Below are 47,602 nucleotides of genomic sequence, written 5' to 3'. Positions count from 1 at the left end.
AGGGTTAAAAGCAGGAGAATTGCACCAAGAAGGACGGCGCGAAGATAGCGGTTGGGGATGAGCTTCTCGGACCAGGTCTCGGTCTGACGGAAGCAGACGCACTCCAGAATGGAGACCAGGCCTGCGACAGCAGCAAGACCGGCAATCGGAAGAGCAGTCAGGAGGGTGAACGCGGGAATGGATCCCAGGTCGTAGCCCGCATTGGGAAGCCGGAAGAAGTAGATGGCGATGCCTCTGGCTACAAAGGAAGCCACAACACAGGGAACCAGGGCGGCATAATGCATGATGCCGACGGAGACAACCTCCATGGCGAAGATGGCGGCCGCAACGGGAGTTCCGAAGACCGCGGAGAAGACGGCGGACATGCCACACATAATCATGACGTGCTGATTGTGCCGGGGAAGGCGGAAGGTCTTTCCCAGATTGTAACCGATGGATCCGCCTAGCTGGAGAGCGGCTCCCTCCCGTCCGACCGAAGCCCCCAGCATGTGGGAGAAGATGGAGGAGAAGAAGATGGCCGGAATCATCCGCTTTCGGATGTGGTCTCCGGACTGGATCGAGGATATCACAAGGTTCGTTCCGGCGGAATTGTCCCCATCCAGAAGATGGTAGTAGAAAAAGATGGCCGCTCCGCCGATGGGGAGGAGAAAGATCAGCCAGGAACAACTGCTGTGAAGGTCGCTTGCGATCCCGATCCCGATATTGAAAAGAGAACCGATGACACCGGCAATAATTCCGCAAATGACAGCAAAAAAAATCCACTTGAGAGTCATCCAGGTCCGGTCTAAGTTGATACGAGCAAGCTCCTTGATGCGGTCTCGACTCATGGGATCCTCCTTCAGCCGTATGTCAAAGTGCAAGGAAAGAGACTGTGGTGTCTATGGCGCACAGTCCCCGGGTGTTTCTATTATAATTCAGTATAGGAAGAAGGAGAGGCGACTGCAAGTCAAAGGGGAGAATTCCGATGGAAAGGGGAGGAGAAGTTGATGGGGTCGAGGCAGCACTTGTGCTACAATAGCAGACACGCGAAATCGAGACCAAATCGAGACCGATTGCGTCGGAAAGAGGGTTGCAGTAGAGCATGAAGACAAGAGTATATATTGACGGACAGAGCGGGACCACAGGTCTGCAGATCTATGATCGGATCGGGGCCAGAGGAGATCTGGACTTGCTTCGGATTGATGAGGACAAGAGGCATGATCCGGAGGAAAGACGCAAATTCCTCAATGCGGCAGACATTGTCTTCCTCTGCCTGCCGGATGAGGGAGCAAGAGAGGCGGTCTCCTTGATAGACAATGACAGAGTCCGTGTCATTGATGCCTCCACGGCCCACAGGACCGCTCCCGGATGGACTTATGGCTTCCCTGAGCTGTCAAAAGAGCAAAGAGAGAAGATTGCGGCATCAAAGCGTCTTGCAAATCCGGGCTGCCATGCCACCGGGCTGATTGCGGCGGCAGCCCCCCTGGTTCGTCTGGGGATCCTGCCGGCGGATTATCCTCTGACCTGTTATTCTCTGACCGGCTATTCGGGCGGTGGAAAGAAGATGATCGCAGACTATGAGGCGAAAGATCGGGACAGGAGCCTGTCTGCCCCCGGCCTCTACGGACTTAACTTAAGGCACAAGCACTTGCCGGAAATGAAGGAGGTCGCCGGACTTTGCTATGATCCGGTCTTCCTTCCTGTGGTTGATGATTACTACCGGGGAATGGCAACGACCATTCTCCTGCAGAATCGCCTGCTAAAGGGACAGCCGTCTGCCCGGGAGATCCGGCAAGCACTGGCTGACTACTACGGAGGGGAGTTCTTTGTGAGCGTCCGCCCGTTCGCGGAGGCAGGCAGGATCCACGCCAATGGTCTGGCAGGGACCAATCGTCTGGAGCTGATTGTCGGCGGGCGCGGGGATCAGACCCTTGTGACAGCCCTCTTCGACAACTTGGGGAAAGGAGCCTCCGGCGCAGCAGTGCAGAATATGAATATTATGCTTGGCCTGGATGAGACCCTGGGCCTCTTGTGAGAAAATCCGAGAAAAACATCGACAGGGAGTGAATATGACAGGACATCCGAAAGCAAAAATGGCGCAGCTTGCACCGGGAAAAGAGGACGAGAGGGACTTGAACAGAAGAAGAGAACTGGCCCGGACCTGTATCCGTCGGCTCAAGAATCTCTATCCGGATACCAGGACAAGTCTGACCTATGAGGATGCCTGGCAGCTTCTGGTCAGCCTGCGTCTTGCGGCCCAATGCACGGATAAGAGGGTGGACCAGGTGACGCCAAAGCTCTATGCTCTCTATCCGACCATCGAGGCAATTGCCGGGGCCCCGGTGGAGGCCATCGAGCAGATCGTCCACCCCTGCGGCCTGGGCCCATCCAAGGCCAGAGACATCAAGGCCTGCATGACCATGCTTCATGAGGTCTACTCGGATCGGGTGCCGGATACGATGAAGGACTTACTCCGCCTGCCGGGGGTGGGAAGAAAGTCGGCCAATCTGATCCTGGGAGATATCTTCGGGAAGCCGGCTGTGGTGACGGACACACACTGCATTCGCCTCGCAAACCGCATCGGCCTCGTGAAGGACTTAAAGGAACCGGTCAAGGTGGAGCGGGAACTCTGGAAGGTCCTGCCGGACACGGAGGCAAATCAGTTCTGTCATCGCCTGGTCGATCACGGGAGGGCTGTCTGCACTGCCAGATCTCCCAAGTGCGCGGACTGCTGTCTGAGTGATATCTGCGCTTATGGGCAAGCTCTCCTGAAATCAGAATGATACCTGAAATATGTACAATAATTCAGGAGATAAACTGTGCAAACCGCTAAAATTCAATCAAAAGCATTTCCGAACTAAAAGAGATGTTATAATCATTACAAGTAACAACCATCTACGGAATAGGAGAAAGGCCTATGATTAACACATCCGTGATTTCCTTAATGATTGGCAGCTTGGTAATGGCTCTTGTGATTGGCTTGGGCATCTGGTTCAATAAGCTGAATCAGACCCGCTGGAGTTAGGGGGTGAGCGTATGCTGATGGAATTTGCAGTTGTATTTATCGTAGCGGTTGGCGCTCTGGCCATGTATGACTGGATTCGGATGACAAGCAATTAGTCATATGAGAAGTGCATACGCACCTTTCTCGATGAGCGCGGCAGGAAGCCGGTCCTCCGGGACCGGCTTCCTGCTGTATGCAGAGTCCGAGGCGATGCTGTAAACGCAAGGATGTCGTAAGTCGCAGGACTTCCGTCCCGGGAATCTTTTCCGGAACTTCAGATCATTTCCGGGAGCGCTTTTCTTCGGAAAGGCGCTCCTTTCCTATGTCGAAGGGCGTCGGATCCTGACCGGGTGTGGGACAAAGGCTGTGGATCGGAGCTCTTTCAAATTCTTGTAAATAAAGGACTTGATACTATAATAAAAGAATACAGAAAGAAGAATTCTGAATATCTATGAAGAGGTATTTTTCTGATGAAATTTGTAATTCAAAGGGTGGGCCATGCTTCCGTAACCGTAGATGGGGAGAACATTGCCGGGATCGGCAGGGGCTTTCTGGTCTTGATCGGAATATCCCCCGAAGATGACAGGGAGACTGCAGATCAGATGATTCGCAAACTCATCGGAATGCGCATCTTCGAGGATGGAAGCGGAAAGACCAATCTGGCTCTTGCCGATGTGGACGGACAGCTGCTTCTGGTCAGCCAGTTCACGCTCTATGCAGACTGCAGGAAGGGCAATCGGCCCTCCTTCAGCGGCGCTGCCGATCCACGGACGGCAGAGGCACTCTATGACTACATTGTCACTCAATGCCAGCTTCGCATTCCGCATGTTGCGAAGGGAATCTTCGGGGCAGACATGAAGATTGAGCTTTTAAATGACGGACCATTTACCATTGTGCTGGACAGCCGGGAACTCGGCCATCCAGACCGAATGCGTAATGACGCAGCGCCTGCAAAGGGAGAATCCACCCGGTCTGCGGGCGTCAGCGGATAAGAGGGTATATCTATGAAGACCAGGAAGGTGAGAGTGAACGAGGGCATTTTGGAGGGGGAAGAGACTCTGTCCTATGCAGTCTTTCGCGGCGTGCCCTACGCAAAACCGCCCGTTGGACCCCTGCGCTGGAGAAAGCCGGAGCCGCCGGAACCCTGGGAGGGGGTTCGGCAGGCCGTGGCCTTCCCCAATCGGCCGGTTCAAAATGATCAGGGCAAGGGATTCTACAGGAAGGAGTTCTACAGCAATCCGGAGTTTCTTCCCCCGATGTCAGAGGATTGCCTCTACCTCAATATCTGGACCCCGATCAAGAAGAGGGCGGAGGAGGGGGCTTATCCGGTGGCCGTGTGGATTCACGGGGGCTCTTTCCTGGGCGGATATGGCTCGGAGATCGAATTTGACGGAGCGGAGTTCGCCAGGCGGGACGTGATCCTTGTGACCATTAATTACAGACTGGGTCCCCTGGGTTTTCTGGCCTTGCCTCAGCTTGCCGTGGAGAATCCCGAGCAGACGACCGGCAATTACGGTATCTTAGACCAGCTTGCCGCCCTCTCCTGGTTAAAAGACAATATCGGATCCTTCGGCGGTGATCCCAGACGGGTCACTGTCTTCGGGCAGAGCGCCGGGGCCGTGAGTGTACTCACCCTCTGCAACTCCCCCCTGTCCCAAGGCCTCTTCTGTCGGGCTATCATGCAGTCCGGGGGAGGCCTGGACAATGGTCTGATCTATGACCTGCACCGGGAGGAGGCCTATCGGATCGGAGAGATGCTGATGAAAGTCTGTCGCTGCAAGACGCTGGGGCAGATGCGCGAACTTCCGGCAGACGTTCTCTATAAGAAGATGCAGCTTGTCATCGGAAAGATCCGTCGGCTTCCCTTCTCACCCATGTGCGATGAATACGTGCTCCCCGGAACCTATGACGACAATGTGCGAGAGGGGAGGATCGCGGATATCCCCTATATGCTCGGCTCCAATGCCAATGACATTCTCTTGAGACGACACGGGGTCGGCCGCCCGGACGGGCAGCTCTATCGGGGCTGTATTGACTGGGCTCTGGCCAGGGAGGAGACTTCCGACCGGAAGACCTATCTCTATTATTTCAACCGGTCTCTGCCGGGAGACAGGGGAGGGGCATTCCACTCCGCGGAGCTCTGGTATGTCTTCGGGACCCTGGCCCGGTCCTGGCGTCCCTTCGAGGAGTGGGACTACGAGATCTCCAGTGCCATGATCTGTGCCTGGTGCAATTTCATTAAGTACGGTGACCCAAACGGAAGAGAGGGATGCGGGTCTTCTGACTGGAGACCCTATCGGAGGGAGGACCCCTACATCAAGGATTTCGGTTAGACGGCTTGCGGGGCCGGGCAGGTGCCAGAAACTCGGACAGTCAGAGACCGTCCCGCCAGTAAGAAACAACCCGGATATGGGGCAGGAAAAGATATGATGGACACAAGCGCGATTTTGGAGAAAATGCGATATCCCCGTCCGCAGATGGTACGGGACAATTACCGCATCTTGAATGATGGATGGACTTTGGACAAAAAGCCGATTCAGCTTCCCTTCCCGCCGCAGGCGGCTGCCAGCGGTTACATGGGGGAGATCGGAGACGATCTCTGCTATGAACTGAGATTTTCCCTCCGCCTGGGCTGGCACAATCAGAATGGAGAGATGATCCCATACCCTCTGCGGTGCTCGGAGCAAGAAGGCGGCCCAAGAGAGGGAGGCGCAAGGGGGAAGAGGGGGAGGATTCTCCTTCACTTTGGCGCCGTTGATCAGTACTGCCTTGTCTTTCTCAATGACCGGCCGGTCGGAAGCCATAAGGGCGGTTATCTCCCATTTACTTGTGATATCACGGACGCCCTGGGGGAGGACAATGTCCTAAGGGTTCTCGCGAGCGATTCGCTCTCATGGATCTATCCCTATGGCAAGCAGTCAAAGAAGCCCAAGGGCATGTGGTATACTCCGGTCTCCGGAATCTGGCAGGATGTCTGGATGGAAGCAGTCCCCGACCGGTATGTGGACCGGGTCCTGATCCTTCCGGACCAAAAGGGGGCCCTGGTGCGGGCCTATGACGTGAGGGGAGACTTGATGGACATCGACCGGATCAGCCTGTCTCCCTCAGCAAGCCGGGAAAGCGGCTTCACTGCCCACCCTCTCTCCGACGGCTCGGTCCGCCTTGACATGGAGGATCCCCATCTCTGGTCGCCGGAGGATCCCTATCTCTATTGGCTCTGTCTGCAGGTGGGGGAGGACCGGATAAAGACCTATCTGGGACTTAGAACCATCTCTATGGAGGGGGGAAAGGTCTGCTGCAATGGAAAGGCGGTCTACCTGCATGGTCTTCTGGACCAGGGCTATTGGCCGGAGGGGATTTATCTGCCTGCCGGTCCGGAGGGCTATCTGAGGGACATCCGGGGGGCCATGGACCTGGGATTTAACTGTCTGCGCAAGCACATCAAGGTGGAGGCAGACCGCTTCTATTACGCCTGCGACGCCATGGGGATGCTGGTCCTACAGGACATGGTTAACAGCGGCAAGTATGACTTTATGCGGGATACCGTCCTGCCGAACTACGGCAAGCAGGATCGGTTGGATGACCCGGCTCACGCCCTGCGCCTGCCGGGAGAGGAGGAAGAAGAGCGAAGAGCGTTCTTCGAGCAGCATGTGACAGAGACCATCGATCAGGTCAGGAACCACCCCTCGATTATTGGCTACACCATCTTCAATGAGGGATGGGGTCAGTACGATGCAGACCGCCTCTATCAGCTTGTCAAGGGGAGGGATCCGGATCGGCTGGTGGATGCGACCTCGGGCTGGTATGCACAGAAGCTCAGTGATTTCGACTCGCAGCACAACTATCACAGGAGCTTCTGCCTGAGGGCCGGGGACAAACCCCTCTTCCTGTCCGAGTGCGGGGGCTATACGCTGGCCGTTGCGGGCCATTGCATGCGAAAGAAGCGCTATGGATACGGGACGGACAAGAAAAGTTCTGCCGAGCTGCAAGAGGCGATCGAGAGGCTCTATCGGGATATGATTATTCCGGCGATCGAAAGCCAGGGACTGGTGGGAAGTATCTACACCCAGATATCCGATGTGGAGGGGGAGATCAACGGGCTCTTTACCTACGATCGGGCTGTCTGTAAGCCGGACCGGGGACGGATGCGGAAGCTGGCAGATGAGTTGGAGGCGGCTTTCCGGCAGGCACTCGGGGAAGCGTAAGAGAGTCCTAAAGAGTACGGAGCGGGCGAAAAAGGTGCACCTGAGGTTTATTTCTGTTACACTGATAGGGCTTTTTTGGAGGCGCTAAGCCCTGCCTGAAATAGGGAGAGGATCAAGATACTGCCAAGAGCATGTGAAGCAGAACTATCATTGAGGAGATATAACCATGGATATGGATATGAATTTTCGCAGGAAGCTGCCCATTCCCAAGGAGATCAAGGAGCAGTTTCCCCTCTCATCCGAAAGGGCGAGAGATAAGGAAAAGAGGGACGAGGAGATCGCTGCCATCTTGCGGGGAGAGAAGAATAAGCTTCTGCTGGTGATCGGCCCCTGCTCTGCGGATAATGAGTCGGCGGTCTTAGACTATATGATTCGCCTAAAGAGGGTGCAGGATCGGGTGGAGGACAAGATTCTCATGATCCCGAGGGTCTACACGAACAAGCCGAGGACGACCGGACTCGGTTATAAGGGCATGCTGCATCAACCGGATATTCACAAGCCGGAGGATATGCTGGCCGGTATTCTCGCAATCCGAAGGATGCATATGCGGGTGGTCGAGGAGACCGGTTTTACTTGCGCGGAAGAGATGCTCTATCCGGAGAACCACCGCTACTTGTCCGACCTGCTCAGCTATGTCGCCATCGGAGCCAGGTCAGTGGAAGACCAGCACCACCGCCTGGTGGCCTCGGGACTCGGAATCCCTGTCGGCATGAAGAATCCGACCTCAGGTGATTTCTCCGTTATGATGAACTCGATTATCGCAGCCCAACATGGGCATGATTTTCAGTACCGGGGCTGGGAGGTGAGCACCCCGGGGAATCCCTATGCCCATGTCATCCTCCGCGGCTATGTGGACCGATTCGGGATGAACCACGCCAATTACCACTATGAGGACCTCCGTCGTGTCGCAGACCTCTATGAGGACCAGGGGAATCTCAAATACCCATCCATCATCGTCGACTGCAATCACAATAACTCCGGGAAGAAATACCTGGAGCAGATCCGCATTGCTAAGGATGTCATGCACTCCTGCCACGTCAATACGGATATTCGCGGCCTTGTGAAGGGCCTCATGATTGAATCCTATCTCGAGGACGGAGCCCAGGGCATCGATGGCGGGGTCTATGGAAAGTCGATTACAGATCCATGCCTGGGCTGGGACAAGACAGAGAAGCTGATCCTGGATCTGGCGGATCTGGTAGAGTGAGCAGGCGGGCAATCAGATGAAGACATGGCATCAGGACCTCTTTCTTGACCGATGGTCCAAGGAACGGCCCAGACTCCTGGGCTTTGAGGGGGAGAGAGAGTCCGCAGTGGCAATTCCCCTGGTAGAGACGGAGAATGGACCCGGCATCCTCTTTGAAGTCCGATCATCCAATCTGCTGGCCCAGCCGGGGGAGATCTGCTTCCCCGGCGGCGGAATCGAGGGAGAGGAGAGCCCGGCCGAAGCGGCGGTCCGGGAGTGCTCGGAGGAACTTCTGATCTCTGCGGACCGGATACATCTGCTGACCCAGTTGGACGGGACCCTGGGGCCCAGCGGCGGTCCCATGTGGGCTTTCCTGGTCCGACTGGAGGATTATGAGGGGACCTATTCGAGAGATGAGGTGGAGGAGGTCTTCAGCCTGTCCTTTTCGGAGCTGCTTGCGGCAGAGCCGGTCATGCACAGTGTCTCTATGAAGCCGGTCCCGGATGACGGATTCCTGGATTTGATCGGGCATGCCTATGGCTGGAAGGGAAGGAAACAGTCCATGCCCTTCTATCGCTTCGGTCCCCACCTGATCTGGGGGGCGACCGGACGGATCCTGAAGAATTTCCTGGATCGGATCCGGGCTACAGAAGAGATCTGATTTCAGAGAAAAAGGGTTTCAGAGAAAAAGGATTTCAGAGTAAAAGGATTTCAGAGGAGGATTCCGGGGGAGGGATCCTCCGAAATATCATCCGGTCTTGCGGTGTGAATGAATTTATGATTGCAGTTGCTATGTCAAATGAGTATAATAACTATGTCAACTGACATGCAGGATTAGTACATCGGTAGTACATCAGCTTCCCAAGCTGAGGAGGCGGGTTCGACTCCCGTATCTTGCTTTGTAAAAGCCCCTGTTTCAAGGGCTTTTTCTTTTTGAAGGTCATGTTTTGAAATCGAGTCATCTAAAATGATATGAATCCCAGCATTTTCTCGGTCGGCACGGTCTGAAAATATTAAATGTAGCAGCAGTCAAAAGCCTTTTCATGTCATCATCAATAAGCTTCCTTGAAAGGAGGCCATGTTTGTATGTGAGAGCAATTGACATACGCATAAAAGGCGCATAAAATAAAGACAATAAGCGAGGAGAGCAGATCGAGAAATCATTCCAAGACATAGAGAAGTGAATGAAAGTCTGGCCAGGTCAATTCTTAAAAAATGGGGGCTCTGATAGGGGCTATTTCTTTATAGTATAAAATCAGGAGGATGCCATGAAAAATAAAGTGATATATCCAACGCTAATCAAACAGTATGATAATGCATATCTGGCCTATATCCCGGATTTGGATATTATGACGGAGGGCAAAGATGAATATGATGCGATTTCTATGGCCAGGGACGCAATCAGTCTGCTCGTCATGTCTTTGCAAGACGAGCATAAACCGGTCCCTTCCCCCTCATCGGCACAAGCTGCCATTGCATGTGCCGCGAAAAGAGCAGACGAAGAAACAAATTTTACGGATGCTATGCTTACCTATATTGACGCAGACGTTGCGGCATATCGTCTAAAGTACCGAAATCACGCCGTTAAAAAGAATTGCACGATTCCTGCCTGGATGAACGAGGAGGCAACCGCTTTAGGGTTCAACTTCTCTCAAATTCTCCAGGAGGCCTTGGCTCAAAAATTGGGAACAAAATAATCCACTGAATTGGATTAGGAGTAAATTGATTTCTCGGTTTCGACTCCCGTGTCTTGCTTCTTTGAAAGTCCCTGATTCAGGGGCTTTTTCTTTTTGAAGGCGTATGTTTTGTGGGCATATTTCGGCCAAAGAGCTTGAAATACAAAGCGGCAAGGGCTTCGGAGAGGGGATGAGATTTTCTGCTTGACAGGTCATTGGGAAGCAAGTATCATCTAAATATAAACACATGAGCATATAAGCATATATAAATCCGAAAAGGGATTCGGGCTTACTTGATGACTTGTGTGTTGAAGGAGGGAACAGGCAGAGTACAGATCGGATTCATCCGAGGAGAGGAGCCTATCATGACAAAGTCCTACAAGATTGAAGTTGACTGCGCAAACTGCGCCAACAAGATGGAAGAGGCGGCGCAGAAGACACCCGGAGTCAAGAGAGCCACGGTCAACTTCATGATGCTTAAGATGAAGATAGAATTCGAAGAGGGGGCAGACCCCGCACAGGTTATGCCCCTGGTTCTCGCCAGCTGCAAGGACGTAGAGGATGACTGCGAGATTTACTTCTGATTCGCCGAGGGAGAGCTTTATGCGTTATTTCCGTGACTTGAGTCATAAACAGCAGAGGGCGTTCAGAAATATTCTGATCGGGGGCCTCCTCTGGATTGTGATTGCCCTCCTTCCCCTTCCGGGGGGAAAATGGGAGTATGTCCGCAGGGGACTCTATCTGATCCCCTATTTCCTTCTGGGTTGGTCCGTGATCAAGAGCGCCTTTCGCAATGTTGTCAAAAGACACCCCTTAGACGAGGCCCTGCTCATGGGAGTGGCCACGATCGGAGCCATGGCCCTGGGGGATTTTCGCGAGGGCGTGGCGGTAATGCTCTTCTATCAGATCGGAGAGTTCTTTCAGAGTGTCGCTGTCGGTCAGAGTCGGAAGAATATCACGGCCCTGATGGATATCCGCCCGGACTACGCCAACCTCCTGCGGGAGGACGGATCCACAGAGAAGGTGGATCCGGAGGAGCTGGAAATCGGATCTGAGATCCTCGTGAAGCCCGGCGAGAAAATCCCCATTGACGGACTCGTCCTGGACGGGACTTCCAGTCTGGATACGGCCGCTCTGACCGGGGAGTCTGTCCCAAGAGAAGTGAGTCCCGGTTCGAACGTCCTGTCCGGATGCATCAATCAGTCCGGGCTTCTGACCATCCGGACGACCTGTGAATTCGGGGAGTCCACCGCCTCCAAGATCTTAGACATGGTAGAGAATGCCTCATCCCATAAGTCCAGATCCGAGAACTTCATCTCCAAGTTCGCCAGATATTATACTCCGGCGGTTGTGTACTCTGCCCTGGCTCTGGCGTTTGGGGGCCCTGTCGTGCGCCTTGTCATGGGACTTGCACCCGACTGGGGCGACTGGATCTACCGGGCCCTGACTCTCTTAGTCATCTCATGTCCCTGCGCCATTGTTGTCTCCATCCCCTTAAGTTTCTTCGGGGGACTGGGAGGAGCCTCTTCCTCCGGGATCCTCATCAAGGGGTCCAACTATATGGAGACCCTGTCCAAGGTGAAGACTATTGTCATGGACAAGACCGGCACCATCACCAAGGGATGTTTTGAGGTCAGCGGTCTCCACCATGCGATCTTTGACCATGACCAGATGCTTCGGCTGGCGGCCCATGCAGAGGCCAACTCCTCCCATCCGATTTCAAAGTCTCTGGCAGAGGCCTATGGGAAGCCGATTGACTATACCGCCATCGGGGAGGTCAAGGAGATCTCGGGCCAGGGTGTGATCGCAGAGGTAGATGGGCATGAGGTCTCCTGCGGGAACAGCAAGCTGATGGACACGGTGGGAGTAAATTTCCTGGAGTGTCACTCCGTGGGGACCATTGTCCACATGGCTGTGGACGGCCGTTATGCCGGCCATATTCTGATCGCAGACCGAGTCAAGGAGTCCTCCAAGGAGGCAATGGCAAGGCTTAAGTCCCTTGGCGTGAGAAGGCTTGTGATGCTGACCGGGGATGAGGAGCGCGTGGCCGGGAATATCGCCGGACAGGTGGGCATTACGGAGGTGAAGGCCGAGCTTCTGCCCCAGGATAAGGTGGCTGCCCTGGAGGAGATCCTTTCCGAGAAGAGGGAGAAGGAGATGGTTGCCTTCGTCGGCGACGGAATCAATGATGCTCCGGTATTGACCCGGGCCGATATAGGCATTGCCATGGGAGCCATGGGGTCAGATGCCGCCATTGAGGCCGCAGATGTGGTCCTGATGGACGATGACCCCTTGAAGATTGCAAAGGCCATCCGCATTGCGCAAAAATGCATGCGGATTGTCTATGAGAACTTAATCTTCGCCATCGGAGTCAAGCTGACCTGTCTGGTCTTAGGGGCTTTCGGTATTGCAAATATGTGGCTTGCGATCTTCGCGGATGTGGGAGTGATGGTTATTTGTATTCTGAACGCAATTCGAGTACTCTTTGTAAAGAAACTGTAGAAGGTCTCCATGAGGTCTGTTATGAAAGCTTTTGACATCAAGGAAGAGTCCATGCAAAGCCTGGCTGAGCTCTTTAAAGTCTTCGGTGATATCACCCGGATCCGGATCCTCTGTGCCCTCGGCACAGGGGAGATCTGTGTCAGCGATCTGGCGCAGGAACTCGCCATGACGCAACCTGCTGTGTCCCACCAGCTTAGGATTCTCAAGAACACCCGCCTGATCAAGGCCAGAAGAGAGGGAAAGCAGATCTACTACTCGCTGGCGGACGCGCACGTGTCCAGTATTATCGGAACCGCTTTGGAGCATGTGGAAGAGGAATGAACTGTGAATTCGGATGAGAGTATGAGGGGCGGGAGGAGACGAGAATCAATTAATTCTTTGGATCGGACCGGTGAGATAGAGCGGAGCATCATCAAGAAGTTCAAGAAGGACATCTGGTGCAAGTTCACCCGGGCGATCAATGCCTACGATATGATCCAGGACGATGACAAGATTGCCGTCTGTATCTCCGGGGGCAAGGACTCCATGCTCATGGCCAAGCTCTTCCAGGAACTTCTTCGCCACGGGAGGCAGAACTTCAGCCTGGAATTTCTCGTCATGAACCCGGGCTACAATGATGAGAACCGGCAGCGGATTCTTGACAATGCGAGATTGCTCGGAATTCCCATTCATATCTTCGGCTCTTCGATCTACGATATCGTGGCCGAGGAAGAGATAGAGCATCCCTGCTATCTCTGTGCCCGCATGCGGCGGGGCCATCTCTACGCCGAGGCCAGGGACTTAGGCTGCAACAAGATTGCCCTGGGGCATCATTTTGACGATGTGATAGAGACCATCCTGATGGGAATGCTCTATGGGGGACAGGTGCAGACCATGATGCCCAAGATCCGGTCGACCAACTTCAAGGGCATGGAGTTGATCCGCCCCCTCTATCTGATTCGGGAAGCCGATATCATCCACTGGGCCGCCTACAATGATCTCAGCTTCATCCGATGCGCCTGCCGCCTGCTTGAATCCTCACCGGACGAGGACGAAGATCGGGCCGGATCCAAGCGGGATGAGGTCAAGGCCCTGATCCGGGAGTTGAAGAAGACGAATCCCTATGTGGAGAAAAACATTTTCAGAAGTGTAGAGAATGTCAATTTACAGACGGTGATTTCCTACAAGGAAAAGGGGGTCAAACACGACTTCCGGGAGTGGTACAATGAGAGACAGGAGTCCTGAGGGACTTCTGCCTTTTTAAATTCTATCTTGATGAGGATCACACCATGGCAAAACAGAAAAACCCACAGCTTGGCCGCTTGCAGTCCTATGAGCGGGAGAACTCACGGATTAAGCTGCATTTTGAGCACTTTGAGGCCTATGTCGACGTCCTGAGAGAGGACCTGCTCAAGCTTTTTGTGGCCTATGAGAGCGAAGAAGACAGGTCCTTTGCGGTGGAGGGTGACTTGCATGAGAAGACGGACTTCTCGGTGATCGAGGGGGATCTTCCGGAGTCCAGGCTGACTGTCAGGACCAAGGCCCTTTCCCTTGTGATCGGGGACGACTTCTCTAATGCGATTTATGATGCGAAGGGACACCTGCTGGCAAGAAGCGCGGACAAGGAGCAAATCAGGCCGGAGCGGATGACGCCCGAGACCAGAGAGAAGATCTTGGGGAGCGACTCCGCCCTAAAGACCCTGATGGACGAGGAGGGGCACGAGAATCCCCTGGAGCAGATCGAGAGGACGCCTGCCTTTCTTGTGGCCCGCGAGTTGCATGCGGATGAGCACTTCTACGGACTGGGCGACAAGACCGGATTTCTGGACAAGCGGGGCTATGCCTTTGACAACTGGAATACGGATATCCCCCTGGCCCACACCGAGCAGGTGCCTGCCCTCTACAAGTCCATTCCCTTTCTCATTGTCCGTAGAGACGAGGGGATGCTGGGATTCTTCTACGACAACAGCTACCGGTCCCATATCGATCTGGGGCGGGATCATTCTCAGATCTACTATTATCAGGCGGATGGGGGCAATCATGTGGAGTATATCCTCTACAGCCCCGACATGGTGGGCCTGGTCTCTCTCTACACGGAGCTGACCGGCCGTCAGCCCCTGCCGCAGCTGTGGACTCTTGGCTACCAGCAGTCCCGCTGGGGTTATGACTCCGCCCGCAAATTCCGGGAGATCGCCGATCAGATGCGCCGTTACCGCATCCCCTGCGATGCCCTCCACTTTGATATCGATTACATGGACGGCTACCGGGTCTTCACTTGGGATCAGGCCAACTACGGGACCAGACCGCAGGACCTGTTGGATGACCTGCACCAAAGGGGATTTCATGCCGTCCCCATCATTGATCCGGGAGTCAAGCAGGATCCGGGCTATTTTGTCTACGATGAGGGAGTCAAGGGGGATTATTTCGCCAGGGACCGGGAGGGCAAGGTCTATGTCAATGCCGTCTGGCCCGGTGACGCCGTCTTCCCGGAGTTTGGCCGCAGGGAGGTCCGCGACTGGTGGGCGGATAAGGAGAGGATTCTGACAGACTGGGGATTTGACGCCTGCTGGAACGATATGAATGAGCCGGCCTCCTTTCGCGGGGAGCTTCCCCCGGATGTGGTCTTCCACGATGAGGATCGGAAGGCGACGCACGCAAAGATGCACAATGTCTTCGGTCAGCTCATGTCCAGGGCCAGCCATCAGGGGCTTAAGGAGGCCAATGGGAAACGGCCCTTTGTCATCACAAGAGCCACTTACGCCGGCGGTCAGAAATATTCCACGGTCTGGACCGGCGACAACCAGTCTCTCTGGTCGCATCTGCAGCTGATGGTGCCCCAGCTCTGCAATCTGGGCCTGTCCGGCTTCTCTCTGGCAGGAACGGATATCGGAGGCTTCGGAGGAGATTCCAATGGAGAACTGCTGGTCCGCTGGGTCCAGGCGGCGGTCTTTTCTCCCCTCTTCCGAAACCATTCCGCCATGTTCTCTCTCTTCCAGGAGCCCTGGCAGTTTGGGGACGAGATCATGGACATCTATCGGAAATATGTGGAACTGCGCTATCGGATCCTGCCCTACCTCTATGATCTCTGCCGGATGACCGAGTTCACAGGACTTCCGGTCATGCGGCCCCTGGTTCTCCACTATCCGAATGATCCCAATGTCTTTAAGATCAATGACCAGTTTCTGGTGGGAGAGAACCTGATGGCAGCTCCCATCCTGGAGGAGGGGAAGACCAGGCGGCTGGTCTACTTCCCCGCAGGGACCTGGTACGATTATTTCAGCGGCAGGCCCTATGAGGGAGCTTCTTATCACGCGGTTGAAGCAGACCTGGATCAATTGCCCATCTTCGCCAGGGCCGGGGCAATTATTCCCAACTGGGAAGTCATGCAGTATGTGGGAGAGCGGGAGTATGACCGCCTGATCTTAAAGGTGTTCCCGGGGCAGGGGGCTTACCGCCACTACAGGGACAACGGCGAGGACTTCGACTATCGGCGGGGCAAGGTGGATATCTATGAGTTCTGCCAGGACGGGGGCCGCTTGTCGGGGCGGCAGACGGTAAATGGTTACGGTCACCCCTATGCCCACATCCGGGTGGAAGAGCCCCTAAGCGGAGAGAGCTACGACCTAAAATAAGCTCGTTTCGGCCAGGCTCCCGGCGGACAGGGATTTGACAGCTCAGACCATGGCTGGTAGGGACAGAGGAGAGAGATGAATCAGCAGCTCCTGGATGAATTGCGGCGAATCAGCCCGGAGGAAGAGGGGATTCTTGCGGGCAAGGGCCCGGACTCGGATATCTATACAAGCAGGAAGGCAGATATGGTTGATGCGGCCAAGCTCTTGGAGCGGGGCCGTCTGATCACCGTCCGCCCGTCAACCCGCTTTGCCTATTTTCCCCCCCACCGCCATAACTATATCGAGATGGTCTATATGTGCCAGGGCCTATCTCACCATGTCGTGGACGGGGATGACATCCTCTTAAAGGAGGGAGAATTGCTCCTCCTGTCACTGAAGGCCAGGCAGGAACTCTTTCCGGCCGGAGAGGAGGATATTGCTGTCAATTTCATCGTCCTGCCCCAATTTTTCGACGAGGGTCTTCGCATGCTGGGAGAGACGGAGAGCCCCCTCAGGAATTTCCTGGTCAATGCCCTCCAGGGGCGGTCGGAGGTCTCTTATCTGCATTTTCGTGTGGCGGATATCCTGCCCATTCAAAACCTGCTCGAGAACCTGATCTGGAGTCTCTGGAAGCATGAGGCCAACCAGAGGGCGATCAACCAGGCCGCTATGGGCCTGCTCTTCCTAAACCTGGTCAATTACTCTGACCGGATCCGCTTTGAGCCGGGCAAGAGAAGAGCCAGCCTGCAGCTGGAAATACTCAATTATATCGAGGACCATTACGTGGACGGAGATCTGGCGGACCTGGCAGAAGAGTTGGGCTATGACTTCTTCTGGCTGTCAAGAAAGATCAAGCAGCTGACCGGCCGCAACTACACGCAGCTCGTTCAGACCAAGCGTCTGCAGCAGGCAGCCTACCTCCTGACCCAGACCTCCATGCGGGTGGACGAAATCGGCCTTAAGGTGGGTTATGAAAATCGGTCTTATTTCTATCGACTCTTCAAGAAGGAGATGGGGGAGACGCCCAGGGCATATCGGCTGAGCCACAGGATCGGGATTGCACCCACGGGTTCCCCCTGACCGACCGGCAAAGGACGCACAAATAAGGACAGTTTTCACACAAAAGCTGTCCTTTTTTTGTTGCCGTTTCGAGGATAGGATGGAGGCATAGAAAGGAGGGGGTCGATGAGCAAATACTATCTGGCGGTTGACATCGGAGCTTCCAGCGGCCGCCATATTCTGGCCCATCTTGAGGACGGATCCATTCAGCTGGAGGAGATCCACCGCTTTGCCAATGGCATGACCAAACGACAGGGGCACCTGACCTGGGACCCGGTCCGACTCTTTGCGGAGATCAAGCAGGGAATGGCCAAGTGCAAGGAGGCGGGAAAGATCCCGGAGTCTGTCAGCATTGACACCTGGGGGGTCGACTATGTCCTGATTGACAGCGAGGGAAAGCAACTTGGAGAGGCTTACGGCTACAGGGACGGGAGGACGGAAGGCATAGACAGGGAGGTCTATGAGACCATCTCTGAGGACAAGCTCTATGCCAGAACCGGAATTCAGAAGCAGATCTTCAACACGATTTACCAGCTTGCCGCAGACCGGAAGATGCGTCCCGCCCTTCTTAACCGGGCGGACGCCATGCTGATGATTCCGGACTACTTTCACTTCCTGCTCTCAGGCGTCAGGGCGCAGGAGTACACCAATGCAACAACCAGTCAGCTGGTAGACCCAAGGACCAAGGACTGGGACTGGGATCTGATCGACCGACTGGCCTATCCGAGGCGGCTCTTCCAACCCATGACCCGGCCCGGGACCTGTATCGGAGACCTCCGCCCGGATGTCAGGGAAGAAGTCGGCTATAACTGCAGGGTCGTTCTGCCGGCCAGCCATGATACCGCCTCTGCGGTCATGGCGGTACCGGGGGAGGAGGACAGGCTTCTCTATATTTCTTCCGGGACCTGGTCTCTCATGGGAACGGAACTGGCTGAGGCCAACTGCTCTGCCAGGAGCAGGACTGCCAATCTGACCAATGAGGGGGGATATGAGTATCGCTTCCGCTATCTCAAGAACATCATGGGTCTATGGATGATTCAGTCTGTCCGCAGGGAAATCGCCCCGGAGATGAGCTTCGGGGAGATCTGCGAGCTCGCCGCCAGGGAGGAGATCCGGTCGATTGTTGACGCCAATGATCCCCGTTTCCTGGCCCCGACCAATATGGCGGAGGAGGTTATGAGGGCCTGCGAGGAGAGCGGGCAGGAAGTTCCCCGGGGGATTGGCGGCTTGGCCAGTGTCATTTATCATTCTCTGGCTGCCTGCTATGGGAAGACGATCAGAGAGCTGGAGGAGATCAACGGCGTCTCCTATGACAGGATCCATGTGGTCGGCGGCGGAGCCAATGCGGATTTTCTGAATCAGCTGACCGCAAAGGCCACCGGAAGAGAGGTGCTGGCCGGCCCGGTTGAGGCCACCGCAATCGGGAATATCCTGGCCCAGATGATCTGTTTCGGTGATCTGAAGGATCTGAGGGCGGCCAGAGCCCTGGTTGGGAAGTCCTTCGAGATCAAGCACTACCGGCCCTAGAGACATAGGGATATACAGAGGCATGATATAGAGACGCAGAATCATACAGAGACCGTAATTGATAGGACGGGCTGCGAAAGAAGAGAGGAAAGGAGCAAATATGAGCGCAAGATACGAGGCGGCAAGGGAGGCATATGCCGGGTTGGGCGTTGATACCGACAAGGCCATTGAGACTTTAAAATCCGTTCCCGTCTCCCTCCACTGCTGGCAGGGGGATGATGTTCTTGGATTTGACCAGAAGGGGAGAGGATTAAGCGGCGGCATTCAGACCACCGGCAACTATCCCGGGCGGGCGAGAACGCCGGAGGAACTCTTCTCCGATATCGAGGAGGTGCTCAAGCTGACTCCCGGCACCAAGAAGATCAATGTGCACGCAAGCTATGCCGTCTTCGATGAGGAGAATCCATGGGTGGACCGGGACAAGATCGAGCCCAGGCATTTTAAGAAGTGGGTCGACTTCGCCAAGGAGCACAAGATCGGCCTGGACTTCAATCCCACCTTCTTCAGCCATCCCATGGCCAAGGGATTGACCCTCTCTTCCTGCGATGAAGAGATCCGCAACTTCTGGATTGAGCACGGCAAGGCCTGCATCCGCATCTCCAACTACTTTGCGGAGGAGACCGGTTTTCCATGTACCATGAACATCTGGACCGGGGACGGGTTCAAAGATATTCCGGCCGACCGGATGGGGCCGAGAATGCGCTACAGGGATTCGATTGAACAGATTCTCTCCGAACCCTATGATTTTGCCAAGGTAAAGCCCTGCGTCGAGTCCAAGGTATTCGGCATCGGTGTCGAATCCTATACGGTGGGGTCTGCTGAATTTACCCTCTCGTTTGCGGCCGCCCATCCGGATAAATGCATGCCTCTGATGGATAACGGTCACTATCATCCGACCGAGATGGTCAGCGACAAGATTCCGGCCCTCCTCTGCTTCTATCCGGAATTCGCCCTCCATATTACCAGGCCTGTCCGCTGGGACTCGGACCATGTTGTCCTCTTCGACGATGAGACCCGGGAGATGGCCAAGGAGATAGTAAGAAATGATGCCCTGGGCCGGGTCAATATGGCCCTGGATTTCTTCGATGCCTCGATCAACCGTATTTCCGCCTGGACGACCGGCTTTAGGAACTGGCAGAAGGCCCTCCTCAATGCAATGGTTCTCCCCAATCAGATGTTAAAGGACCTGCAGGATGAGGAGAACTTCACCAAGCTCATGGTTATGCAGGAGGAATTGAAGCTCTTCGATTTCGGTGCTGTCTGGGAGGAGTATTGCAGGCAGGAGAATGTCATCTCTGACCGGTCCTGGTATAATGAGGTCGAGCGCTATGAGAGAGAGGTCCTGGCTCTTCGTGGTTAAGGGGGACCCGGCTCTAAGTCAAGACAAGTTGGGAAGGAAAGGACAGGAGAGAGTATGAATTTCTTGGATGCGAAGTTCGTCAACGGATTTATCCATATGGGAGATGACGGGTGGAAACAGGGCTGGCACGAGAGAAATGGCGGCAATCTGACCTATCGGGTCAAGCCCGAGGAGGTAGACCTGGTCCGTGAGGACCTTGATCCACGGGAATGGGAGCCCATAGGCACCAAGGTCTCTGACCTGGCCGGGGAGTATTTCCTTGTGACAGGATCCGGCAAGTATCTGCGCAATCTGATCATCCATCCCCAGGATACCATGGCTATGATCGAGATCGACGGGAAGGGAGAGAACTACCGGATTGTCTGGGGGTTGGCCAGCGGCGGAAGACCCACCTCAGAACTTCCCTCCCACCTGATGAATCATGAGGTCAAGAAGAAATTGACGAATGGGAAATACCGGGTGATCTACCACTGTCATCCGGCCAACACCATCGCCCTGACCTTCGTCCTGCCCCTGGCATCCGAGGCCTTCACCAGGGAACTCTGGGAGATGGCCACGGAGTGCCCGGTTGTCTTCCCGGATGGGATCGGCGTCGTCCCCTGGATGGTTCCGGGCGGAAGAGAAATCGCCATCGCAACTTCTGAGTTGATGGAGAAGTACGATGTGGCGATCTGGGCCCATCATGGAATCTTCGCAGCCGGAGAGGACTTCGACTCCACCTTTGGTCTCATGCACACGGTTGAGAAGTCTGCGGAGATCCTGGTCAAGGTCCTGTCCATGACGCCCAAGAAGCGGCAGACCATCCAGCCGGATCAGTTCCGCCAGCTGGCGGACGCCTTTGGGGTAGAGCTTCCCGAGCGCTTCCTCTATGAGAAGAAATACGGAGATCTCTGAGGGAGATGCAGGGGATGGATGCCCGTCCCTATGGGCAGCTGACCCGCCTGACACAGGCCGGTGATCTATCCGACACAGGTCAGCAAACCGTCCGATACAGACCGGTAAACCGTCCGATACAGGCCGGTGGCCTGTAAGATATACAGGAAATATGAGAACAGGCAGAGCAGCTAAGAGGAGAGGAAAAGGAGGCTCATATATGGCAAATCGGATCGTATTAAACAACATTTCTTATCACGGGGCAGGGGCAATTCGAGAAATTGTCCCCGAGATTCAAAGAGGCGGATATCGGAAGATCTTTGTCACTTCGGATCCCGATCTGGTCAGGTTCGGGGTGACAGCCAAGGTGACGGACCTCTTCGAGGAGGCCGGAATCGCCTACAGTCTCTATGACGGCATCAAGCCCAATCCCACCATTCAAAATGTCAAGGAGGGGGTCAAGGCTTTCCGCGAGGCCGAGGCGGATATGATTGTGGCGATCGGCGGCGGATCATCCATGGATACGGCCAAGGCAATTGGCGTGATTATCAGCAATCCCGAGTTCGAGGATGTCCGGTCTCTGGAGGGAGTCGCTCCCACCAAGAATCATGCGGTTCCGACCATTGCTGTTCCGACCACGGCTGGGACGGCAGCAGAAGTTACCATCAACTATGTCATTACAGATGTAGAGAAGCAGCGGAAGTTCGTCTGTGTTGATACCAATGACATCCCGGCAATTGCGGTCGTCGATCCGGAGATGATGTCCTCCATGCCCAAGGGCCTGACTGCTGCCACCGGCATGGATGCCCTGACCCATGCCATCGAGGGATATACCACGAAGGCAGCCTGGGAGCTGACGGATATGTTCCATCTGGAGGCGATCAAGCTGATCGGGCAGAATCTGCGCGCCGCTGTCAACAATGAGCCCGAGGGACGCGAGGGAATGGCCATGGCAGAGTATATCGCGGGCATGGGTTTCTCCAACGTGGGACTGGGTATTGATCACTCCATGGCCCACTGCCTGTCTGCCCACTACGACACGCCCCACGGCATGGCCTGTGCTCAGCTTCTTCCCCTGTCTATGGAGTACAATCGCGATTACACCGGAGATAAGTACCGGGAGATCGCCCGGGTCATGGGCGTCTTAGGAGTCGACTCCATGAGCCGGGAGGAGTACAGGGATGCGGCGATCGCCGCGGTCAGACAGCTCTCAGAGGATGTCGGGATTCCCCAGAAGAATGACAGAATCAGGGAGGAGGACCTGGAGATCCTCGCCGCAGATGCCCTGGCTGACGCCTGCTGCCCCGGAAATCCCCGAGAGGTGACAAAGGAAGATGTCATCGCCATGTATCGCAAGCTGATGTGATTTATCTTCGGGAAGGGAGATCGGCCGGCTTGTCTTTTGGCTGGCTTTGAAGAATAAAAGAGGGGAGCTGATCTCTCCCACTCCAAGAGCGCCTGCGCAGAGGAGAGGGAGAGGTCAGCTCCCTTTTTATCTGCCTGCTCTTTGGGTCTTTGAGATTCTTATGCGGATCAGGCGTTTCCTATTGACTTAGAGGGTCTGTCAACATAGTCTATAAGCACTTTGGGTCCTGCCAGGTGAGCCGCGGGAACAGAAGAGAATAAAGAGAACAGAAGAAAACAGAAGGGAGAATCTCTGCCATGACCATCACCCAGCTTCGCTACGCCATTGCCGTCTCGAATGCCCGTTCCATGAATGAGGCCTCCCGGGAACTGTTTATCTCCCAGCCCTCCCTGTCGGCGGCAATCAAGGAGTTGGAAGAGGAGATCGGCACAGACCTCTTTCGGAGGACCAACCGGGGAATTCAGATTACGCCGGAGGGCAAGGAGTTTATCGGATATGCCCGCCAGGTGGTAGAACAGTATGAGCTTCTTGAGTCCCGCTATGTGACCAAGGACCAGGTCAAGACCAAGTTCTCCGTCTCTGCCCAGCACTACACCTTCGCCGTGCAGGCCTATGTGAATACGGTCCGCGCGTTCGGCATGGACAAGTATGAGTTCGCAATCAGTGAGACCAAGACCTCGGAGGTGATTGACGATGTCAAGAATTTCCGATCCGAGATAGGAATTCTCTATCTGAATGACTTTAACCGCAAGGTCCTGACCAAGCTCTTCAAGGAGAATGATCTGGTCTTCAATCCGCTCATGGACTGTCATATCTATGTCTATATGTCTAAAAACCACCCTCTGGCGGGGAGAGAGTCCATCAAGCTGCAGGAACTGGATCCATACCCCCTGCTCTCTTTTGACCAGGGCCAGTTCAATTCCTTCTATTTCTCAGAGGAGGTCCTTTCGACCTACGACTACAAACAGGTGATCAAATGCAATGACCGGGCGACCGTCCTCAATCTCATGGTGGGCCTGAACGGCTACACCCTCTGCTCAGGCCTGATCTGCGAGGACCTAAACGGCAGTGACTACACTGCGGTCAGGTTGAAGAGCAGCGAGATCATGCGGGTCGGTTATCTGATTCGAAGGGGGATCGCACTCTCACCCATGGGACAGCGCTATGTGCAGGAGCTTGAGGCCTTTAAGAATCAGGTTCTGGATTAAGCGGAGCCTTTCTGAGAAAATGGTTGACTTGGACGGAGAAGAGGACATAAAATAGGCATGTAAAGAAATTCCTAGTAAATATACTAATTTACTAGGAATAAAATAGAGACAGAGAAGAGGAGGAAATCATGAGAAAAATATGCGACAGTATCACGGAGTTAATCGGGCAGACCCCTCTCTTGCGGGCCGGCCGCTACAGCAGAGCTGCCGGTGTCACAGAGGGGGCGGTATATGCAAAGCTTGAGTACTTTAACCCGGCCGGCTCCGTCAAGGACCGGATTGCCGAGGCGATGATCAGGGATGCGGAGGAGAAGGGACTGTTAAGAGAGAATGCGACCATTATCGAGCCGACATCCGGGAATACGGGAATCGGCATCGCGGCAATTGCCAAGGCAAAGGGCTACCAGGCCATCCTGACCCTGCCCGACACCATGTCCGTCGAGCGCCGCAAGCTGCTCACGGCCTACGGGGCTAAGCTGGTCCTGACCGAGGGAAGCCGGGGAATGAAGGGAGCGATTGCCAAGGCGGAAGAACTGCACAAGGAGATCGAGGGCTCTGTCATCTTAGGCCAGTTTGAAAACGGGGCCAATCCAATGGCCCACTACAGGACCACCGGGCCGGAACTCTGGGAGCAGACCGAGGGGAAGATTGATGTCTTCATCGCCGGAGTCGGCACCGGTGGTACCCTGACCGGAGTCGGGAAATACTTGAAGGAGAAGAAGCCGGAGGTCAGGATTATTGCGGTCGAGCCGACCGACTCTCCGGTTCTCTCCGGGGGCAGCGCGGGTCCCCATAAGATTCAGGGGATCGGGGCCGGCTTTATCCCCCAGACCCTGGACACATCGGTCTATGACGAGATTATCAGGGTTTACAATGAGGATGCTTTTGCCGAGGGAAAACGGTTCGCCCAGACGGAGGGGGCCCTGGTGGGAATCTCCTCCGGTGCTGCTCTAAAGGCAGCTGTTGAGCTTGCCAACCGGCCGGATTATCAGGGGAAGACCATTGTTGCCCTTCTTCCCGATTCCGGTGACCGCTATCTGTCCACGGCCCTTTTTTCTGATTGATCTGACAGACCGGGCCTGACGGAGCGAACCTGACGGAGCGCAGCTGATGAGCGCGGCCCCGGGGATCCTCTGTCGGCCCCGTCAGAAAGCGGACGTTCAGATAGGACCAGCAGGACCGGCCGAGAGGAGACCGGAGGGAGAGGAAGATGAAGATTTCAACCAAGGGGCGCTATGCGCTCCGGCTCATGCTCGACCTTGCGACCTACAATACGGGAGAACCGGTCAGCATCAAGGATATCGCCAGAAGGCAGGAGATTTCCGAGAAGTACCTGGAGCAGATCATTTCCGTCTTGAAGCGGGCGGGATTCGTCCGCAGTGTCCGGGGGGCGGGAGGCGGCTACTTGCTGACCAAGGACCCGAAGGACTACACTGTCGGCATGATTTTTCGCCTGACAGAGGGGAGTCTGGCCCCGGTCGAGGGCCTGGATTCGCCGTCGCCCGACTTGGATGACCATCCGGAAGAGATTACTTACCTGGTCTATCAGGAGATCTATGACGCCGTCAATCGCGTCGTTGACGGCATCACACTGGCAGATCTGGTCGAACGCCGGCAGGAACTGGCAGACCACTATGTCATCTGAACTCGCCCGGGAAGAATTTTATTATAGGGTTTTTCTATATCGGAGTCTTATATTTACAAATTACCCGGGGGACAAGCCCCGTGTTATCTTAGTGTGAGACTCAGTAAATACAGCAATCCATGAACTGAAGGAGGATCATACTCGATGAAGGCAGTCAGAGAGTTAAAGGACCGCGATTTGAAGTTTGAGACAAGGGCTCTTCATGTGGGACAGGAGACGGCAGATCCGGTGATGGATTCCAGAGCGGTTCCCATCTACCAGACGACCTCATTCGTCTTCGATAACTGTGATGATGCGGAGGCCAGGTTTGCGCTCAAGGCCGCCGGCAATATTTACGGTCGCCTGACCAACCCCACGGAGGACATCTTTGAGCGAAGGATCGCAGCCCTGGAGGGCGGTGTGGCGGCCCTTGCGGTTGCCTCAGGTGCTGCGGCCGTGACCTATGCCTTCAAGGCCCTGGCCAAGGCCGGCGACCACCTGGTATCGGCCAATAATATCTACGGGGGAACCGCCAATTTCCTGGAGCACACCTTCAAGGACTTCGGGGTGCGGACGACATTTGTAGATCCGGGAGATCTGGAGGGGGGCAGAGGCCTCCATAGGGGACCGGACCAAGGCCCTCTATATTGAGACCCTGGGCAATCCCTCCGGGGAAGTGGTTGACATTGAGGCATGGGCCGATCTGGCCCATAAGCATGACCTACCCCTCATTGTAGACAATACCTTCGGGACCCCCTACCTGATTCGTCCCATCGAATACGGGGCGGATATTGTGGTTCACTCGGCCACCAAATTCATCGGGGGACACGGGACGACCCTGGGCGGAGTCATCGTGGACGCAGGGAGGTTCGACTACGCTTCCGGCAGATGGCCCTGGCTCTCGGAGCCCAATGCCTCTTACCATGGCCTGGTCTTTGCAAGGGATACCGCCCCGGCGGTTATCGAAAGTTATATAAGGTCGATTCTTCTTCGCGACGAGGGCGGCTGCATTAGCCCCGTCTCTTCCTGGATTCTCCTGCAAGGGCTTGAGACCCTGTCTCTTCGCGTGGAGCGCCAGACGGAGAATGCCCTACAGGTGGTTGAATTCCTAAAAAGCCGTCCGGAGGTCGAGCACATCAGCCATCCCTCCGTCTCTTCTGACCCGGTCCAGCAGTCTCTCTATAGAAAGTATCTGCCGAAGGGGGGATCTTCAATCTTTACCTTCGACATCAAGGGGGATGAGAAGAAGACCAGAGACTGGATCGACAGCCTGAAGCTCTTCTCCCTGCTCGCAAATGTCGCGGATGTCAAATCTCTTGTGATCCACCCCGCCTCAACGACGCATTCGGAGAGCTCCAGAGAGGACCTGGCCGAGATCGGCATTCGGGGCAACACGGTCCGCCTGTCAATCGGAACAGAGCATATTGACGATATTATTGAGGACCTTGCAGAGGCATTCGAGGCGATCAGAGAGTGATGCTGAGGGAATAAGCCTATGCCGCAGGCAGAAAGGAACACACATGTGTGAGAACAAGTCTTTTGATCTACTGACCCTGGGAGAGATTATGTTGCGCCTGACTCCGGCCCTCAATGAGCGCCTGAACGGGGGGGAGATCATGCTGCGGACTGCCGGCGGCGCAGAGATGAACGTGGCCGCCGGCGTTGCTATGCTGGGACTCCGCACGGGGGTCATTTCAAAACTCCCGGCCAATGATCTGGGCGATTTCATCAAGCGGCGGGTTCGTCAGAGCGGAGTCAGTGACGATTTCCTAGTCTATGATCATGACAAGAAAGCCCGCCTGGGTGTCTATTATTACGAGTACGGGGCTTATCCGAGAAAGCCCCGGATCGTCTATGACCGAATGGACACATCATTTCGGACACTGCATATCGGAGAATTGCCGCCCGCAATATACACGAGCACCCGCTGCTTTCACGTCTCGGGCATCACGCTCGCCCTGGGAGAGCAGATCCGAACCAATGCCATTGAGATTATCAGGCGCTTTAAGGAGGCGGGAGCGCTTATTTCCTTTGATGTCAATTTCAGGGGAAATCTCTGGAGTGGGCAGGAGGCCAAAGCTTGCATCGAACAGATTCTGCCCTACGTGGATATCTTCTTCTGCTCTGACTCGACGGCCCGCCTAACCTTCGGCAAGGAGGGGGATGTCAAGGAGATTATGAAGTCCTTCACGAGAGAATACCCCATCCGCCTTGTCGCATCGACCGAGCGGAAGGTCTTATCTCCAAAGAGACACAACTTCGGATCCAAAATCTATGCCAGGGATACGGACACATTCTATGAGGAAGCTCCCTACGAAAACATTGATGTTGTGGACCGGATCGGGTCGGGGGATGCCTACCTGTCCGGTGTCCTCTATGGCCTCTTGGCAAATCCGGGAGACTATCAGAAGGCCCTGGAGTACGGCAATGCCACGGGGGCTTTCAAGAATACTGTGCCCGGAGATTTGCTGAATACAGACCTGGCAGAGATCGAGGGAATCATTAGAGACCATAAGGCGGTCGGAGTCGTCTCTGAGATGGACCGCTAGGAGCGGATGAGGGCCGATGAGGGCTGATGGCGTCTCCCGGGAGATCAGCAGTTGCGGTAAAAAGGGGCTTATTATAGAATAGTAACTGTAGTTTGCGGCTCTCTTAGGCAGCCGTCTTATCGCAGAGAAGAATGAGCCGAAGGGGACAGGAGATACTTATGGAAAAGCGCAAGAGCAGCGATGATCTGATCAATGCGGGTCAGGACATCTTAGACTCTGTCAATTATGCGTTGAACAGCGGTGACTATTCCAAGTTGACATCCGATATCTCAAAGACGGTTAACCAGGCCACCAGACAGGTGGCCTCTTCGGTGTCCTCTTCCATGCGGGCAGACGGTCAGATCGGGCAGGCCGCGAGGAAGGTCCAGGAGAGCGCTTCCAGGGTCTTCGGGAACAGCGACTTTCGAACGGAGGTCAACCGGGTCTTCGGAGGCGTCTCTGACCGCAAGAACAATTTTCTGGCCAGAGATATCTCACAGATGACCGGTCTGGGCAAGCAGATTTTCGGATGGTCTGGCTTTGGACTCTTTCTCTTCCTCTCCATTATGTTCTTTACACTTATGCTGATTCCGGCGATTCGACCGGTCGGATTTATAGGAGGACTCAGCTTCTCCTTCGCCGCCGTTGCCTCCCTTCGCATGGCATTCATCGGCGCCAAAGATCGTAAATTAGTAGATATTTACCATCGTTATGGCAATCTGATTCGGGACAGGGAAGCAATCAGTATTCAAGATCTGGCCGGCCTTGCGGGTCAGAATGAAGAAGAGGTCAGGAACAATCTCAAGCAGATGCAGGAGAAGGGCTACCTTCCTCTGATTCACTTTGATAAGGATAAGTCTACGATTATCCTGACGGACCGGGCCTATCAGCAGTATCTTGACTGGGAGAAGGAGAACGAGGCCAAGAGGGCGCAGGAGGCAAGCATGTCACCGGCTGAGCGCGAGGTTCTCGCGCTGACCCGGGAGGGAGAGAAGTATATCAGAAATGTCAGACAGGCCAATGACCGCATCTCGGACCATGCCATGACATCCAAATTGGACCGGCTGGAGAAGATCATGCAGAATATCTTCGAGAATGTGAAGAAGCATCCGGAGTCTGCAAGGGACATCCGCCGCATGATTGACTTTTACCTGCCGACGATTCAGAAGCTCTTAAATGCCTATATTGAACTTGACAGTCAGCCCGACCAGCTCGAGAATGTCAAGAGGACCAAGCTGCAAATTGAGGAGTCTATGGATACCATCAATGACGCCTTTGAGAAGCTCCTGAACGATCTCTTCCAGAATGTTCTCTTTGATGTCAGCTCGGATATTTCCGTGATGGAGACGATGATGAAGCAGGATGGCCTGTCGGGACAGAGCATTCGCGACTACGAGAATGGACTTCAGTTCGGGACAAGCGCAGGAGCGACAGCCTCCGGATCCACCCGGGCGTCAGAGGGAGAGCCTGCTGAAAGATCATAGAGCAAAATGATAGAGATGATAGAGAAAGATGAGAGGTGAGACTATGGCAGAGTTGGAATTCAACCAGACGAATCAGCAGCCGGCACAGGCCGAGGCGGCCGCGCAGGTTCCCGCCCAGGCACCGGCAGAAGAAAGCCGGGACCAGGGAGCAGATCTTAGCTTCGGAGGCCCCGCGGCTCCCCAGATGGCCCTTGCATCAGATCCGGGAGAGGTCAAGATGGATGACTCAATTCTGAGTCCGCAGGAGAGGGCCCAGGCAGAGGCTTTTGCCGACAAGATCGATCTGACGGATTCGAACGGCATTCTGAACTACGGGGCCGGGACCCAGCAGAAGATGGCGTCTTTCTCAGAGCAGACCTTAAATTCCGTCCGCAATAAGGATATGGGTGAGGTCGGAGATATGATTACCAACCTGATCGGGGAGCTGAAGAATTTCGATGCGACGGAGCAGGAGAAGGGCTTGTTCGGGATCTTCCACAAGGCTCAGAACCGGATCGAGACCCTCCGCACCAGATACTCCAAGGTGGAGACCAATGTGGGAACCATCACAAGGGAGCTGGAGAAGCACCAGCAGACCCTGCTCAAGGACATTGCCATGCTGGACCAGATGTATGTGATGAATCTGGACTATTACAAGGAACTGACCATGTACATCATTGCCGGGAAGAAGCGGCTGGAAGATGTGCGGAATGGTCAGCTCAAGGAGCTTGAGGCAAAAGCGGCTCAGTCCGGAACTGCCGAGGATGCGCAGGCAGCCAAGGACCTTGCCGCCCAGTGTGACCGATTCGAGAAGAAACTCTATGACCTGGAACTGACAAGGACGATTTCCGTCCAGACAGGCCCGCAGATTCGCATGGTTCAGTCCTCCGACACCATGATGGCGGAGAAGATCCAGACCACCATCGTGAATACCATCCCCCTCTGGAAGAACCAGATGGTGATTGCCCTTGGCGTTGAGCATGCAACCCAGGCCGCCAAGGCGCAGAGAGAGGTTTCCAATATGACCAACGAGCTGCTGCGCAAGAACGCTGATAAGCTCAAGGTAGCCACCATTGAGGCCGCCAAGGAGTCAGAGCGCGGCATTGTGGATATTGAGACCCTCCAGCATACCAATAACCAGTTGATCTCCACCCTGGATGAGGTTATGCGCATTCAGAAGGATGGTAAGACCAAGAGAGCTGATGCAGAGAAGCAGTTGATCGGTATCGAAAATCAGCTTAAGGAGAAGTTGCTTCAGGCAGCCCATAATTGACGATCGACCTGCTGCAGGCAGATCGCCGGTCAGACAGAAGAAGCCCCCATTCCTGCGGATGATGTTCCGCAGAAATGGGGGCTTTCGAGTGCGATATGAAGCGGATTGAGTTTTCAGACCAGTCAATTACTGTCCCTGAAAGCCTTCCAGTTTGCTTGTGCAGTATCCGCAGCGGGTTGCCTTGATCGGAATCATACGCTTGCAGTAGGGGCATTCCTTTTCGGTCGGTTCAGAGGCTTTTGCTTCCTCGGATGTGTTCTTGCCGCGCTTGGCCTTGGCAACTGCCTTGATCATCAGGAAGAGGACGAGAGCGACAATGAGGAAGTTCAAGATGGCGGAGAGAAAGTTCCCGTAGGTCAGTTGGGCTCCGGCCAGCTTGACGGACAGCTTGCTCAAGTCATCGCCGGTGAAGAGAGCGATGAGGGGATTTAAGATATCCTTTACCAGGGAGTCGATGATGGCCTTGAAGGCGGCGCCGATAATGACGCCGATGGCCATATCCATCACATTGCCCTGGGCAATGAATTCCTTGAATTCAGACATAAATTTCTTCATAGAGACTCCTTTTCTGTGTTATATCGCCCCCGCCTTCCCGGGGGACAGGTATCGACTGATTTTCTTATTATAGCGATGAGCCGGGAAAAGGGACAGGTTTTTTTCCTGGCATTCGCCCTCATTTGATTTCCGAGTGCCTTCCGTCTTCTTCTGCCGGCCGGCGGAAGATAAATATCCCATAAATGGCATACATTACATGCTATTCTTCAATCACAAAGAGCAAGGGCGGGGACAAGGAGTCCTGTCCGCCGGATCAAGCGGTCAACGGGAAGGAGCTTGGCATGAAGGGATATTACACAGGTGAGGGATATATGGGCTATATTTCAGACGGATATATGCTCTTTTCCAGCGAGGGCGAATACGAGGAGTACTGGGAGACGATTCTCCCCTGCGGTTTGCAGGAGACAGGTCTTGGTGGCATAATAGGGCCAGTGTGATTTTCAGACGAGAGGTATCCCATGGCAGACCAGAGCAAACTCCTCCTTATTGACGGGCACAGCATCTTAAACCGGGCCTTCTACGGCCTGCCTGATTTGACCAATGCCCGGGGCCAGCACACCAATGCCGTCTATGGCTTTTTAAACATTATGTTTAAGACCCTGGAGACGGAGAAGCCGGATTATCTGACTGTCGCCTTTGACCTGTCGGCCCCTACCTTTCGCCATAAGATATTTGCCGATTACAAGGGGACCAGAAAACCCATGGCCCCGGAGCTAAGAGAGCAGGTCCCCATGATCAAGCAGATGCTTGCGGCGATGGGGATTGTTGTAGTGACGAAAGAGGGATTGGAGGCCGACGACATCCTGGGAACCATCTCCCGGATCGGAGAGGAAGCCGGGATGGAGGTAGCCATTCTATCAGGGGACCGAGACCTCCTGCAATTGGCGACCGACCGGGTCAAGATTATGATCCCAAAGACCAGAAAGACCGGAACGGAGACAGAGGTCTACCATGCCCGGGAGGTGAGGGAGGCCTACGGAGTCAGCCCACTGGAATTTGTTGATGTCAAGGCTCTCTGGGGAGATGCGTCGGACAACATCCCCGGAGTCCCGGGGATCGGAGAGAAGACTGCCTCCAATATCATTGCAGCCTATGGCTCAATCGAGAGGGCATATGAGCACGCAAGCGAGCTGAAGCCGCCCAGGGCTGCCAGGAACCTGGTGGACTTTTGGGATCAGGTCAAACTCAGCAAAACGCTGGCGAAAATTAATGTCACCGCCGACATCTCCTATGATCTCGCCTCTGCCAGAATCAAGAATCTCTTCACCGAGGAGGCCTATGATCTCTGTAAGGATTGGGATTTCAAGAATATTTTGCCCCGCTTTGACAAGGCCGGGATTGAGACTGAGCAGGAAGACCTGACCGAGCATTTCACAAGACTTGCGTCCGAAGAAGAATTCAGGGCGATGATCGAAGAGGCCAAGAAGAGCCAAGAGGCCTGGCTTGGAGTCGGACTTCTGCTGAGAGACCATTCTGCGGCTGAGGCGGGACGAATGCAGGCGCTCGCTCTCTCCTTCGGGAATGAAGTCTACTATGCCAAGGCGGACGAAGAGCCGGACCAGCTGACCCTCCCGGGCATAGGAGACAGGACTTGTACGGGACAGGGAATGGATGAGGATCTTCTCAGGGAGGGCCTTCAGTCTCTTGCCGATGCCGGCAAATGCCTGGCCTTCCCGGATCTGAAGGAGTCCCTGTCGCAGTTTCATCCGACAGACCGGAGTAAGACCTTCGACCTGCAGATCGCCTCCTATCTCCTCAACCCCCTGGCCTCCTCTTATCCGACGGAGGATATTGCCAGAGATCAGCTGAATCTCAGAATTCCCTCTCATGCGGAACTCTTCGGCAAGAAGAAGGCAGATCAGATCTTCGATGATCCGGAGGAAGAGGACCATCTCATGCACGATGCCTGCTACCGGGCATATGTCGCGTCCAAGGCGCCGGAGAAGCTCCTGGGGAGGCTCGAAGAGGAGAAGATGCGCTCTCTTTATGAGGATGTGGAACTTCCTCTGGTCTATACCCTCTATGACATGGAGACAGAGGGGATCGCTGTTGAGAGGGAGGCGCTCAAGGCCTACGGACAGCAGCTGGTCGGCCGCATTCATGAGCTCGAGGCAGATATATACAGGGAGGCCGGAGAGACCTTCAATATCAATTCTCCCAAACAGCTGGGAGAGATCCTCTTCGGTCAGCTGGGCCTGCCGGGAGGAAAGAAGACCAAGACCGGCTTCTCCACGGCTGCGGAGGTGCTGGACCAGCTGGCCCCGGAGTTTCAAATCGTAAGAGATATTTTAGAGTACCGGCAGCTGACCAAACTGAAGACGACCTATGCGGACGGCCTGGCCAAGGTGATTTCGACCGATGGACGGATACACACCAGCTTCCAGCAGACGGTGACAGCGACCGGCCGCCTCTCCTCGACGGAGCCAAATCTCCAGAATATCCCAATCCGAATGGAACTGGGCAAGGAAATCCGCAGGGTATTCCCGGCCGGGGAGGGTTGCGTCTTTGTAGACGCCGACTATTCTCAGATCGAGCTGCGGGTCCTGGCACACCTGTCGGGCGACCCCAATTTGATCCGGGCCTACAGAGAGGGCAAGGATATTCACAGAGCGACCGCATCTCTGGTCTTTCAGACCCCCTTCGATGAGGTGACGGACCTGCAGCGGTCCAATGCCAAGGCGGTGAACTTCGGGATTGTCTACGGCATATCCGCCTTCGGACTGGCCAAAGATCTAGGGATTTCAAGGAAAGAGGCGCAGGACTATATTGACGGTTATTTTGCCGCTTATCCAAAGCTACACGACTATCTGAATGGCCTGATCGAATTCGCAAAGAGGGAGGGCTATGCGGTCACCCTCTTCGGAAGACGCAGGCCTGTCCCCGAGCTGAAGAACTCCAACTTCATGCAGCGGCAGTTCGGCGAGCGCGTGGCTATGAATGCGCCTGTCCAGGGGACCGCCGCAGATATTATTAAGATCGCCATGGTGCGTGTGCACGACCGGCTCGAGAGAGAAGGCCTCGGGTCCCGGCTGATCCTGACGGTTCACGATGAACTTCTGGTCGAGGCCCCGGTCGGAGAAGAAGGGAAGGTCAGAGAGATTTTGGAGCAGGAGATGAAGGGGGCCGCAGATCTGGCGGTGGAACTGGAAATTGATACGCACAGTGGCAGGAACTGGTATGATGCCAAGTGATTTCCATTGTTCTTGCAGGCCGGTCAGATGCTATACTGGGGGAGAAACAATTGAGAGTAATCGGGGTGACCGGCGGTGTCGGCGCGGGGAAAAGTCAGATTCTTAACTTCCTGGAGGAGGAATACGGGGCCTATGTCCTGAGGACGGATGAACTGGCTCGAAATTTGATGCTTCCCGGGACGGACTTAAACCGTCGCCTGCAGGCCCTCCTCGCAGGGCGGGGGGGATTCGACCGGGATGGAAAGCTCCTTCGCGGGAAGCTGGCGGACCTGATTTTTGCAGATCCGGGCCTGCGTGCGAGGATGAACGGCCTGATCCACCCTGCCGTCAAGGAAGAGGTGATGCGGCAGATCAGGCACAAGCGGGCGGAAGCCCGCTGCTCCCTATTCATTATTGAGGCTGCCCTCTTGATTGAAGACGGATATGAGCGGATCTGCGATGAACTCTGGTATATTTATGCGGATGAGGAGCATCGAAGGTCGCGCCTGAGGGAATCCAGACACTACAGAGACGAGAAGATCAGTGCAATCTTCGCGTCCCAGCTGCCGGAGGAGACCTTCCGAAGACACTGTGTGCATGTGATTGACAATAACGGGAGCCCGGAAGAGGCTTACCGACAGATTCGGAGTATTTTGGATCATGGAACTATTTAGTCTTGCCAGCGGAAGCAGCGGCAATTGTGTATGCGTCGGGACAGACCGGACCTATCTGATGGTGGATGCCGGGATCAGCGCCAAACGGATTGAGGAGAGGCTCAACAGCTTTCAGTTGACCACTTCGGATATGAAGGGTCTTCTCCTGACCCATGAGCACTCGGACCATATCAGCGGGCTGGGGGTCCTGTCCAGGCGATATCATCTACCCATTTACGCGACCCAGGGAACCATTGACGCTATTGCGTCCAAGAGAAGTCTGGGGACCATTGATCCGTCCCTCTACCATGTCATAGAATCGGATCAGAAATTCAAAATCGGAGATATGGAGATCCTGCCCATGCGGATCTCGCACGATGCGGCAGACCCGGTGGCCTATACCATGCGTCAGAAGACGGCGGACGGGGAGAAGAAGGTCGCCGTCTGCACAGATCTGGGCTATTATGATGACTATACCATCGACCATCTCAGAGGGATGGATGCCATGCTTCTCGAGTCCAATCACGATGTGAAGATGCTGGAGGTCGGCCCCTATCCCTACCCCCTTAAGCAGAGGATCCTGGGGAAACGGGGCCACTTATCCAACGAGTCTTCCGGACAGCTCCTTGGTCATGTCCTCCACGACAAGATCAAGCACATTCTTCTGGGACACCTGTCCTGTGAGAATAATTTGGAGGAACTGGCCTACGAGACCGTGAGTCTGGAGGTTACGCTGGGTGACAACCCCTACCGGGGGACGGATTTTCCGATCACGGTTGCCCATCGGGATCGGCCATCTTTGAGGATTGTTGTCTGAGAGATCTTTCCCGGATGCAGGCATGGCAGATAGCACAAAGCGGATTAGGAGAAGAATATGGATAAGAAAAAGGTAATCATCACCGTTGTCGGCAAGGATACGGTTGGTATCATTGCAGCCGTCTGCACCTATCTGGCTCAGGAGAAGATCAATATTCTGGATATTTCCCAGACTATTGTCGACGGCTATTTCAATATGATGATGATTGTCGATTTCGACCGGGCCGGTCTGCATCTCGAGGATGTGCAGAATTCCCTGGATCGGATCGGCAGGGATATGGGAGTGCAGATCAAGTGTCAGAAGGAAGAAATTTTTGAAATGATGCACCGTATATAGAGCCGTTACAGGATGTATGCTAGATGAGGACAGGCGATGATTAGTCAGTATGAGGTTCTTGAGACCAACCACATGGTGGAAGAAGAAAACCTGGATGTGCGGACCATTACCATAGGAATCAGTCTGCTGGATTGTATCGACTCCGACTTGAAGATCCTGAATGAGAAGATCTATCACAAGCTGATGGAGCTGGCAAAAGATCTGGTCCGGGTGGGAAATGAGATAGAGCGTGAGTACGGAATTCCCATTGTCAATAAGCGGGTCTCTGTCACTCCCATTGCCCTGATCGGCGGAGCGGCCTGTAAGAGCCCAGACGATTTTGTGACGATTGCCCACACCCTGGATCGGGCGGCCCATGAGCTGGGGATCAACTTTATCGGGGGCTATTCCGCCCTGGTCTCCAAGGGGATGACCTCTGCCGATGAGATGCTGATTCGGTCTATCCCCAGGGCTCTGGCAGAGACGGAGTTGGTCTGTTCCTCGGTCAATGTGGGGTCTACGAAGACGGGAATCAACATGGACGCGGTTCGGCTCATGGGAGAAATGGTTCACCAGACAGCGGTCTATACCAAGGAGCAGGACTCCCTGGGCTGTGCCAAGCTGGTTGTCTTCTGCAATGCACCGGATGACAATCCCTTCATGGCGGGCGCCTTCCACGGGGTGACGGAGGCGGATGCCATCATCAATGTGGGAGTCTCGGGGCCCGGTGTGGTAAAAACCGCCCTGGAATCGGTTAAAGGAGAGAATTTTGAGGTCCTCTGCGAGACCATTAAGAAGACCGCCTTCAAGATCACCCGTGTGGGTCAGTTGGTCGCAAAAGAGGCATCGAAGCGGCTTGGCATCCCCTTCGGGATCATTGACCTATCTCTGGCTCCGACGCCGGCGATCGGCGATTCGGTTGCGGATATCCTGGAGCTGATCGGCCTGGAGCGAGTGGGTGCCCCGGGGACGACGGCGGCTCTGGCCCTGCTCAATGACCAGGTCAAGAAGGGAGGCATTATGGCCTCCTCCTATGTCGGAGGCCTCTCGGGAGCCTTTATCCCCGTCTCGGAGGATCAGGGGATGATTGACGCTGTCCAGGCAGGAGCTCTGACCCTGGAGAAGCTGGAGGCGATGACCTGCGTCTGCTCTGTGGGACTGGATATGATTGCTATCCCCGGTTCCACCGGCCCGGATACCCTTTCCGGAATTATCGCGGACGAAATGGCGATTGGCATGATCAACCAGAAGACAACGGCAGTTCGCCTGATTCCGGTCATCGGCAAGGAGGTTGGAGACTGCGTGGAACTGGGAGGTCTGCTTGGGACAGCTCCCGTGCAGCCGGTGTCCGGCTTCGGCTGTTCCGACTTTGTGAGGCGGAGGGGACGAATCCCGGCCCCCATCCATTCCTTTAAGAACTAAAAGGGAGATACCATTACAGCAGGCCAAAGAATGTATCTGCATCTCTACTACAATCCTGAAAAAGCTGTAGAAGACGATCAGCAGCGGACAGCTTACTATGTGCGTCTGGAAAATGAGCTCATTTCCGGAAAACGCAGACCGGAACACGAGAAAGATTATGCCAAGTACTTCACTGTGCATGAAACGCCCGTCCGCGGCAGGAAGATCACGCCAAACAATGAAGCAATGAACAAGGCATGCAGGCTTTATGGATACTTTGTCCTGATCAGTAACGAGGTGAAAGATCCGATCGAAGCTCTGCATCTTTACCGGACCCGGGACGTCGTAGAGAAGCATTCGGCAATCTTAAAGAACGCCTTAACTGCCGGAGGACGCTTGTTTCGTCTGACGCGAGCCTTGAGGGAAAACTGTTTGTAACGTTCGTTTCCCTGATATATCTGTCATATATTAAAGAACAAATGCAGAAACATGATCTTTTTTCAAAGTACACGATACAGAGTCTCCTGGACGAGTTCGATGTTATTGAATGCTTCACAGAACCCGGGGAAGCGCCAATGCAGGGAGAAGTCCTGAAAAAGCAGGAAGACCTTTTTGTAGCAATGGGTGTCATGCCGCTATACGCAAAGCATAGTGTGGAAACAGCGGGAATCTAGGGTACAAGGGCATTTTGTACGATATAACGCGCGTCAATGTATACGAGGGCTATAAAAATGACCTGACCCTGTATTGCAAGAAGAAAAAATGATATTTATTGATTTACCGCAATCAAACGTTGCGCTTTCCACCCTAAGACATCCATGTTTTGCTCTAAGAAATCCTGCATTACAGCTTTAATAACGGGAACAGAAACAGAATTTCCAAATTGCTTATAAGCATAATTATCGGATGGATTTAAGATAAATGTTTCCGGAAACCCTTGTAATCGCGCACACTCTCTGGGCGTAATTCTTCTAGGAATATTATTTTGAACTACACCTAACCTATTTGAATCAGATGAAGTAAGCGTTATAGACACACTTTCTGGATCCAAAAACTTGAACACTTCAAAGGACATATTGCCACAGACGGGGTTATATTTTTCATCTTCTTCTTTCAAGTAGCCCTTTTCTTTTAAGGAACTAATCACAGAAAGTATATCGTCATCTGTATAAAATGTTTTTATTTGCGAAAGTGTAAGTTTCTTCCCGTCCTGTTGTGTACCGAAATTATGCTTGCGGCGGTTCTGAATCAATAAATTCATAAAATTTATTTCTTCCGGGGAACATTTCCCCTTTTTTCCTAATTCCCAGGAATGAATTGATTGACCGCCGCGATAATCTATAAGCCTATATCCATTTAACTTAGACAAATCACTTCCTATCACTCCACGCAATTCATCTACAAATTCATCAGAACAATGATATCTCTCTGGAACATCGTTTTCTAGTATGTCTTTTACAAGACGTTTTTTCTGGCTTTTTTCATTATATCTGTCAAATAAGCTTAATTGACGATACTCATTTTTGTATTTATGAGAATCTGCTGCGCCTAAATTTGTCACCAAGCTCATTCTAGGCTGCTTGCCATAAATTCCAACAATATATAGTCTGACACGATTTTGAGGCACACCGAAATCAGAGCTATTAAGGATTAACTCTGATGTACCATATCCTAACTCGTGTAAAATTCGATTGATTGTTTCAAAAGTCCGACCATGATCATGTGTTTTTAATCCACGGACATTTTCCAATAAAAAAGCCTTTGGACGATATTTTTTTAATATTCTTTCAATCTCAAAGAACAAAGTCCCGCGGGTATCCCCGAATCCTTTCCTTTTTCCTGCATAGGAAAACGGCTGACATGGAAAACCAGCAAGCAATAAGTCGAAAGGTTCAATTTTATCAATATCCCTAATATCCCCTTGTGGGGTTTCGTCAAAATTAAATTTATAGGTTTCACACGCTTTTTCATCGATTTCACTTGAAAGAACGCATTCTGAATCTATTCCTATATTTGATAATGCTTGCGTTACACCTAGACGAATTCCGCCTATTCCCGCAAACAAATCAATATATTTTATCATCCAATCTTCTCCTTAATAAATTCCAATAACAGGCTAAACTCTTCAGGAGTATATGCAACCGTACAATGACTATTATCACAAAGTTCGCTAACAGCCGATCTTCTGGCAAAATTCCCGGCTCCATCGATGATATATGCAATGTAATTTCTTGTGTTAGTCACTTTTTCAAATCGGTTTCTTGCTTGTCCACCCTTTCTTTCAATCGTACTATTTGTAGTTTCCTGAAAGGTTATTTCAATACCAATATATTTTTTGTGGCGGCTTGTATCGTTTTTCCTGTCCACAACAGCATCAAATGTTGTTAGCGTTGTTCCGTCATTCTCCGTGACACCGGGAATTGTTCCATTACTTTGTACGTTATAGTTATCACCAAGTTTCTTTTTTAGATAATCCACAACATATTGTTGCGCTACATTGCCTAAATCCGTTGCCGTTTTTCCACTTATAATTCGGCTAACCCGAATATAATTTTTTCGCACAAAATCTTCAACTTTTGCGTCATCACCAAGATACTCAAACGGTGTGCACTTGAACAAAACCGCGCGGGTACTCGCATTTGTAACAGCCGCACCAAACATCAACATCATGATAATATCTTTGCAAAGTGCTTTGTCATAATTGTTTTGTGACAAATTTTCCACTGTATCGATTTTCATCCGCTTGTTATTAAGCACTCCGCGAACAGGCAAAGTAGTGAATGAATAAGTTTTTGTTCCCGCACCAATGTTATATTTCATTTTCCGGGCAGGAAATAGTCCATTAAAATTTTTATTAACACGTTGCAGCGGCTCACTTCCAAAATCAGTCAACACTACCAAGTGCTTTAAAAATAGATTATAGGGGAAAGCAGACGCATCCAAAATGTTGAAAAGTGTAGAAATATCATTTTTGTTCGTCAACTTCAAAACTGATATGAATTTTTCTTGTGTATCAAGCAGAACATGAAGAATGCTCACTTTCTCTGCCTCATCACGCACTTCACGGGGCCACCACTTACAAGCGTGCTGTTCAAGTTCTTCTATTGTCCGTTCATATCTATCATCATTCATAATGTAAATCCCCTATCCATATGTTCGTCTGACTTGAGTACAAAAACTCATTAAATATTATGCCATAAACGGGCGAATTTCTCAATCAAACAAATAGTTGTATCTTCTGCTATCATCTAATATCCCTTTGCAGATTTAAGCGACAAATAAGCGACAGAACAGCATAGAAAAAGGCGGATAACCCTTGAAAATAAAGGATTTCCGCCTGTTCTTATATACTCCTTTGCGGAATGTATCAATCCTGATCCCGGGATTCTCCGGTCAGATCCCGCCTGCGCTTGGACCGGTTCTTCTTTAGGTCTGTCTCATCCGCCCCGAGGAAAACAGCCCGCCGGATCGCGGCGTCACCGAATTTATCCCGGATCCGGTCAATGGCGGCGTCCAGCTGATCCAGCTTCTTGTTCTGTCCCCTGTCGAATAAATCCATCTGGTATGTGTCGCTGTCCCGGTCGATGTCTGAGGCCCGGACACCGAGCAGACGAAGAGGCCTTCCGTCCCAGAGCTGATTCAGGAGAGCCAGGGCCGTGTCGAAGATCCGCTGGGTCGATGCGGTCGACCGATTGAGACCGGTCTGCCTGGAAGCGGAGGTGAAATCGGCGTCTTTATAGTAGACAGAAACCAAGCGGATCTTGGCCCGGCTGAGCCGCAGGCGGGCGGCTACGGTCTCACAGAGGGATAGGAGGATGAGTCTGGCCTCTGTCCGATCCACCAGGTCATGGGAGATTGTGATCTCATTTGAGAATCCCTTTGCTTTCCTGTGATGCGAGACCAGGTCGTCCATCTCCGCACCATTGGCATAGGAGTGCATCTGGACGCCGTGCTTGCCGAAGTGGGAGACAAGCAGGTCTTCCGGCGCCTGAGCGAGATCTCCGATACTTGTGATCCCAAGACGCCTGAGTCGGTCTGCGGTCGATTGGCCGACGAAGAGAAGGTCTCCTACGGGCAGGGGCCACATCTTCTGAGGAACCTCTCGGGGCCAGAGGGTATGAACCCGGTCCGGCTTCGTGAAGTCGGAGGCCATCTTAGCCAGAAGCCGGTTGGAAGAAACCCCGATATTGACCGTAAAGCCGAGTTCCCGCCGGATCCGGTCTTTGAGCTGCCCGGCAAAGAGGACCGGATCGCCATAGAGGCCGGCGGTTCCGGTCATATCGCAGAAGGCCTCATCAACAGAGAAGGGGTCGACGATAGGGGCATAGCGGCGCAAAAGATCCATCAGAGCCTCAGACTGGCGGGCATAGAGATCGTAGTCGCCCGGGAGAATGACCAGGGAGGGACACTTGCGGATGGCCTGACTGATTGGCTCTCCGGTTGTAACGCCGTAACGCTTGGCGGGGATGGACTTGGCGGTGATAATTCCGTGTCTGGTCCTGGGGTTGCCGCCGATCGCCGAGGGGATCTCCCGCAGGTCGACCCTATCCATCCCCCTGGCCATCCGGTCCGCTGCGGTCCATGACAAGAAAGCGGAATTGACATCGACATGATAAATCACTGGCTTAGGCATGCGTTAATCGTCTTCTTCCTGATCTGCGCTTGTAGAGTAGATAGTTCTCTTTCTGGCCATTTCATCGCTCTCCAGGTATTCGTCGTAGCTGGAAACCTTGTCGATCATGCTGCCGTCCGGAAGAATCTCAATGATCCGGTTGGCTGTGGTCTCCACCACCTGATGGTCACGGGAGGAGAAGAGGAGAACGCCGGGGAACTTGGTCAGACCGGTATTTAAAGCTGTGATGGACTCCATGTCCAGGTGGTCGGTCGGTTCATCCAGCATAAGGACATTGGATCCCTCGATCATCATGCGGGAGAGGAGAACGCGGACCTTCTCGCCGCCGGAGAGAACACGCATCTTCTTATTTCCGTCTTCACCGGAGAAGAGCATTCGGCCCAGGAAGCCGCGGACATAGGTGGCATCCTTGATTTCCGAGAACTGAGTCAGCCAGTCGGCGATGATCATATCATTGTCGAAGATCTCCGTGTTGTCCTTGGGGAAATAGGACTGGGAAGTGGTAATTCCCCATTTATAGGTCCCCTCGTCCGCCTCCATCTGTCCGGCCAGAATGGAGAAGAGGGTTGACTTTGCGGTCTCGTTGGAACCGACCAGGGCAACCTTGTCCGTGGGGGTCAGGTTGAAGGTCAGGTGATCCAGGACCAGCTTTCCGTCGATGGTCTTGGTCAGGTTCTCGACCGAGAGGACCTCATTTCCGATTTCTCTCTTGGGACGGAAATCAATATAGGGGTATTTGCGGGAGGAGGGCCGAATGTCATCCAGCTCAATCTTCTCCAGGGCCTTCTTACGGGAGGTGGCCTGCTTGGACTTAGAGGCGTTGGCAGCGAAGCGGGAGATGAACTCCTTGAGCTCCTTGATCTGCTCCTCCTTCTTCTTGTTGGCCTCCTTTCGCTGCTTCATGATCAGCTGGGAGGACTCATACCAGAAGTCATAGTTTCCGGCGTAGAGCTGAATCTTGCCGTAGTCGATATCGGCGGTGTGGGTACATACCTTGTTCAGGAAGTAGCGGTCATGAGAGACGACAATGATGGTGTTTTCAAAGTTGATCAGGAACTCCTCCAGCCATGCAATGGCATCCAGGTCCAGATGGTTTGTCGGCTCGTCCAAGATCAGGATGTCAGGGTTTCCGAAGAGGGCGCGGGCAAGAAGGATCTTGACCTTGATGTCCGTGGGAACGTCCCGCATGGCGGAATCGTGCCAGTCAGGCGCGACAGACAGACCATTCAGAAGGGTCTGCGCGTCCGTCTCGGCGTTCCATCCATCCATCTCGGCGAATTCCGCCTCAAGTTCTGCTGCCTTGACTCCGTCTTCCTCAGAGAAGTCCGGCTTGGCGTAGATGGCATCCTTCTCCTTCATGACTTGATAGAGCCGGGCGTTGCCGGAGATAACCGTATCTAAGACGGAATAGTCATCGTATTTGAAGTGATCCTGTTCCAAGACAGACAGGCGCTGGCCGGGACTGACTACGATGTCTCCGGTGGTTGGCTCCAGGGCACCGGAGAGGATGCGGAGGAAGGTGGACTTGCCGGCACCGTTGGCGCCGATCAAGCCGTAGCAATTGCCCTCGGTGAACTTGACGTTGACATCTTCGAATAGGGCCTTCTTGCCGAAGCGGAGGGATACATTGACTGCCTGGATCATGCTTGTCCTTTCTCATGGAGTGAATCGGTAACAGGAATCTTCACGGGGAAAATCTCTGCCATTGTACCTGATTTACAGGGCTTTGACCAGTTGGATCGACAGCTGAAGAAATGAGCGGCAGAGGAGAGAAAAGAGCGGAAAGGAACCGGAGGAGAGAAGACGCTATCTGCAAACGAGACCTTTCTGACAGATGTTCACAATTAAAAACAGGGATCAGAGGGAATTTTGTTGATTTTCCATGAAAAAGAACCTACACTTTACTTATAACGTTTGATGGGGCCGTGTGGCAGACGGCTACTAGGATGTTACGCAAATCTATTAGGAGGAACCAACATGAAAAGAACTATGAAAACCATGGATGGTAACCACGCAGCGGCACATGCATCTTATGCATTTACCGATGTGGCGGCTATGTATCCCATCACCCCCTCATCAGTTATGCCGGAGGCAACTGACGAGTGGGCCAATCAGGGTCGCAAGAACCTCTTCGGTCAGGTCGTACAGATCACCGAGATGCAGTCCGAGGCCGGCGCAGCAGGTGCCGTTCACGGTTCTCTTGCGGCAGGCGCTCTCACAACGACCTACACCGCGTCTCAGGGACTTCTTCTGATGATCCCCAACCTCTATAAGATTGCCGGCGAGAGACTGCCCGGTGTCTTCGACGTATCCGCGCGCGCGATCGCCTCTCATGCCCTGAGTATCTTCGGCGATCACTCCGATGTATACGCCGCCCGCCAGACCGGTGTCTGCATGCTGTGCGAGTCATCCGTCCAGGAGGTAATGGACCTGACTCCCGTTGCTCATGCCGCTGCCTTGAAGGGACGCCTTCCTTTCATCAATTTCTTCGATGGATTCCGTACTTCTCATGAGATCCAGAAGATTGAGACCTGGGATTATGAGGATCTCAAGGACTTTGTCGATCAGGATGCCCTCAAGGCTTTCCGCCAGAATGCCCTGAACCCCACACATCCCCGCGAGATGGGATCTGCACAGAATCCCGACATCTTCTTCCAGACTCGTGAGGCTTCCAACAAGGCTTATGATGATATGCCTGCCATTGTAGAGCACTACATGGATATGGTGAACCAGAAGCTTGGAACCAACTACGGACTTTTCAATTACTATGGCGCACCGGATGCTGAGTCTGTCATCATCGCCATGGGTTCTGTATGCGAGACGATTGACGAGACCATTGACTTCCTGATGGCCCGCGGCGAGAAGGTGGGCGTTGTGAAGGTTCGCCTCTATCGTCCCTTCGCTGCCGAGAAACTGATCGAGGCAATTCCGGATTCCGTCAAGAGAATCAATGTCCTGGATCGGACCAAGGAGCCCGGAGCTCTCGGAGAGCCCCTCTTCCTCGATGTTGTCGCAGCTCTTCGCGGCAGCAAGTTTGATCAGGTTCCTGTCTTCGGCGGCCGCTATGGTCTTGGGTCCAAGGACACCACACCCGGACAGATTATCTCTGTCTTCAAGAATGACGCCAAGAGAGAGTTCACCATCGGTATCAATGATGATGTGACACACCTGTCTCTTGATGTTCATGAGAATCCCGTCACCACGCCCGAGGGTACAACCAATTGCAAGTTCTGGGGTCTCGGCGCGGACGGTACGGTTGGCGCCAACAAGAACTCCATCAAGATCATCGGCGACAACACGGATATGTATGCGCAGGCATACTTCGACTATGATTCCAAGAAGTCCGGCGGTGTCACGGTATCCCACCTTAGATTTGGTCATACCCCCATCCGTTCCACCTATCTGATCAGCCAGGCCAACTTCGTAGCATGCCACTGCCAGGCATATATCTACAAGTATCCCATGGTCCAGGATCTTGTCCCCGGCGGCACCTTCCTCTTCAACACCCAGTGGACTGAGGATGAGCTGGATGAGAAGCTTCCCGGCCAGGTAAAGCGCTTCATTGCTGAGAACAATATCAACTTCTATATCATCGACGGCGTGAAGATCGGCAAGGAGATCGGTCTCGGAAGACGTATCAATACGGTTCTCCAGTCCGCTTTCTTCTCACTGACCAAGCTGATCCCCGAGGAGCAGGTACTCAAGCTCATGAAGGATGCAGCCAAGGCTTCTTATGCCAAGAAGGGCGACAATGTCGTCAAGATGAACTGGGATGCCATCGATGCGGGCGCAACGGCCTACCACAAGGTGACCGTTCCCGATTCCTGGAAGAATGCCACAGACGATGATCTCGAGGCAGCGGTTCCCTCAAGCGGAAGAGCCGATGCAATCGCGTTCGTCAAGAACATCCAGCAGAAGGTCAACGCGCAGACCGGAAACCGGCTCTCTGTTTCTGACACCCTTCCCTACCAGGACGGATCTACACCGAGCGGAACGGCAGCTTACGAGAAGCGAGGCGTCGCTACGGATGTTCCCGTATGGAATCAGGAGAACTGTATCGGATGCGGCTTCTGTTCCTATGTATGTCCTCATGCGGCAATCCGCACCATCGCACTGACGGACGACGAGCTGGCAAAGGCTCCCGAGGGCTTCAGAGCTAAGGATCTCAAGCCGACGACCTACAAGTATGCGGTTGTTGTATCCGCATTTGACTGTACCGGATGTGGCTCCTGTGCCAATGTATGTCCCGGCATGAGAGGCAATAAGGCGCTGACCATGCAGAGCTTTGAGGAGAATGAGGGCGAGCAGAAGTTCTTCGACTACGCAGTTGCACTTCCCATCAAGGACGACGTCGTAGAGAAGTTCAAGGCCAATACGGTCAAGGGCTCTCAGTACAAGCAGCCCCTGCTTGAGTTCTCCGGCGCCTGCGCAGGCTGTGGTGAGACTCCCTATGCTAAGCTGATCACCCAGCTCTTCGGCGACCGCATGTATATTGCCAATGCGACAGGATGTTCCTCCATCTGGGGTAACTCTTCACCGTCTACGCCCTATACCGTAGACGCCAAGGGACACGGCCCCGCATGGTCCAACTCCCTCTTTGAGGATGCGGCTGAGTTCGGCTATGGAATGCTTCTTGCCCAGAACGCATTGCGTGACAAGCTTAAGAACAAGCTGGATGAGCTAGAGAAGAATACTTCTTCTGCAGGTCTCAAGGACGCAATTGCAACCTGGAAGGACACCTTCCGTGTTGGAGCCACCAACGGCGCCGCAACGGATATCCTGATTGCAGAGCTCGAGAAGGAAGGCTCTGATGCAGCCAAGGAGATCCTTGACGAGAAGAGCTTCCTGGCCAAGAAGTCCCAGTGGGTATTCGGTGGCGATGGCTGGGCTTACGATATCGGATTCGGCGGCGTAGACCATATTCTTGCTTCCGGCAAGGACATCAATGTCATGGTCTATGACACTGAGGTATACTCCAATACCGGCGGACAGTCTTCTAAGTCGACCCCCATCGGTGCTGTCGCACAGTTCGCTGCCGGCGGTAAGGAGACCAAGAAGAAGGATCTCGCAGCGATTGCCATGAGCTACGGCTATGTATATGTCGCACAGATCTCCCAGGGAGCTGACATGCAGCAGACCGTCAAGGCAATTGCCGAGGCTGAGGCTTATCCGGGCCCCTCACTGATCATCGCCTATGCGCCCTGCATCAACCATGGTATCAAGAAGGGCATGAGCAAGGCTCAGACCGAGGAGAAGATGGCTGTTCAGTCCGGTTACTGGTTCAACTTCCGCTTCAATCCGGAGGCCGCAGATAAGTTCAGCCTTGACTCCAAGCAGCCCAGTGAGAACTACAAGGACTTCCTCCTGGGTGAGAACAGATATGCAGCCCTGCAGAAGTTCAACCCGGAGAAGGCGGCAGAACTCTTCGCCAAGTCTGAGGAGGGCGCAAGGGACAAGTTCGAGCATCTCCAGAAACTGGTTGCTCTGTACAAGAAGTCTGAAGACTGATCGGTCTTCCGGAATCGGAACTTTCAACGCATCGAGTCCTAATCGGACTTGCATGAGATGAGAATCAATGGCGGGGGCTGTGAAAAAACAACCTCATCTTAGTTGGGTTAGCACCCAGTGGCATTTA

General features: G+C 53.8%; 38 protein-coding genes, 1 tRNA gene and 2 pseudogenes. 35 read left to right on the top strand and 6 right to left on the bottom strand.

What is annotated here, in order from left to right:
* Window positions 1–827, bottom strand: an 827-nt coding sequence (locus ACO5R6_RS04620; protein WP_485626014.1) for a chloride channel protein, incomplete at its 3' end; no start/stop codon positions are given.
* Window positions 828–1,081: 254 nt separating this feature from the next.
* Between ACO5R6_RS04620 and argC the strand changes: the two genes are divergently transcribed.
* The 26 genes and pseudogenes from argC (at window position 1,082) to ACO5R6_RS04490 (ending at window position 30,423) form a co-directional block, all read left to right on the top strand.
* Window positions 1,082–2,014, top strand: a complete 933-nt coding sequence (gene argC / locus ACO5R6_RS04615) for an N-acetyl-gamma-glutamyl-phosphate reductase (RefSeq protein WP_485626013.1) — start codon at window positions 1,082–1,084, stop codon at window positions 2,012–2,014.
* Window positions 2,015–2,072: 58 nt separating this feature from the next.
* A complete protein-coding gene (locus tag ACO5R6_RS04610; RefSeq protein WP_485626012.1) occupies window positions 2,073–2,762 on the top strand; it encodes an endonuclease III domain-containing protein in 690 nt (229 codons plus the stop codon).
* A gap of 691 nt (window positions 2,763–3,453) precedes the next feature.
* Window positions 3,454–3,897, top strand: a pseudogene (gene dtd, locus ACO5R6_RS04605) (D-aminoacyl-tRNA deacylase); the annotation flags it as partial.
* Window positions 3,898–3,987: 90 nt separating this feature from the next.
* The gene (locus ACO5R6_RS04600) at window positions 3,988–5,316 is read left to right on the top strand and encodes a carboxylesterase/lipase family protein (protein ID WP_485626011.1); all 1,329 of its coding nucleotides are present in this window, start codon (window positions 3,988–3,990) and stop codon (window positions 5,314–5,316) included.
* A 93-nt stretch (window positions 5,317–5,409) separates the two neighbouring features.
* Window positions 5,410–7,188 carry a glycoside hydrolase family 2 protein gene (locus tag ACO5R6_RS04595; protein WP_485626010.1) on the top strand — a complete coding sequence of 593 codons (1,779 nt, stop codon included), beginning with the start codon at window positions 5,410–5,412 and terminating at the stop codon, window positions 7,186–7,188.
* A 166-nt stretch (window positions 7,189–7,354) separates the two neighbouring features.
* Window positions 7,355–8,395 (top strand): 3-deoxy-7-phosphoheptulonate synthase, encoded by a 1,041-nt coding sequence (locus ACO5R6_RS04590; RefSeq protein ID WP_485626009.1) that lies wholly within the window; start codon window positions 7,355–7,357, stop codon window positions 8,393–8,395.
* Window positions 8,396–8,411: 16 nt separating this feature from the next.
* Complete coding sequence (locus ACO5R6_RS04585; protein ID WP_485626008.1) at window positions 8,412–9,035, top strand: NUDIX hydrolase; 624 nt, start codon at window positions 8,412–8,414, stop codon at window positions 9,033–9,035.
* 167 nt (window positions 9,036–9,202) lie between these two features.
* Window positions 9,203–9,273, top strand: a tRNA-Gly gene (locus ACO5R6_RS04580).
* A gap of 369 nt (window positions 9,274–9,642) precedes the next feature.
* Window positions 9,643–10,071 (top strand): type II toxin-antitoxin system HicB family antitoxin, encoded by a 429-nt coding sequence (locus ACO5R6_RS04575; RefSeq protein ID WP_485626007.1) that lies wholly within the window; start codon window positions 9,643–9,645, stop codon window positions 10,069–10,071.
* Between the two features lie 344 nt (window positions 10,072–10,415).
* Complete coding sequence (locus ACO5R6_RS04570) at window positions 10,416–10,634, top strand: cation transporter (protein WP_485626006.1); 219 nt, start codon at window positions 10,416–10,418, stop codon at window positions 10,632–10,634.
* A gap of 37 nt (window positions 10,635–10,671) precedes the next feature.
* A complete protein-coding gene (locus ACO5R6_RS04565) occupies window positions 10,672–12,552 on the top strand; it encodes a heavy metal translocating P-type ATPase (protein ID WP_485626016.1) in 1,881 nt (626 codons plus the stop codon).
* Between the two features lie 21 nt (window positions 12,553–12,573).
* Window positions 12,574–12,873 carry an ArsR/SmtB family transcription factor gene (locus tag ACO5R6_RS04560; protein ID WP_485626005.1) on the top strand — a complete coding sequence of 100 codons (300 nt, stop codon included), beginning with the start codon at window positions 12,574–12,576 and terminating at the stop codon, window positions 12,871–12,873.
* Between the two features lie 21 nt (window positions 12,874–12,894).
* Window positions 12,895–13,776 carry a tRNA 2-thiocytidine biosynthesis TtcA family protein gene (locus ACO5R6_RS04555; RefSeq protein WP_485626015.1) on the top strand — a complete coding sequence of 294 codons (882 nt, stop codon included), beginning with the start codon at window positions 12,895–12,897 and terminating at the stop codon, window positions 13,774–13,776.
* A 44-nt stretch (window positions 13,777–13,820) separates the two neighbouring features.
* Window positions 13,821–16,163, top strand: coding sequence for a glycoside hydrolase family 31 protein (locus ACO5R6_RS04550; protein ID WP_485626004.1), 2,343 nt, complete (start codon window positions 13,821–13,823; stop codon window positions 16,161–16,163).
* Window positions 16,164–16,238: 75 nt separating this feature from the next.
* Window positions 16,239–17,222, top strand: coding sequence for a helix-turn-helix domain-containing protein (locus tag ACO5R6_RS04545; RefSeq protein ID WP_485626003.1), 984 nt, complete (start codon window positions 16,239–16,241; stop codon window positions 17,220–17,222).
* A gap of 105 nt (window positions 17,223–17,327) precedes the next feature.
* Entirely contained in the window at window positions 17,328–18,728 is a 1,401-nt protein-coding gene (rhaB, locus tag ACO5R6_RS04540; protein ID WP_485626002.1) for a rhamnulokinase, read from the top strand.
* Window positions 18,729–18,828: 100 nt separating this feature from the next.
* A complete protein-coding gene (locus ACO5R6_RS04535; RefSeq protein ID WP_485626001.1) occupies window positions 18,829–20,088 on the top strand; it encodes an L-rhamnose isomerase in 1,260 nt (419 codons plus the stop codon).
* Window positions 20,089–20,142: 54 nt separating this feature from the next.
* Entirely contained in the window at window positions 20,143–20,982 is an 840-nt protein-coding gene (gene rhaD / locus ACO5R6_RS04530) for a rhamnulose-1-phosphate aldolase (protein ID WP_485626000.1), read from the top strand.
* 199 nt (window positions 20,983–21,181) lie between these two features.
* Entirely contained in the window at window positions 21,182–22,327 is a 1,146-nt protein-coding gene (fucO, locus tag ACO5R6_RS04525) for a lactaldehyde reductase (protein WP_485625999.1), read from the top strand.
* 296 nt (window positions 22,328–22,623) lie between these two features.
* Window positions 22,624–23,535, top strand: a complete 912-nt coding sequence (locus ACO5R6_RS04520) for a LysR family transcriptional regulator (RefSeq protein WP_485625998.1) — start codon at window positions 22,624–22,626, stop codon at window positions 23,533–23,535.
* Window positions 23,536–23,663: 128 nt separating this feature from the next.
* Window positions 23,664–24,599 carry a cysteine synthase A gene (cysK, locus tag ACO5R6_RS04515; protein WP_485625997.1) on the top strand — a complete coding sequence of 312 codons (936 nt, stop codon included), beginning with the start codon at window positions 23,664–23,666 and terminating at the stop codon, window positions 24,597–24,599.
* A 146-nt stretch (window positions 24,600–24,745) separates the two neighbouring features.
* Window positions 24,746–25,180 carry an RrF2 family transcriptional regulator gene (locus tag ACO5R6_RS04510; protein WP_485625996.1) on the top strand — a complete coding sequence of 145 codons (435 nt, stop codon included), beginning with the start codon at window positions 24,746–24,748 and terminating at the stop codon, window positions 25,178–25,180.
* Between the two features lie 144 nt (window positions 25,181–25,324).
* Window positions 25,325–26,636 (top strand): annotated as a pseudogene (locus ACO5R6_RS04505) (O-acetylhomoserine aminocarboxypropyltransferase/cysteine synthase family protein).
* Window positions 26,637–26,679: 43 nt separating this feature from the next.
* A complete protein-coding gene (locus ACO5R6_RS04500) occupies window positions 26,680–27,708 on the top strand; it encodes a sugar kinase (RefSeq protein ID WP_485625995.1) in 1,029 nt (342 codons plus the stop codon).
* Between the two features lie 158 nt (window positions 27,709–27,866).
* The gene (locus ACO5R6_RS04495) at window positions 27,867–29,171 is read left to right on the top strand and encodes a 5-bromo-4-chloroindolyl phosphate hydrolysis family protein (RefSeq protein WP_485625994.1); all 1,305 of its coding nucleotides are present in this window, start codon (window positions 27,867–27,869) and stop codon (window positions 29,169–29,171) included.
* A 43-nt stretch (window positions 29,172–29,214) separates the two neighbouring features.
* Window positions 29,215–30,423 carry a toxic anion resistance protein gene (locus tag ACO5R6_RS04490; protein ID WP_485625993.1) on the top strand — a complete coding sequence of 403 codons (1,209 nt, stop codon included), beginning with the start codon at window positions 29,215–29,217 and terminating at the stop codon, window positions 30,421–30,423.
* Between the two features lie 126 nt (window positions 30,424–30,549).
* Here ACO5R6_RS04490 and mscL read toward each other — a convergent pair whose 3' ends face one another.
* Window positions 30,550–30,978: a large conductance mechanosensitive channel protein MscL gene (gene mscL, locus ACO5R6_RS04485; RefSeq protein ID WP_485625992.1), complete on the bottom strand. Its 429-nt coding sequence runs from the start codon at window positions 30,976–30,978 to the stop codon at window positions 30,550–30,552.
* 182 nt (window positions 30,979–31,160) lie between these two features.
* On the opposite strand from mscL, the gene ACO5R6_RS04480 reads away from it, so the two are divergent.
* From ACO5R6_RS04480 to ACO5R6_RS04445, 8 genes are read left to right on the top strand one after another with little or no spacing between them, the layout of a single operon-like run.
* On the top strand, window positions 31,161–31,415 hold the full coding sequence (locus ACO5R6_RS04480) for a hypothetical protein (RefSeq protein WP_485625991.1): 255 nt from the start codon (window positions 31,161–31,163) through the stop codon (window positions 31,413–31,415).
* Between the two features lie 21 nt (window positions 31,416–31,436).
* Complete coding sequence (gene polA, locus ACO5R6_RS04475; RefSeq protein WP_485625990.1) at window positions 31,437–34,169, top strand: DNA polymerase I; 2,733 nt, start codon at window positions 31,437–31,439, stop codon at window positions 34,167–34,169.
* Between the two features lie 50 nt (window positions 34,170–34,219).
* Window positions 34,220–34,822, top strand: coding sequence for a dephospho-CoA kinase (coaE, locus tag ACO5R6_RS04470; RefSeq protein ID WP_485625989.1), 603 nt, complete (start codon window positions 34,220–34,222; stop codon window positions 34,820–34,822).
* Window positions 34,809–35,618, top strand: coding sequence for an MBL fold metallo-hydrolase (locus ACO5R6_RS04465; protein ID WP_485625988.1), 810 nt, complete (start codon window positions 34,809–34,811; stop codon window positions 35,616–35,618). Before coaE ends, ACO5R6_RS04465 begins: the two co-directional genes overlap by 14 nt.
* A 57-nt stretch (window positions 35,619–35,675) precedes the next feature.
* Entirely contained in the window at window positions 35,676–35,954 is a 279-nt protein-coding gene (locus ACO5R6_RS04460; RefSeq protein ID WP_485625987.1) for an ACT domain-containing protein, read from the top strand.
* Between the two features lie 36 nt (window positions 35,955–35,990).
* Window positions 35,991–37,355 carry a DUF711 family protein gene (locus tag ACO5R6_RS04455; RefSeq protein ID WP_485625986.1) on the top strand — a complete coding sequence of 455 codons (1,365 nt, stop codon included), beginning with the start codon at window positions 35,991–35,993 and terminating at the stop codon, window positions 37,353–37,355.
* Window positions 37,356–37,385: 30 nt separating this feature from the next.
* The gene (locus tag ACO5R6_RS04450; RefSeq protein ID WP_485625985.1) at window positions 37,386–37,772 is read left to right on the top strand and encodes a hypothetical protein; all 387 of its coding nucleotides are present in this window, start codon (window positions 37,386–37,388) and stop codon (window positions 37,770–37,772) included.
* A gap of 41 nt (window positions 37,773–37,813) precedes the next feature.
* Window positions 37,814–38,008 (top strand): hypothetical protein, encoded by a 195-nt coding sequence (locus ACO5R6_RS04445; protein ID WP_485625984.1) that lies wholly within the window; start codon window positions 37,814–37,816, stop codon window positions 38,006–38,008.
* A 95-nt stretch (window positions 38,009–38,103) separates the two neighbouring features.
* Here the strand turns inward: ACO5R6_RS04445 and ACO5R6_RS04440 are convergent, their stop codons facing one another.
* From ACO5R6_RS04440 to ACO5R6_RS04425, 4 genes are all read right to left on the bottom strand, one after another.
* Window positions 38,104–39,417: a DNA cytosine methyltransferase gene (locus ACO5R6_RS04440; RefSeq protein WP_485625983.1), complete on the bottom strand. Its 1,314-nt coding sequence runs from the start codon at window positions 39,415–39,417 to the stop codon at window positions 38,104–38,106.
* Window positions 39,414–40,466 carry a hypothetical protein gene (locus ACO5R6_RS04435; RefSeq protein ID WP_485625982.1) on the bottom strand — a complete coding sequence of 351 codons (1,053 nt, stop codon included), beginning with the start codon at window positions 40,464–40,466 and terminating at the stop codon, window positions 39,414–39,416. Before ACO5R6_RS04435 ends, ACO5R6_RS04440 begins: the two co-directional genes overlap by 4 nt.
* Window positions 40,467–40,701: 235 nt before the next feature.
* Entirely contained in the window at window positions 40,702–41,967 is a 1,266-nt protein-coding gene (locus tag ACO5R6_RS04430; RefSeq protein WP_485625981.1) for a DNA polymerase Y family protein, read from the bottom strand.
* Window positions 41,968–41,970: 3 nt separating this feature from the next.
* Window positions 41,971–43,611, bottom strand: coding sequence for an ABC-F family ATP-binding cassette domain-containing protein (locus ACO5R6_RS04425; protein WP_485625980.1), 1,641 nt, complete (start codon window positions 43,609–43,611; stop codon window positions 41,971–41,973).
* A 333-nt stretch (window positions 43,612–43,944) separates the two neighbouring features.
* On the opposite strand from ACO5R6_RS04425, the gene nifJ reads away from it, so the two are divergent.
* A complete protein-coding gene (gene nifJ, locus ACO5R6_RS04420) occupies window positions 43,945–47,475 on the top strand; it encodes a pyruvate:ferredoxin (flavodoxin) oxidoreductase (protein WP_485625979.1) in 3,531 nt (1,176 codons plus the stop codon).
* Window positions 47,476–47,602: the final 127 nt, after the last annotated feature.

The sequence above is a fragment of the Shuttleworthella sp. genome (genome assembly GCF_057251025.1).
This window is presented reverse-complemented; position numbering and strand designations above follow the sequence as displayed.

Excerpts from the sequence above, each read along its gene's own strand:
- ACO5R6_RS04455 (WP_485625986.1), top strand. The coding sequence starts at position 35,991 with ATGATTAGTCAGTATGAGGTTCTTGAGACCAACCACATGGTGGAAGAA.
- ACO5R6_RS04520 (WP_485625998.1), top strand. The coding sequence starts at position 22,624 with ATGACCATCACCCAGCTTCGCTACGCCATTGCCGTCTCGAATGCCCGT.
- ACO5R6_RS04450 (WP_485625985.1), top strand. The coding sequence starts at position 37,386 with ATGTATCTGCATCTCTACTACAATCCTGAAAAAGCTGTAGAAGACGAT.
- argC (WP_485626013.1), top strand. The coding sequence starts at position 1,082 with ATGAAGACAAGAGTATATATTGACGGACAGAGCGGGACCACAGGTCTG.
- ACO5R6_RS04435 (WP_485625982.1), bottom strand. The coding sequence starts at position 40,466 with ATGAATGATGATAGATATGAACGGACAATAGAAGAACTTGAACAGCAC.
- ACO5R6_RS04445 (WP_485625984.1), top strand. The coding sequence starts at position 37,814 with ATGCAGAAACATGATCTTTTTTCAAAGTACACGATACAGAGTCTCCTG.
- ACO5R6_RS04495 (WP_485625994.1), top strand. The coding sequence starts at position 27,867 with ATGGAAAAGCGCAAGAGCAGCGATGATCTGATCAATGCGGGTCAGGAC.
- ACO5R6_RS04430 (WP_485625981.1), bottom strand. The coding sequence starts at position 41,967 with ATGCCTAAGCCAGTGATTTATCATGTCGATGTCAATTCCGCTTTCTTG.
- ACO5R6_RS04465 (WP_485625988.1), top strand. The coding sequence starts at position 34,809 with ATGGAACTATTTAGTCTTGCCAGCGGAAGCAGCGGCAATTGTGTATGC.
- ACO5R6_RS04440 (WP_485625983.1), bottom strand. The coding sequence starts at position 39,417 with ATGATAAAATATATTGATTTGTTTGCGGGAATAGGCGGAATTCGTCTA.
- mscL (WP_485625992.1), bottom strand. The coding sequence starts at position 30,978 with ATGAAGAAATTTATGTCTGAATTCAAGGAATTCATTGCCCAGGGCAAT.
- ACO5R6_RS04535 (WP_485626001.1), top strand. The coding sequence starts at position 18,829 with ATGAGCGCAAGATACGAGGCGGCAAGGGAGGCATATGCCGGGTTGGGC.
- ACO5R6_RS04570 (WP_485626006.1), top strand. The coding sequence starts at position 10,416 with ATGACAAAGTCCTACAAGATTGAAGTTGACTGCGCAAACTGCGCCAAC.
- ACO5R6_RS04425 (WP_485625980.1), bottom strand. The coding sequence starts at position 43,611 with ATGATCCAGGCAGTCAATGTATCCCTCCGCTTCGGCAAGAAGGCCCTA.
- ACO5R6_RS04460 (WP_485625987.1), top strand. The coding sequence starts at position 35,676 with ATGGATAAGAAAAAGGTAATCATCACCGTTGTCGGCAAGGATACGGTT.
- ACO5R6_RS04480 (WP_485625991.1), top strand. The coding sequence starts at position 31,161 with ATGGCATACATTACATGCTATTCTTCAATCACAAAGAGCAAGGGCGGG.
- ACO5R6_RS04575 (WP_485626007.1), top strand. The coding sequence starts at position 9,643 with ATGAAAAATAAAGTGATATATCCAACGCTAATCAAACAGTATGATAAT.
- ACO5R6_RS04590 (WP_485626009.1), top strand. The coding sequence starts at position 7,355 with ATGGATATGGATATGAATTTTCGCAGGAAGCTGCCCATTCCCAAGGAG.
- fucO (WP_485625999.1), top strand. The coding sequence starts at position 21,182 with ATGGCAAATCGGATCGTATTAAACAACATTTCTTATCACGGGGCAGGG.
- ACO5R6_RS04600 (WP_485626011.1), top strand. The coding sequence starts at position 3,988 with ATGAAGACCAGGAAGGTGAGAGTGAACGAGGGCATTTTGGAGGGGGAA.
- cysK (WP_485625997.1), top strand. The coding sequence starts at position 23,664 with ATGAGAAAAATATGCGACAGTATCACGGAGTTAATCGGGCAGACCCCT.
- ACO5R6_RS04500 (WP_485625995.1), top strand. The coding sequence starts at position 26,680 with ATGTGTGAGAACAAGTCTTTTGATCTACTGACCCTGGGAGAGATTATG.
- ACO5R6_RS04595 (WP_485626010.1), top strand. The coding sequence starts at position 5,410 with ATGATGGACACAAGCGCGATTTTGGAGAAAATGCGATATCCCCGTCCG.
- ACO5R6_RS04510 (WP_485625996.1), top strand. The coding sequence starts at position 24,746 with ATGAAGATTTCAACCAAGGGGCGCTATGCGCTCCGGCTCATGCTCGAC.
- rhaB (WP_485626002.1), top strand. The coding sequence starts at position 17,328 with ATGAGCAAATACTATCTGGCGGTTGACATCGGAGCTTCCAGCGGCCGC.
- ACO5R6_RS04560 (WP_485626005.1), top strand. The coding sequence starts at position 12,574 with ATGAAAGCTTTTGACATCAAGGAAGAGTCCATGCAAAGCCTGGCTGAG.
- ACO5R6_RS04545 (WP_485626003.1), top strand. The coding sequence starts at position 16,239 with ATGAATCAGCAGCTCCTGGATGAATTGCGGCGAATCAGCCCGGAGGAA.
- polA (WP_485625990.1), top strand. The coding sequence starts at position 31,437 with ATGGCAGACCAGAGCAAACTCCTCCTTATTGACGGGCACAGCATCTTA.
- nifJ (WP_485625979.1), top strand. The coding sequence starts at position 43,945 with ATGAAAAGAACTATGAAAACCATGGATGGTAACCACGCAGCGGCACAT.
- ACO5R6_RS04555 (WP_485626015.1), top strand. The coding sequence starts at position 12,895 with ATGAGGGGCGGGAGGAGACGAGAATCAATTAATTCTTTGGATCGGACC.
- ACO5R6_RS04610 (WP_485626012.1), top strand. The coding sequence starts at position 2,073 with ATGGCGCAGCTTGCACCGGGAAAAGAGGACGAGAGGGACTTGAACAGA.
- ACO5R6_RS04490 (WP_485625993.1), top strand. The coding sequence starts at position 29,215 with ATGGCAGAGTTGGAATTCAACCAGACGAATCAGCAGCCGGCACAGGCC.
- ACO5R6_RS04550 (WP_485626004.1), top strand. The coding sequence starts at position 13,821 with ATGGCAAAACAGAAAAACCCACAGCTTGGCCGCTTGCAGTCCTATGAG.
- ACO5R6_RS04585 (WP_485626008.1), top strand. The coding sequence starts at position 8,412 with ATGAAGACATGGCATCAGGACCTCTTTCTTGACCGATGGTCCAAGGAA.
- rhaD (WP_485626000.1), top strand. The coding sequence starts at position 20,143 with ATGAATTTCTTGGATGCGAAGTTCGTCAACGGATTTATCCATATGGGA.